The sequence below is a fragment of the Mucilaginibacter sp. P1_D10 genome (assembly GCF_056406215.1).
The window spans coordinates 1-57,671 of the sequence record NZ_JBFUAP010000014.1; the positions used below are offsets into that span (position 1 = coordinate 1).

General features: G+C 47.5%; 37 protein-coding genes and 1 pseudogene (1 of these 38 running past the window's edge). 22 read left to right on the plus strand and 16 right to left on the minus strand.

Annotation, left to right across the window (positions count from 1 at the left end):
• Positions 1-192: 192 nt before the first annotated feature.
• The 3 genes and pseudogenes from odhB to AC1DYT_RS20505 all read right to left on the minus strand — a co-directional run bounded on the left by odhB (position 193) and on the right by AC1DYT_RS20505 (position 4,785).
• On the minus strand, positions 193-1,413 hold the full coding sequence (gene odhB / locus AC1DYT_RS20495; RefSeq protein ID WP_477471469.1) for a 2-oxoglutarate dehydrogenase complex dihydrolipoyllysine-residue succinyltransferase: 1,221 nt from the start codon (positions 1,411-1,413) through the stop codon (positions 193-195).
• Between the two features lie 267 nt (positions 1,414-1,680).
• Positions 1,681-1,845 (minus strand): annotated as a pseudogene (locus tag AC1DYT_RS20500) (biotin/lipoyl-containing protein); the annotation flags it as partial.
• A gap of 126 nt (positions 1,846-1,971) precedes the next feature.
• Positions 1,972-4,785: a 2-oxoglutarate dehydrogenase E1 component gene (locus AC1DYT_RS20505; protein ID WP_477471385.1), complete on the minus strand. Its 2,814-nt coding sequence runs from the start codon at positions 4,783-4,785 to the stop codon at positions 1,972-1,974.
• A gap of 258 nt (positions 4,786-5,043) precedes the next feature.
• Between AC1DYT_RS20505 and AC1DYT_RS20510 the strand changes: the two genes are divergently transcribed.
• Positions 5,044-5,340: a hypothetical protein gene (locus AC1DYT_RS20510; RefSeq protein WP_477471386.1), complete on the plus strand. Its 297-nt coding sequence runs from the start codon at positions 5,044-5,046 to the stop codon at positions 5,338-5,340.
• A gap of 194 nt (positions 5,341-5,534) precedes the next feature.
• Positions 5,535-6,083, plus strand: coding sequence for a DoxX family membrane protein (locus AC1DYT_RS20515; protein ID WP_477471387.1), 549 nt, complete (start codon positions 5,535-5,537; stop codon positions 6,081-6,083).
• 321 nt (positions 6,084-6,404) lie between these two features.
• On the opposite strand, the gene AC1DYT_RS20520 is transcribed toward AC1DYT_RS20515, so the two are convergent.
• Positions 6,405-7,691, minus strand: coding sequence for a DASH family cryptochrome (locus AC1DYT_RS20520; protein WP_477471388.1), 1,287 nt, complete (start codon positions 7,689-7,691; stop codon positions 6,405-6,407).
• A 387-nt stretch (positions 7,692-8,078) separates the two neighbouring features.
• Here AC1DYT_RS20520 and AC1DYT_RS20525 point away from each other — a divergent pair, with 387 nt between their 5' ends.
• From AC1DYT_RS20525 to AC1DYT_RS20540, 4 genes are all read left to right on the plus strand, one after another.
• Entirely contained in the window at positions 8,079-8,729 is a 651-nt protein-coding gene (locus AC1DYT_RS20525; protein WP_477460179.1) for a TetR family transcriptional regulator C-terminal domain-containing protein, read from the plus strand.
• A 72-nt stretch (positions 8,730-8,801) separates the two neighbouring features.
• A complete protein-coding gene (locus AC1DYT_RS20530) occupies positions 8,802-9,503 on the plus strand; it encodes an HAD family hydrolase (protein ID WP_477471389.1) in 702 nt (233 codons plus the stop codon).
• Position 9,504: 1 nt separating this feature from the next.
• Positions 9,505-10,833 (plus strand): ABC1 kinase family protein, encoded by a 1,329-nt coding sequence (locus AC1DYT_RS20535; RefSeq protein ID WP_477471390.1) that lies wholly within the window; start codon positions 9,505-9,507, stop codon positions 10,831-10,833.
• Between the two features lie 57 nt (positions 10,834-10,890).
• Positions 10,891-11,457 (plus strand): hypothetical protein, encoded by a 567-nt coding sequence (locus AC1DYT_RS20540; RefSeq protein WP_477471391.1) that lies wholly within the window; start codon positions 10,891-10,893, stop codon positions 11,455-11,457.
• Here the strand turns inward: AC1DYT_RS20540 and AC1DYT_RS20545 are convergent.
• Positions 11,454-11,666 carry a hypothetical protein gene (locus tag AC1DYT_RS20545; protein ID WP_477471392.1) on the minus strand — a complete coding sequence of 71 codons (213 nt, stop codon included), beginning with the start codon at positions 11,664-11,666 and terminating at the stop codon, positions 11,454-11,456. The two genes, AC1DYT_RS20540 and AC1DYT_RS20545, sit on opposite strands and share 4 nt — an antisense overlap.
• A 422-nt stretch (positions 11,667-12,088) precedes the next feature.
• Between AC1DYT_RS20545 and AC1DYT_RS20550 the strand changes: the two genes are divergently transcribed.
• Complete coding sequence (locus AC1DYT_RS20550) at positions 12,089-12,994, plus strand: TIGR01777 family oxidoreductase (RefSeq protein WP_477471393.1); 906 nt, start codon at positions 12,089-12,091, stop codon at positions 12,992-12,994.
• On the plus strand, positions 12,987-14,294 hold the full coding sequence (locus AC1DYT_RS20555) for a cryptochrome/photolyase family protein (protein ID WP_477471394.1): 1,308 nt from the start codon (positions 12,987-12,989) through the stop codon (positions 14,292-14,294). Before AC1DYT_RS20550 ends, AC1DYT_RS20555 begins: the two co-directional genes overlap by 8 nt.
• 8 nt (positions 14,295-14,302) lie before the next feature.
• Here AC1DYT_RS20555 and AC1DYT_RS20560 read toward each other — a convergent pair whose 3' ends face one another.
• The 4 genes from AC1DYT_RS20560 to ggt all read right to left on the minus strand — a co-directional run bounded on the left by AC1DYT_RS20560 (position 14,303) and on the right by ggt (position 18,199).
• Positions 14,303-15,256, minus strand: a complete 954-nt coding sequence (locus tag AC1DYT_RS20560) for an FKBP-type peptidyl-prolyl cis-trans isomerase (RefSeq protein ID WP_477471395.1) — start codon at positions 15,254-15,256, stop codon at positions 14,303-14,305.
• Positions 15,257-15,262: 6 nt separating this feature from the next.
• Positions 15,263-15,757, minus strand: coding sequence for an FKBP-type peptidyl-prolyl cis-trans isomerase (locus AC1DYT_RS20565; protein ID WP_477471396.1), 495 nt, complete (start codon positions 15,755-15,757; stop codon positions 15,263-15,265).
• 87 nt (positions 15,758-15,844) lie between these two features.
• On the minus strand, positions 15,845-16,288 hold the full coding sequence (locus tag AC1DYT_RS20570; RefSeq protein ID WP_477460189.1) for a MarR family winged helix-turn-helix transcriptional regulator: 444 nt from the start codon (positions 16,286-16,288) through the stop codon (positions 15,845-15,847).
• A 201-nt stretch (positions 16,289-16,489) separates the two neighbouring features.
• Positions 16,490-18,199, minus strand: a complete 1,710-nt coding sequence (gene ggt / locus AC1DYT_RS20575) for a gamma-glutamyltransferase (RefSeq protein ID WP_477471470.1) — start codon at positions 18,197-18,199, stop codon at positions 16,490-16,492.
• 172 nt (positions 18,200-18,371) lie between these two features.
• Between ggt and AC1DYT_RS20580 the strand changes: the two genes are divergently transcribed.
• Positions 18,372-18,866, plus strand: a complete 495-nt coding sequence (locus tag AC1DYT_RS20580; RefSeq protein WP_477471397.1) for a hypothetical protein — start codon at positions 18,372-18,374, stop codon at positions 18,864-18,866.
• Positions 18,867-19,000: 134 nt separating this feature from the next.
• Here AC1DYT_RS20580 and AC1DYT_RS20585 read toward each other — a convergent pair whose 3' ends face one another.
• Positions 19,001-22,750 carry a S8 family serine peptidase gene (locus AC1DYT_RS20585; protein WP_477471398.1) on the minus strand — a complete coding sequence of 1,250 codons (3,750 nt, stop codon included), beginning with the start codon at positions 22,748-22,750 and terminating at the stop codon, positions 19,001-19,003.
• Positions 22,751-23,168: 418 nt separating this feature from the next.
• Between AC1DYT_RS20585 and AC1DYT_RS20590 the strand changes: the two genes are divergently transcribed.
• The 7 genes from AC1DYT_RS20590 to AC1DYT_RS20620 all read left to right on the plus strand — a co-directional run bounded on the left by AC1DYT_RS20590 (position 23,169) and on the right by AC1DYT_RS20620 (position 46,326).
• Positions 23,169-26,717, plus strand: a complete 3,549-nt coding sequence (locus AC1DYT_RS20590; RefSeq protein WP_477471399.1) for a T9SS type A sorting domain-containing protein — start codon at positions 23,169-23,171, stop codon at positions 26,715-26,717.
• Between the two features lie 9 nt (positions 26,718-26,726).
• Entirely contained in the window at positions 26,727-26,960 is a 234-nt protein-coding gene (locus tag AC1DYT_RS20595) for a hypothetical protein (RefSeq protein ID WP_477471400.1), read from the plus strand.
• Between the two features lie 305 nt (positions 26,961-27,265).
• Positions 27,266-32,785, plus strand: a complete 5,520-nt coding sequence (locus AC1DYT_RS20600; RefSeq protein WP_477471401.1) for a DUF2341 domain-containing protein — start codon at positions 27,266-27,268, stop codon at positions 32,783-32,785.
• Between the two features lie 8 nt (positions 32,786-32,793).
• Positions 32,794-33,027: a hypothetical protein gene (locus AC1DYT_RS20605; protein ID WP_477471402.1), complete on the plus strand. Its 234-nt coding sequence runs from the start codon at positions 32,794-32,796 to the stop codon at positions 33,025-33,027.
• 386 nt (positions 33,028-33,413) lie between these two features.
• Complete coding sequence (locus AC1DYT_RS20610) at positions 33,414-40,382, plus strand: DUF2341 domain-containing protein (RefSeq protein WP_477471403.1); 6,969 nt, start codon at positions 33,414-33,416, stop codon at positions 40,380-40,382.
• 261 nt (positions 40,383-40,643) lie between these two features.
• The gene (locus tag AC1DYT_RS20615; protein ID WP_477471404.1) at positions 40,644-40,799 is read left to right on the plus strand and encodes a hypothetical protein; all 156 of its coding nucleotides are present in this window, start codon (positions 40,644-40,646) and stop codon (positions 40,797-40,799) included.
• A 592-nt stretch (positions 40,800-41,391) separates the two neighbouring features.
• On the plus strand, positions 41,392-46,326 hold the full coding sequence (locus AC1DYT_RS20620; RefSeq protein ID WP_477471405.1) for a T9SS type A sorting domain-containing protein: 4,935 nt from the start codon (positions 41,392-41,394) through the stop codon (positions 46,324-46,326).
• Between the two features lie 302 nt (positions 46,327-46,628).
• Here the strand turns inward: AC1DYT_RS20620 and AC1DYT_RS20625 are convergent, their stop codons facing one another.
• Both AC1DYT_RS20625 and AC1DYT_RS20630 read right to left on the minus strand, forming a co-directional pair.
• The gene (locus AC1DYT_RS20625) at positions 46,629-47,240 is read right to left on the minus strand and encodes a DUF4136 domain-containing protein (protein ID WP_477471406.1); all 612 of its coding nucleotides are present in this window, start codon (positions 47,238-47,240) and stop codon (positions 46,629-46,631) included.
• A 166-nt stretch (positions 47,241-47,406) separates the two neighbouring features.
• Positions 47,407-49,056: an NAD+ synthase gene (locus tag AC1DYT_RS20630; RefSeq protein ID WP_477471407.1), complete on the minus strand. Its 1,650-nt coding sequence runs from the start codon at positions 49,054-49,056 to the stop codon at positions 47,407-47,409.
• 66 nt (positions 49,057-49,122) lie between these two features.
• Here AC1DYT_RS20630 and gldB point away from each other — a divergent pair, with 66 nt between their 5' ends.
• Positions 49,123-50,163, plus strand: a complete 1,041-nt coding sequence (gldB, locus tag AC1DYT_RS20635; protein WP_477471408.1) for a gliding motility lipoprotein GldB — start codon at positions 49,123-49,125, stop codon at positions 50,161-50,163.
• Between the two features lie 257 nt (positions 50,164-50,420).
• Here the strand turns inward: gldB and AC1DYT_RS20640 are convergent, their stop codons facing one another.
• The 3 genes from AC1DYT_RS20640 to AC1DYT_RS20650 all read right to left on the minus strand — a co-directional run bounded on the left by AC1DYT_RS20640 (position 50,421) and on the right by AC1DYT_RS20650 (position 53,388).
• Positions 50,421-51,536 (minus strand): metallophosphoesterase, encoded by a 1,116-nt coding sequence (locus tag AC1DYT_RS20640; RefSeq protein ID WP_477471409.1) that lies wholly within the window; start codon positions 51,534-51,536, stop codon positions 50,421-50,423.
• A gap of 106 nt (positions 51,537-51,642) precedes the next feature.
• The gene (locus tag AC1DYT_RS20645; protein WP_477471410.1) at positions 51,643-52,353 is read right to left on the minus strand and encodes a LytR/AlgR family response regulator transcription factor; all 711 of its coding nucleotides are present in this window, start codon (positions 52,351-52,353) and stop codon (positions 51,643-51,645) included.
• 27 nt (positions 52,354-52,380) lie between these two features.
• The gene (locus tag AC1DYT_RS20650; protein WP_477471411.1) at positions 52,381-53,388 is read right to left on the minus strand and encodes a sensor histidine kinase; all 1,008 of its coding nucleotides are present in this window, start codon (positions 53,386-53,388) and stop codon (positions 52,381-52,383) included.
• Positions 53,389-53,660: 272 nt separating this feature from the next.
• Between AC1DYT_RS20650 and AC1DYT_RS20655 the strand changes: the two genes are divergently transcribed.
• The 5 genes from AC1DYT_RS20655 (at position 53,661) to AC1DYT_RS20675 (ending at position 57,038) form a co-directional block, all read left to right on the plus strand.
• On the plus strand, positions 53,661-54,797 hold the full coding sequence (locus AC1DYT_RS20655; RefSeq protein ID WP_477471412.1) for a hypothetical protein: 1,137 nt from the start codon (positions 53,661-53,663) through the stop codon (positions 54,795-54,797).
• Positions 54,798-54,954: 157 nt separating this feature from the next.
• Positions 54,955-55,260 (plus strand): ArsR/SmtB family transcription factor, encoded by a 306-nt coding sequence (locus tag AC1DYT_RS20660; protein WP_477471413.1) that lies wholly within the window; start codon positions 54,955-54,957, stop codon positions 55,258-55,260.
• Between the two features lie 11 nt (positions 55,261-55,271).
• Positions 55,272-55,766, plus strand: coding sequence for an SRPBCC domain-containing protein (locus AC1DYT_RS20665; protein WP_477471414.1), 495 nt, complete (start codon positions 55,272-55,274; stop codon positions 55,764-55,766).
• 66 nt (positions 55,767-55,832) lie between these two features.
• On the plus strand, positions 55,833-56,495 hold the full coding sequence (locus AC1DYT_RS20670; protein WP_477471415.1) for a hypothetical protein: 663 nt from the start codon (positions 55,833-55,835) through the stop codon (positions 56,493-56,495).
• 156 nt (positions 56,496-56,651) lie between these two features.
• The gene (locus AC1DYT_RS20675; protein WP_477471416.1) at positions 56,652-57,038 is read left to right on the plus strand and encodes a DoxX family protein; all 387 of its coding nucleotides are present in this window, start codon (positions 56,652-56,654) and stop codon (positions 57,036-57,038) included.
• A 141-nt stretch (positions 57,039-57,179) separates the two neighbouring features.
• Here the strand turns inward: AC1DYT_RS20675 and AC1DYT_RS20680 are convergent, their stop codons facing one another.
• Positions 57,180-57,671, minus strand: the 3' end of a protein-coding gene (locus AC1DYT_RS20680) for a glycoside hydrolase family 43 protein (protein WP_477471417.1). Its footprint extends 1,083 nt past the window's final position; 492 of the gene's 1,575 nt are visible here — the last part of the coding sequence; its start codon lies off the right edge, out of view — the gene reads right to left on this strand; it ends in the stop codon at positions 57,180-57,182.

Below are 57,671 nucleotides of genomic sequence, written 5' to 3' on the forward strand. Positions count from 1 at the left end.
GTCAGGCCAGAGATTTACCGCCAGCTTCCTTCCTTCAGATTCGCAGTCACCCACGACACCCTTGCTTTTGGTTAACGCTTCCCACTATCAAGGCGCGTTCGGGACTCTCACCCTATAGCTTGCGCCCGTGCCGGGCGCACACAAAAAAAGCCCGGCTTCCACCAGGCTCTTCAATATTTATAGCGAAACGTATTACACGCCCAACAATAACCTGGTAGGGTCCTCCAGTAGTTGTTTTACACGCACCAGGAAGCTTACCGACTCGCGACCATCGATGATGCGGTGGTCGTAAGATAAGGCAAGGTACATCATAGGGCGGATAACCACCTGACCGTTTACGGCAACAGGGCGCTCGATGATGTTGTGCATACCCAAAATGGCACTCTGTGGCGAGTTGATGATCGGGGTAGACATCATGGAACCAAACACGCCACCATTGGTGATGGTGAAGGTACCGCCGGTCATCTCGTCTATAGTCAGCTTGCTTTCGCGGGCTTTGCCGGCTAAAACAACAATGGCTTTCTCTATTTCGGCAAGACTAAGGCTCTCGGCATTGCGTATAACGGGCACCACCAAACCTTTAGGCGCAGATACAGCTATAGAGATATCAGCAAAGTTGCTGTAAACGATCTCTTCGCCATCTATACGTGCGTTAACGGCAGGCCACTCTTTCAAAGCCTCGGTAACGGCCTTGGTAAAGAACGACATAAAGCCCAGGCCAACGCCGTGCTTCTCTTTGAATTTATCTTTGTACTTGCCACGCAGCTCCATTATCGGGGCCATATCCACTTCGTTAAAAGTGGTTAACATCGCAGTCTCATTCTTCACGGCAACCAAACGCCGCGCTACAGTTTTACGCAGAGAGGACATTTTTTCCCGACGATCAGAACGCGGACCTACCGGCCCTGAAGGTGCAGCGGCGGGCGCAGCAGCAGGTTTTGCAGCCGGTGCGGGTGCAGCAGCGGCAGGTTTTTGTGCCGATAATGCATCACCTTTAGTAATACGGCCATCAACGCCTGTACCGTTTACAGATGCGGTATCAACGCCTTTTTCGGCTAATATTTTTGCAGCAGCAGGCGATGGCGTGCCCGATGCATAGGTTGTTCCTTTTGATGGGGCAGTTTGCGGCGATTCGTTAACCGCATCGGCAACGGCGGGGGTTACAACGGCAGCTTTTCCACCACTAACATTACCACCTTCAATAACGCAAACCACAGCGCCAATAGCCAGTGTATCGCCTTCCTTGGCTATGGTTTTCAGTATGCCTGCTTTCTCGGCAGTGAGTTCGAAGGTTGCTTTATCAGATTCCAGTTCGGCAATGGCTTCGTCCATTTCTACTACATCGCCATCCTTCTTCATCCAGCGCGAAAGGGTTACTTCTGTAATAGACTCCCCTACAGTAGGCACTTTAATTTCTAATGATGAGGCAGCTTCAGTTGGCGCAGGAGCAGGTGCGTTTGCAGGTGCTTCTGCACTAACTGCTTTTGCAGGCTCCTCTTTTGCTGCAACAGGTGCGGCAGGTGCTTCTGCACTAACTGCTTTTGCAGGCTCCTCTTTTGCTGCAACAGGTGCGGCAGGTGCTTTATCGGCAGCAGGTGCAGCAGCGCCGGCGCCCTCTTCTATGATAGCAACCACGGCACCAATGGCCAATACATCGCCTTCGGCGGCTTTGGTGCTTAAAGTCCCGGCTTTTTCTGCGGTAAGCTCAAAGGTTGCCTTGTCTGATTCCAGCTCGGCTATTACTTCGTCCATTTCCACATGGTCGCCGTCTTTTTTCTTCCAGGCAGATAATGTTACTTCGGTTATGGATTCGCCTACCGGCGGAACTTTTATTTCTAAACTCATGGTATAGTTTTGTAGGTTTCTTTTTTGTTGAAGGTGGGAGAGTTGAAAGGTTTGAAAGTTGAAAAGTTGGACGGTTAAGCCTTAGAACTTTTCAACCTTACAACCTTTCAACATTTAACTATCCCCTCAATCCGCTCCCGCGTTTGCCATTTTTTCGGTTGTCTTCTTTATCGCAGCCTTTACCGTTTTGCCGATAGGGGTATCAAAGGCTTTGGCAACAATATGCGCCTGTTGCGCGGCGTGCTGCTTGGCAAAGCCAGTAGCGGTGCTGCTGCCCTCTAAGCGCGATATAACCTGCAGGTTAAAGTGCTTATCGTTATGGAACTTGCGGCAGATGTATGGCCATGCGCCCATGTTCTCGGGCTCTTCCTGCACCCAAATAAATTCGGTTGCTTTTTCGTATTTGGCTTTTATCTTGATTATCTGCTGTATAGGCGTTGGGTACAATTGCTCTACGCGTACGATGGCTACATCCTTGCGTTTATCAACCTGTTGTTTTTCCAGCAGGTCGTAATACACCTTGCCGGTGCAAAGCAGCACGCGTTTTACCTTTTTAACATCAGCATAGCTGTCATCAATCAGCTCCTGGAATTTGCCGCTGGTAAAATCTGCTATTGGCGACACGCACTTAGGGCTTCTCAATAAACTCTTCGGCGTAAAGATGATGAGTGGCTTACGGAAATCGCGGTGTATCTGCCTCCTTAATATATGGAAGAAGTTTGCAGGTGTGGTGCAATTGGCAACCTGTATATTATCATCGGCACAAAGCTCTAAAAAGCGTTCTACACGGGCCGAAGAGTGCTCGGGTCCCTGGCCTTCGTAACCATGCGGAAGCAGCATTACCAAACCGTTGCCGCGCTGCCATTTAGTTTCGGCACTGGCAATGTACTGGTCAACTATGATTTGCGCTCCGTTGAAGAAATCGCCGAATTGCGCTTCCCAAATGGTTAATGCATTAGGGTTTGCCATGGCGTAACCATATTCAAAACCTAAAACACCATATTCTGATAACAGGGAATTGAAAATGCTTAGCCTCGTTTCGGGGTTGATGGTTTCAAGTGGGGTGTACTCGTCTTCGCTATCGGCAAGCGTTAATACCGCGTGCCTGTGCGAGAAAGTACCGCGTTTAACGTCTTCACCGCTCAACCTCACAGGGATGCCTTCTTTTAACAAGGTTCCGTAAGCAAGTAACTCGCCCATGGCCCAATCAAACACGCCGGTTTTGTTTACCATGGCGTTGCGGTCATCGAACAGTTTCTCAATTTTCTTGAAGAACTGCTTATCAGTTGGCAGCGTTGTTAATTTATTACCTATGGCTGTGATATCTTCCTGTGGTACGGCGGTATCTATGGCCGATATCAGTTCTTTATGGTTGGCCAGGTGCAAGCCGCTCCAGGCGCCCTCGAACATGGCGATGGTATCGGTAAACCTGTCTTCCGCTTTCGATTCATCCAGCATTCCCTGCAATTCGGCACGGAAATCTTTCTCTAAAGTTTTCACGAAGGCTTCGTCTATCGAACCCTCTGTAATAAGCTTCTTACTGTATATCTGCAATGGATTTGGATGCGCCTCAATAGCTTTGTATAATACCGGCTGCGTAAATTTCGGCTCATCTGCCTCGTTATGGCCGTAGCGGCGGTAGCAAAGGATATCGATAAATACATCCTCGTTGAACACCTGCCTGTATTCCATGGCCAGGTTAACTACATAAGCCAAGGCTTCTACATCGTCGCCGTTTACGTGGAAAACCGGTGATAATACGGTTTTAGCTACGTCGGTACAATAAGTACTCGAGCGTGCATCTTTATAATTGGTGGTAAAACCTATCTGGTTGTTTATTACCAGGTGGATGGTTCCGCCGGTGCGATACCCATCAAGCTTCTCCATCTGCAACACCTCGTAAACGATACCCTGGCCTGCTACAGAAGCATCGCCGTGGATCAGTATCGGGGCTATTTTAGAATGGTCGCCGTTGTATTTAAAATCTATTTTAGAGCGGGTGATACCTTCAACAACCGGGTCTACCGCCTCTAAGTGCGATGGGTTGGGGCAAAGGCTCAAGTGAACGTTCTTGCCTGTTTTGGTGGTGATATCGGTAGAGAAACCCAGGTGGTACTTTACGTCGCCACCGAAAGGAGATTCAGAATCGTAGTTTTTGCCTTCGAACTCAGAGAACACCTCTTTGTAGGTCTTCTCCATAATGTTGGTGAGCACATTTAAACGGCCACGGTGCGCCATGCCGATGATGAACTCCTGGATGCCCAGCTCCGAACCTTGCTTAATAACCGAATCAAGCGCAGGTATCAGCGCTTCGGCACCCTCTAAAGAGAAACGTTTCTGGCCGAGGAATTTGGTGCCCAAAAAGTTTTCGAAAACAACGGCCTCGTTCAATTTCGAAAGCATCATCTTCTTCTCGTCAACACTGAATTTTGGCGTGTTGCGTTTGGTCTCCATCCGCTCTTCGAACCATTTTATTTTGATAGGATTGCGGATGTAGCGGTATTCGGCACCTATGGCGCGGCAGTAAGTATCTTCTAAAAGCTGGCGTATATCGCGCAGTTTGGCGGGGCCGAGATTAACTTCCACGCCCGCGTTGAACACGGTATCCAAATCCTTCTCGCTCAGGCCAAAGGTTTCCAGCTCTTTGCCCGGGAAATACTGGCGGCGCTCGCGCACGGGGTTGGTTTTGGTGAACAGGTGGCCGCGCGTGCGGTAGCCATCAATCATGTTCATCACGTTGATTTCTTTCAGCAAGTTTTCGGGCAGTACGCCTGCCGTAGGGGCCGCAGCCTTCGCAGGCTGCGATTCTTTACCGAAATCGAAGCCTTCGAAAAACTTTTGCCATCCGTAATCTACCGATTCCGGCTCTTGTTTGTATGCTTCGTATAATGAGTCGATATATGCTGCGTTTCCGCTATCAATATAATTTAGGCTATCCATGAGAAACCATTCTTGTAAAACGCAACAAAATTAAGCATAATAGTACAATTAGCCCCAAATTATATGTTATAACTTTTGAGGTTATTTCATGCTAACGTTGTAAATTATCTTTAAATGCAATATGGCGCTGTTTATAAAGAAAACCCGGTTGCAATCCACTCGTACTTAGAAAGGATTAAGATATACGGATCTATGAAACCTAATGAATAATGGTTACATTCTGCTCTTTAAAATAATGGGACATTAACTGCTTTTATTATGATCATTGTAAGTAACCGGGAGTTGGGCGAGCTTTACGAAAAAGCTACTGAGTCGTATCACCGATGCGTTAATAACCCGGAAAATACATTTTTACAGGATGAGATCTCTATACCCATTGATGAGATCCAATTGAAAAGAACTAAAGTAAAAGCCGTTTTTACTGAAAACACCCCCGAGGTTTATTCCTGGGAAGTAGAAATAGTTTTGTGGGACGAAACTGCCATGATAGGGAGGTACACCTACATTGAAGACGATATGGGAAACGAAATAGACAATGGTTTGGTGTTTTATTGACCGTATGTATCAGGCTTTCCGTGCTGATGCTCATATGCAGCGCGCCCCCTACTCTATGCCACATCCAAACAAAATTAATTTAGCACCAATGCTTGAGATATTGCTAAAGTTTAGCCCTGTTTATTATATTTAACATTAATAAATTTCCCGGCTGTATAAACGGATTAAAAAATGTATAGCACTTACCTGCAAACATGGATAATTTAGTTTCGAGATTAAAACAAAACCTGTTGTTGCAACTTTTTACAATTGGCCTGCGCTACCTGCTCGGGTCAGCTTTCGTATATGCAAGCATCTTTAAAATTGAAGGGATAAGGTTTATGCCTAAACCAGGCAATAACACGCCGTTAAGTTCGCTGTCACACTTTTTCGAAGCGATGTATCAGGCAGGTATTTACTGGCATTTTATTGGCTGGGGGCAATTGATTGCAGGCTTCCTGCTCATGTCGCAGGCCTTTAGCACGTTAGGGGCAGCAGCATTTTTCCCTATTATGCTCAATATTTTCGTCATCACCATTTCGTTCGATGCTCCTAACATCCTGCTCATAACGACGTTGATGCTCATCTCCAATGTGTATTTGCTTTTATGGGATTGGAATAAGTTAAAATTCATCTTCCTACCCCGGCAGCAACAATATTTGGATGATAACGGGGCGTTTTCAAAACGTAAAGGTTGGACGTATTTTGGTCTGCTTTTATTTTTTGCTATTGTTGCCTTTCGGTTATTTCAAATACATCATTGATACGCCCTAATCAATAAGCCTTATTTATTTGCTTCTCTTTTCATGAAACGACGCTATAATAAATCCTATGAAGCACCAAGGTATTACAGAACACAAACCCCAGTCGGCCCTATGTGCATCGTGCGGAAGCTTTGTAGATGATAAACGTTTTATAAGCTGATGTGGACGATGCACTGAGCCTAGTGCAGCAACTTGTGCAAATAACTCCGCACATACCCCACCCCCTCAAATAGCACAGCCAGGAGGCCGATAATGATGGTGAATTGTTCGAAGGAGTTCATATACAAATATATACGATTAGACCCGGTTTTTATTGCTTTGTTACGCTGATACAGGTAACCAGGTGCTGATGAAATCGCTTTTGCTGTCGAGCTGGTTAGCCGGCTTTGCCGCATTGAAGTAGCGGTTGCTCCTGGTATCGTTGCCTACGCCGGCCACAAAGGCCCAGTTGCCCCAGTTGCTGGCGGGAGAGTAATCTAATAGTTTCTCTTCGAAGTAAAGCGCGCCGCGGGTCCAATCTACCTGCAGCTCTTTGGTAAGGTAAGTAGCTACGGCCTGGCGGCTGTAGTTGCTGATGAAGCCGGTGGCGTTAAGCTCGTGCATGGCCGCATCTATATAAGGTACGCCGGTGTCGCCGACTTTCCAATGCTCAAAAAGTTCGTCCTGATTTGTTGCAGCTTCGGGCGCCTCTCCGCTGAAGCCTTCGGCACGGAAGTATTTTTGCCCGTGCTTTTTAAACATGAAGCGAAAATAATCGCGCCATAACAGTTCCAGCATCAGGGCATCGCCGTTTTGCAGGCTATTGCGGTGCTTTAGCACTTCCCAATACACCTGCCTTGGCGATACGCAGCCCATAGCCAGCCACGGCGAAAGGCAGGAAGATATCCCTCCGGCGTTCTTGCCTGTTTTTTGCCCGCAGTTTTGCTGGTTGGTAAAATATTGCTCCAGCCGGGCCAGGGCCTCGGTTTCGCCGCCCAGGAAGTGGTTGGTTGCCCGCACATCGTCTATCGGGTCGGGCACGCCCAAATCGGCAAGGGTTGGCAATTCGCCGGCATCGGTAATGGTAGGCGTAGTAATAATTTCAGGATAAACCGTGCATTGGCGCACGCTGCTATCACGTTCTACCTTCTTTTTAAAGGCCACGAAACTATCGGGGATATCTTTTATAGGGAAGGGCAAATCCTCCTTATGGTACATGGTATGGCCGATGAAATGCTTCAGGTTCAGCTTCATTTTCCACAGGGCGGCTTCTACGCGTTCGGAAGCGTCGGTTTCCTCTGGCGCAACTTCGCGGTGATGATACACCTCGCTTACGTGATATTCCTCGGCCAGTTGGGTAAGCACCTGGGCCGGGTTGCCGATGCGGATGATAAGCTCTGCACCGAATTGTTGTAGGTTGTGACGCAGATTGGCAACCGACTGCAACAGGAAACGCGCCCTGAAACTACCTGTTTTTAAAGCGCCTGATGAACTGGTTTTGAAGTAGTAGGGGTCGAAGATATATACGGGCAATACGTTATCGGCTTTGCGCAGTGCTTCTGATAATATTTCATTATCGTGTAAACGCAAATCGTTCCTAAACCAAACCAGAATAGTCCTTTCACTCATCGGGGAGAAAAATCTAAAGTTATTTAGATTGATTACAAAGATGCTAATTATTTATCAGAGGCTGAAAAGTTGATACGATATATGACAGGATGCTAACATTTGTTTAAACAAGCATTAGTTCAACTGCAAACCCAATAAAAATATCAAATGACTGATTAACAAATAATTACATGCAAAAAAAGCAAATTTCTGTAAACCTTTTTTCATCCTTTATAGGCCCCTTACATGGTTGGCGATTGCTGGTAGATGGCCAATTACTGGCTTCTAATGTACGCAATAATTGATTGACTGCTCATGTCAGGAACGGTTGCTGTCGCCGTTAATTATAACACAAACATGATACTCGCTTGTATAATAAACGGTAACTTTATGCATTAAATAAGTATTATGGCAACTACCCAAAGCATCCAGAAAGCGTATATAGATTTTGTGCTTACCGAAGGCACGCAACCAAAATCGGTTTACATCTTCGCCAAGAAAAATAAAATGGCCGAAGAGGAATTTTACAAGCACTTCGGCTCGTTTGATGCCGTTGAGCAAAGCGTTTGGGCCGACCTGGTGAGCAAAACCCTTACCGAGATACGCGCACAGGAAGTATGGCCGCAATATTCTGCCCGCGAAAAGGGCTTGTCCTTTTTCTACAGCTTTTTCGAATTATTGAAGAGCAGCCGCAGCTTTGCCGTTTACAGCATCAAAAAGCAGCGTGGTTTTGGCACGCCGAAAGTATTGGAACCTACAAAAGAATTATTCGAAAGCTTCGCCGAAGGGATTTTAGCCGAGGGGATTGAAACTTCGGAACTATCCGACCGCAAATTTTTCAGCAAACGCTATAAAGACGCGCTTTGGGTACAGTTTGGCTTCGTGCTGAATTTTTGGATAAACGATGATTCCGCCGGTTTCGAGAAAACTGATGAGGCGATAGAAAAAGGCTTGAACGTAACATTCGATTTGTTCCAGCGTTCGCCGATAGATAACCTGTTCGAATACGGCAAGTTTTTGGCCAAGAACGGCGGCCTGAAAGAAAAGATGGGCTTTTAAAACTGTAGCGATGGATTTGAAACCCATCGCTACAGTTTTAGAACAGCGAATTAACCCTATTTTATTAAAATATTGAGTACTACCCAACTGAACAACCTAGCTATTCCTGAAGCTAACACCTTCGCCGCCATATTCGATATGGACGGTACCCTTATCGATAATACGCCTTTTCACTTTTTGGCCTGGCAGCTACTTTTCAAAGAGCACGGGTTACCCGAACTAAGCCGCGAAACCTACAAAAACGAGATAAGCGGCATCCCGATAGCCAACACCGTTAGGCGGTATTTTGCCGGTGCAGAAGAGGCTACTATAGCTTCCATATCACACCAAAAGCAAATGCTTTATCAGCGGGAGTTCATCCCCCATCTAAAGGCCATTAGCGGATTGGAGGATTTTTTGGCAGAACTGAAGGATGCCGGCGTTAAAATGGCGGTTGCCACATCGTCTGACATGGCGGACGTTGATTTTATTTTCGATACCGTCCCCATCGGGCAATATTTCGATGCCATCATAACCGGCGATATGGTGCAGGAGCCAAAGCCTAGTCCGCTGATATTCTTAAAGGCTGCGGAACTATTGGATACGCCCCCTGCAAGATGCGTGGTGTTCGAAGATTCGGCTGCGGGGCTGCAGGCAGGCAACAGCGCGGGCATGAAAGTTGTAGGCATTACCACCAGCCACCCCGCCGAAAAGATAAACCAGGTAGCCAGCCTGGCCATTGACAACTACTCGGACATCAACCTGCCTGCGCTGGCTGAATTATTTGAAAACTAACATGAGCGATACTCCTTCGAAAGAACAAAACAGCATACCCACCAGCAAAGTAGAACGCAGCGCCAAATTTGTAAAAACGGGTTTTAAGATAGGCGGCAACTACATCAAGCATTACTCCAAAAAGCTCTTCAACCCGGAGATGGATAAATCCGAACTTAATGAGGATAACGCTACGGATATCTACCAATCATTAAGCGAACTAAAGGGCAGCGCCCTAAAGGTTGCCCAGATGCTGAGCATGGATAAGAACCTTTTGCCGCAGGCTTATGTAGATAAATTCACGCAATCGCAATACAACGCGCCGCCGTTATCGGGGCCGCTTATCGTGCAAACGTTCAAGAAATACTTCGGCAAAAACCCCGACCAGATATACGATAAATTCAACATCCGTTCTACCAATGCGGCTTCTATTGGCCAGGTGCACCAGGCAGAACTTAAGGGCAAAAAACTGGCGGTGAAGATACAGTACCCCGGCGTAGGCGATTCCATCTCATCGGACCTTAAGCTTATCAAACCCTTCGCCTTCCGCATGCTGGGCATGAGCGAAAAGGAACTGGATGTTTACATGCGCGAGGTAGAAGAACGCCTTTTAGAGGAAACCGATTACGAGCTGGAAGTGCGCCGCTCAATCGAGTTTTCCGAAGCCTGCGCCAACCTGGATAACGTAGTGTTCCCTAAATATTACCCGGAGTTATCCAGCAAGCGCATTATTACCATGGATTGGCTGGAGGGCAAACACCTGCGCGAGTTTCTGGCTACCAACCCATCGCAACAACTACGCGACCAGATTGGCCAGGCGCTGTGGGATTTTTACAACTTTCAGCAGCACGAACTACGCGCTGTACACGCCGACCCGCACCCCGGCAATTTCATGATAACCCCCGCCGGCAAACTCGGTGTGATAGATTTTGGCTGCATTAAGGTAATGCCCGATGATTTTTATTACCCCTTCTTTTCGCTCACCTCAACCAATTTATTCGATAGCAAGGAAGATACCATCGCTGCGTTCCGCAAGCTGGAGATGATATTGCCCAACGATACCCCTGCGCAGATAGAATTTTATTATACCATGTTCCGCCAGATGATCGGGCTGTTTGCTAAGCCTTACATTACTGATGAGTTCGATTTCGGCGAGAAGGTCTTTTTCGATGAGTTGTTCGGCTTTGGCGAAAAGGTATCTAAGATGCCCGAGTTTAAGCAGGCACGCGGTGTAAAGCATTTCATCTACGTAAACCGTACCAACTTCGGTCTGTACAACATCCTGCACGAACTGAAGGCAAAAGTAAAAACCGGTACGTATAAGCCGCATGTGGAAGCGGTTGGGCTTTAGCATGAGGCCGTTTGCAGCCATCGGTTGTTTGTAATATCTTTAAAAAAATCTTTTAACATGAAACGCCTTGCCTTTATAGCCTGCATCATCATCTGTTTTGCATCGTGTAAAAACAAGCCGGCACCGCAGCAAAAGCACGGTAAAGATTCGCTAACCATAGTGCAGGCTAGCTACGTTGCCCCAAAGGGCCCCGATAAACCGGAAATAGACACGCTGGAAAACCTCGACAAGGCAGACCAATATGCAGATTACTACATCGTGGTTGCTGATACCGGTAAAAACTACTATGCGCTAAGGGACAAGATGCTAAAGCTGCACGACACTACCGGCATTGCCATAGATACGATGGGCCGGTACTACAATAAAAAGAAAGATTTGATAATGGTACCGGAAGATGACGAGGACGATATTGTTGCAGGTGATTACTATCCAAGGCGGCAACCATCGCAAACCTTAAGCCTGGAGTATCTGAATACGTACACATCCGACGCGGATCCTAAAATGATAGCACTGGTAAGCGGTATTTATGAAGATAAAGCCAGCGCAGATAAAGTGCTTAAGTTATTGCCCTGGCGTAAAGCTTTTGTCTTTAAAGGCAAGGTGTACGTAGGCTGCTTACATTAAATGTAGTTAACCATTGCCACAAGCGATAAGGCGAACGTAGCTATCCAGCTGATGACAGATTTAAACTGCCATGCCTCAATTTCGGCTATGCGCCCTGTGCCGACAAATGATTTAGACTTGCGGTTGCAATAGTAACCAAAAGCAACGAGGGCGGTTAAAACGACGGCGAAAACGCAAATGAGCAAATCTTGAAAATAGTTTGTAAGCATAGTAATCTGCGATGATAGTGTATATACGTGGCATAATCAAAAATAGATGTATCCATTTTGTAAACATCTTAACATTCGATAGCTTCACGCTTAAAGCAAAAAGCTTTCCAAACCCGGTTGAAGCTTAATGGGCGGCCTTTTTTACTTAAAAAGTTACTATTACGAAATTCTTTATCCCTGAGTTACGTATCTATGGGGAATTAAGCGACAGGTTGGGGTATTTTTTGCGAAGCAAGGCTTTTTGCATCTTTTTGGCACAAGCCATCAATCGTTGCCGGGGATTCGTACCTTTCCGGTAACCATTCGGCATCAACACCCGGAAACAGTTTGTGGAATTTGAAGTTGATAAACGATGGCACGCCGAATGCAGATTGATCCGGTTGCCAGCTATCTGTGTTAACGACTATAAACTACTATAATTTATGAGCAAAAACATATTAATTACCGGCGGCACCGGCTTATTGGGTACCCAGCTTACACAGGAGCTGCTGGCCCAGGGCCATACCGTAAGCCACCTTAGCCGCAGCAAAGGCAAAAACCCAAAGATACATACCTTCATTTGGGATGTGGATAAAGAACAGATAGATGAGCACTGCCTAGATGGCGTAGACACCATTATACACCTGGCGGGTACCGGCATTGCCGATAAACGGTGGACCGACCAGCGCAAACGCGAGATTGTAGAAACCCGTACCAAATCCATCGGCCTTATTTACGGGCTGATGCGCAACAGGGCCAACCGGGTGCGTTCGGTTATCTCTGCATCGGGCATAGGGTATTATAGTAATCGCGGCGAGGAACTGCTGACAGAGGAAAGCCCGCCCGCGCATGATTTTATCGGTACCTGCTGCATCGATTGGGAAAACGCGGTTGATGAAGGCAAGGAGCTTGGCATTCGCATACTCAAGTTCCGCACCGGGGTGGTGTTGAGCAAAGATGGCGGCGCCTTGCCTCAATTAGCGCTCCCGGTTAAACTCGGCATAGGCTCGCCCTTAGGTAACGGCAAGCAATGGATACCCTGGATACACCCGCGCGATGTAATGGATATGTACCTGCTTGGCGTGAATAATGAGAACCTAACGGGCGTATTCAACATGGCCGCCCCCTATCCCGTAACCAACGAGCAGCTCACGCAAGCTGTAGCCAAACAATTACACCGCCCATTGTGGGCACCAAAAGTGCCGGCTTTTATATTGAAATTGCTAATGGGCGAGATGGCTTTGCTGGCTCTGGGCAGTACCAAAACATCGGCACAAAAAATAATGGAAGCTGGTTTTAAATTCACCTATCCCGATATAGCTGCGGCCCTGCAAGAGATTTATGGATAGCACCGCTGTAGCGATTTTTTGGCACCGACGGGATTTGCGGCTGGATGATAATGCCAGCCTGTATCGCGCCCTAAAAAGCGGTAACCCTGTGCTGCCCATCTTTATATTCGATAAGGAGATATTGGATGCGTTGGATGCAGAAGACGATGCCAGGGTAACCTTCATTTACGAAACCGTTGCCTGCTTGAAAGCCGAATACCAACAGCATGGGAGCAATCTGCAGGTGTTTTATGATAAACCCGAACACGTTATTGCCCAACTGATAAAACAGCACAAGGTTACAGCCGTTTACACCAATCACGATTATGAACCCTCCGCCAACAAGCGCGACGAGGCCATAGCAAAGCTCTTGGCGGAGCACGACATCGATCTGAAAACCTTTAAGGACCAGGTAATATTCGAACGCGACGAAGTGGTCAAAGACGATGGCAAGCCTTATACGGTTTTCACACCCTACAAAAACAAATGGCACCAAAAGCTTAAGCCCTTTTACCTTAAGGCCTACCCTACCGAAAAATATTTAGCCAACCTTTATCAATTTAAAGCATCGCCCATGCCCTCTTTAAAAGAGATGGGCTTCACCAAAAGCGATGCTGAATTCCCCGGCACAGGCTATGAAAAGTTTATTGCCGATTATGCCGAAAAACGCGATTTCCCGGCTGTTAAAGGCACCTCGCATATCGGGCTTCATCTGCGTTTCGGTACGGTGAGCATCAGGCAACTGGCCAGCAAAGCATTCCACGCCACCGAAAAAACCTGGCTTAACGAGTTGATATGGCGCGAGTTTCACATGATGGTGCTGCACCACTTCCCGCAAACGGCAACGCATGCCTTTAAGCCCGATTACGACAACATTAAATGGATAAACAACGAAGAGCAGTTTAAAGCCTGGTGCAATGGCCAAACCGGCTACCCCATGGTTGATGCCGGCATGCGCGAGCTCAACGCTACCGGCTTTATGCATAACCGCTCGAGGATGGTAACGGCCAGCTTTTTAACCAAACACCTGCTTATAGACTGGCGTTGGGGCGAAGCCTACTTCGCCCAAAAACTGCTGGATTATGAAATGGCCAGCAACATAGGCGGCTGGCAATGGGCAGCCGGTTGCGGCACCGATGCAGCACCATACTTCCGCATATTCAATCCCGAAGCGCAGATGAAAAAATTCGACCCGAAGATGGAATACATAAAAAAATGGGTTCCGGAGTATGCCGACTTCAGCACCTATCCAAAACCCATCGTAGATCACGCTTTTGCGCGCGAACGTTGCCTTAAGGCTTTCAAAGCAGCCTTAAGCTAATATTATATTTATTCCAACTGAGTTACCGTAGTTATCTGGAATTCGAAACGGAGCGGTGCATGCGTAGGTATGCCCGATGACGTTGGCGGCGATATGCCATAACCAAGCCTCGATGGCATAATCAATGAGATAGATACACCCGAGGCCCCATGGTCCTTTAGCCCTTCGTAAACGCCCGGAACAAGACCCGATATACCATCGCTGATAGCCGGACTAAACACGTAAGCCGTGGTTTTTGACGCTTCGTCAAACGATGTTCCGTTTAATATAGCTCCCGTATAGGTAGTGGTAACAATCGATAAGTCGTTTATACTCTTTGCCGTATCTGCTTTGGCCGTTATCAACTTATAGTACAGGCCCGACGCGGTTTTGGTGTATCCGCTTAAGCTATTAGTGGTGAGGTAATTCCTGATAACCAGATCATCATACGCTGCCTGATCATCAATTACATGCACATAATAGTCGAGGCATTGGTTACCCGCTATACGGCTGTTTACGTTGGTAACGCTACCAGAGCCGTACCCGGTTTTGCCATAAGCCAGGCGAGACGGTATCTGCAAACGCATGCTGGCTCCTTTGTATTTCAACACGTTGTGTATGGCTGTCTGTAGACCCTTAGGCAAGCCATCCTGCTGCAAATGGCCCAGATAATCATCAAAATGGTTGGTGATGGTATCTGCCGAAGTGTATTTGCCATCGTAGCTTTTTACGGTGAACACCAGCGAAACCCTGTCAGACCACTCCAGTTTAGCACCTGTGCCGGGGTTGATGATTTTATAATACATGCCGGTAGTATCGCCGCCGGTGGTGTCGCGACTAAAGCCGGTAAGGCCGTTAGTGCTTATATAATTCTGTATCTGCTGTTCGTCGAATTCCTGGATGGTGGGGTCAACGCCGTCTTTACGGCAAGCGGTTAAGCCGGCCACGGCAATCAGTAAAAAAGTAAAGATCTTTTGTTTCATCTAAAATTAGTTCGTTACATCTAAAAGTTTTATATCAAAGTCCAGCACCGAATTTTTGGGCAATCCCAAATCGGTCTGGTCGTACGGCCCGTATGCATAACGCGAGGGTATCAATAATCGTACGGTGCCGCCTTTCTTAATTTGCGGTATGCCCAACTGCCATCCTCTTATCACTTCTCCCAGCGCAAAACTTGGGTGAAAACCGTTACTCTTGGCAAATTCCTTCCCACTGGTCAATATCCTACCGGTAAAATCAACCGTTACGCGGGTAGAGTTGGTAAACAAATCGTTCCCCTCGCCAGGTGCAATAACGATATAAAAAACACCGGTGGTATCAATACGCTTAGCTGCCGTTGTTAAGCCGTTAGCATCAATATAGTCGGTGATTATTTTCTCATCCACAACCCCTTGCGCCCTTACCTCCGCAACCACGTCATACCCCTTTTTGCATGACGATAAGCCCGCAGCAAGCAATAATATGATAAGCAGTAACCTGTTCATACCTCTAATAATCTGCAAATTTATTGTTTTAAATGGCAAAAACGGCAGCTTAACACTTTTTAACACTTGGCAGCGCAAATAAGCCGGTTATTGGGGTTTGTAATTGATGGTAAGCTGATTTATCTTTTTCAGTATTTCGGTTAAATACAGCTTATCAGCCTCACTTATGTGGCTATTGAGGTAATTATTGAACTGCTTTACCACATCCTTGGCCATTTTGCGTTTTTCTTTGCCAAGGTCGGTCAGGAATATTTTTACCGAGCGTTTATCCCCTTTGTTAGATTGGCGGTAGATCAGTCCCGTCTCCTCCAATTGGTTCAGCATGCGCGAAAGGCTGGTAGATTTAAGCCCCAGCAATGCCGCTGCCTGCGATACGGTAGTCCCCTCCTCATCTATATTGATGAGCAGGTAACCTATAGATTGCGTAATACCAAATTCCGTAACTATCTGGTTGTAACGGTTGGCAACGGTTTGCCAAACTATCTTCAAAAAGTAATCAATCGTTTCCTGGTGTTTTACACTGCTTCGCATAAGGCAACAAACATAATGTATTTAGTTCATGGTTCATAGATGATAGTTCATAGTAGCTGCCGGTTCATGGCCCGTAGTAGCCCGGTTAAACACCTATAGATAACGGTTCGTAGGCTCATCCAGTATAACGAAACTTCGGCCATGAACCATCAGCTATGATTATCTGCTATGAACTATGAACCATCCGCCATGAACCGCCTCCTACCACCCCAATTTGGTATCATCTCCCCTTGGATCGGCACCGCCTTCGTAGTAGCCCCATTTGGTTTTCAGGATACCGTCCACCCGGCCAATAGAGCCGCGTTTGGTAAACTTATAGCCTTTTTTTGTAAGCTTGTCCACGGTTATACTATCGAGGGCATCCGGCTCGGCACCAACTTCATCCGGCATCCATTGATGATGAAAACGTTTGGCTGATACCGCTCCCTGCATGCTTTTATCGAATTCTATCACGTTCAATATCGTCTGGAAAACCGAGGTGATAATGGTAGAACCGCCGGGCGTGCCCACTACCATAAACAGGTCGCCATTTTTCTCGATGATGGTAGGCGTCATGGCCGATAGCATCCTTTTATTGGGTTGTATGCTGTTAGCTTTACCGCCCAGCAGGCCATACATATTGGGCACGCCGGGTTTCGAGCTGAAGTCATCCATCTCGTTATTAAGCAGAAAGCCTGCACCGCCTACAAATACGTGCGAGCCGAAAGTATCATTGAGGGTGGTGGTAATAGCCACCGCGTTGCCCTCTTTATCAACGATGGAATAGTGGGTGGTTTGGTCGCTTTCGTAGCCTATGAACATGCCGGGCTGTATGCTGGCGCTTGGCGTTGCTGCGTCCCAGTTAAAGTTTGCCATGCGTTTGATCAGATATTGAGTATCCAGCAGACTATCTTTGGGTACTTTGTAAAAATCGGGGTCGCCCAGGTATTTAGAGCGGTCGGCATATGCCCGGCGTTCTGCCTCAACTATCACTTGTACGGTAGAATCTTTATTGAAGCCCCACCTTTTAAGGGGGTAGCGTTCGGCTATTTTCAACAACTGCATCAACACGATGCCCCCACTGCTTGGTGGCGGCATGGTAATTATTTTATAGCCCTTGTAATTGCCGATGATGGGCGTACGCCATACCGAGTGGTAGTTCTGTAAGTCGGTCAGTGTCATGATGCCTTTGCCCGATTTCATTTCGGCAACAATTAAATCAGCGGTTTTGCCGGTATAGAAACCGTCGCGGCCTTTATCGCGTATCAGTTCCAGAGTGTGCCCCAGGTCCTCCTGCACCAATATATCGCCTTCCTTCCAGTCGCCATCCTTTATCAGGTATTTTTTACCGGGGTTCAGTGCAGCAAACTTTGCCTTCGCGCTGTTGATATTGTTGGCCATGCGGGCGGTCATTTTAAAGCCGTTTAGCGCCATGTTTATAGCTGGTTGCACCAGATCGGCCCATTTTAGTTTGCCATATTTTTTATGCGCGGCTACCATGCCATCTACAGACCCGGGCACGCCCGATGCAAAATGGGTGTATAGGCTCATGTTGGGTATAACGTTGCCTGCACTATCCAGGTACATATTGGTACTGGCCTGTGCGGGAGCTTTTTCCCTAAAATCGAGCGTATTTGTTTTGCCCGATGCGGAGCGGTACACCATAAAGCCGCCGCCGCCGATATTGCCTGCCTGCGGGTGCGTTACCGCCAGGGCAAATTGCACGGCAACCGCAGCATCCACCGCGTTACCGCCTTTTTTGAGTATATCCAGCCCCGCCTGAGCAGCATCGGGATAGGCACAAACAACCATACCATTGCGGTATTGGCCGCTTACATTTTGCCCTAGTTGCCCTTTTACGCAGCCTGCCGTAAGGCATAAAAAAAGCATGGCCGAAATCAATTTGTGAGGTATGCGGAGTTTGGGGGTCATCATCGTTATAGAAAAATAATTTGGCCAATTTAGTGTATTTCGGCATAAAAATACGGCTTGTGCAGTTGTAATTTTCCTGTTGAAAACCAGCAACATCCCCTATAAAATGCCTTCTTTTTTGGCCTGATAAGCATAAAACGGCATTTTTACCGTTTATACCAAAATCACTACCATGAAAAAAATCTCCTTTATCGCATTAATATTATGCACTTTTTTGCTGGCCGCTAACCGCTCGCAGGCCCAGGATTACAAGACTGCCGTCGGCGTGAAATTCGGCGGATACGAGAACGGTTTCTCTGTAAAATACTTTATGGACGACCGCACCGCGCTGGAAGGCATACTGGGTATCCGCTCGCACGGGGCCGTGCTTACAGGGCTTTACGAGCTGCATCAGCCGGCCTTTAACACCGCAGGCTTGAAGTTCTACTATGGCGTTGGTGCGCACCTGGGTTCGGTTGGCGCGGGCAGGTACAAAACCTTCGGCGGCGACGACAAGTACTACACCGGTAACCATATTTTGCTTGGTGCCGATGGTGTGCTGGGGCTGGAGTACAAAATTGCCGATGCCCCCATCGCTGTAAGCCTTGATCTTAACCCGCGTGTTGAACTGGCTACCGGGCCTTTTTTCGACCTGGCGCCGGGGTTGGGTATCAAGTACACTTTTTAATCGGATAGTCCATCACCGCTTTTTTCGGGATGCAAAAACGGCTGAAGAACCCCTGGTTTTTCAGCCGTTTTTGTGCTTTTTTACCTCCTAAAATTTCCGTGAATTTGCTACAATAGCAAAAAAAAGGGTCGTTTTTACTTCACGATGATTATTTTTTTGGCGTAAGTTTTTTGCCCAAGTATTACACGCAAAATATAAGTGCCCGGCATCTGGTTGCTGGTGTTCACCGCCATGCTGAAATTGCCCGCGGCGACAGTTTGCTCTTGTCTGTACACTATCTGCCCCGCCGTGTTTACCAGTTCTATTTTTGCAGTACCCGCAGCCTTTGCCACAAATACAACATTAAGGTTATCAACCGCTGGCACGGGGAACAGGGTGAGGCCGATATCGGTGCTGGTATCCGGGTACTTGGCTACCAGCGCAAAAGCAAACTCATCTGACCGGCTTACGCAGCCGGTACTCAATGCCACTTCGGTGGTGTACTTGCCGCTTTGTATGGGCGCGTAGGTAGCACCCGTTGCACCGGCAATGGCCACTCCGTTCAGAAACCACTGGTTACCTTCGGCAAAGTTGGAAACCAGTGTATCAGCTGCCCGGGTAATTACCGGCTTGTTTAGCGTAGCAGGCAGCCGGGCGGCAGATGGGCAGCCCATGCTTTTCACATGCAGATCATAAAAATAGTAATAGAAAGCTTTGTAGTAAGTAGTATCGTTGGCGTTGGTGGGCGATACCGCCGTATTGCCCATAATGCTAAAGATGTTGCCTATTTTGAAAGGATAGCCCGTAACGCCGCCGTTATTGCGAAACACCGTTACCGAGGTATCATACGTTGGGGTAATAGCATACGTGCCCGCTGTGGGCAGGGTTAGGTTAAGGTTCACAAGCGTGCCCTGGTCGGCAGGGTCATCGGTTTGGGCGTTGGCGCCGGGGGGGGTGCGTGTGGCGGCAGCGTTGATGGTTGTGGTAGATACCGTTTCGCCGTTGGCATTGGTTACCGTAAAGGTTAGCTTGCCGGGGTTGCCGAAATACATCCGCGCGGTTTCAAGCACCACCGGCACATTGGTGTACACCACTACCGATGGGCCAAACTGGTTGTACCCTCCGCCGGTGAATGCGCTTTTAGTGGCGGGGCCAATGTTGCCGCTAAAATCATTCAGCCCGGCGTAAAAAGTGTTGTTGGTTGGCGTAACAGTGGTAGAAGCGATTGGCCCGAAAGCTATCGGCAAGGCATCCGTGGGCGATTTATACCAAAGCAGTTGCCCATCGCCGGTACCGTTGAGCAGGTAGGTATTATTGTTGTTGCACAGGTAGGCGCTTAGCGTACCCAAAGCCGGGGGCAGGCTTATGCTTACCGTACCTGTGGTTTTATTGTTGGCGGCAATAGGGTCTCCGGTGAGGTGGGTTTCGGCGGCGATGGTGTAGGTTGCACCCGCCACGGTGTTGAACTTACCCGAAAGCGTGTAATCTACCTCATCAAGCGGACTGATGGTACCCGTATAAACCTCGTTAAACGTTACCACGGTACTATTTGGCGAGGTAACCGTTACCGTAACCGGCACATTGCTGATGTTGGCGCTGCCATAATTCTTAAGCCTAACAGTTATGGCTGTGGCTACCGCGCAGGATGTGCCGTCTTCGGCATTTACAATGGCCGATACTCCTGCATCGGCAACGGGCTTGGCAAACTGCACGCGGTAATCCTGGGTTTCGCCCTTGGCGTAAGTACCGCAGGCACTTATGGTTGATGTGTCCGAAGTTTCGGTAAGCACTACGCGCAACAGGCCGAAATTACCGGGAACAACCGACAGCGGCACCGTGATATTACCGGTGTAAGTAGCTGTACCATTGACTACTGTGGTGGTAGCAGCCAGCTCGTCGGCCCCGAAGCCGCCGTCGCCGTTCCAGTCTACAAATATTTTGGCAGCCTTGTTGAAATTACCACCGCAGGTACCCAATGTAATGCTGAAAGGATAGGTTTTGGCCTGCTCTAATTGCAGGGTGAGGGCGGTATAATCTGAATAGCCGGTGCAGCCCGCCGCAGGCGTATTGTTTACGTTGGATAGGGTGAAATTATCCACCCGCGAACCTGCGGTAGACAGCGGTGCCGATGCGCAATAAGCTGCCCCGCCGATACCTGTGGCAATGAGCGAATACGCCTGGCTGCCCGATGATAGCGTACCCTTATGCGATACCGTGATGGTGTATGTTTTGCCCGGCGTAGCGTTAGCAATGTACACCTGCTCTATATTATCGCGGATGTTGTCGCCCGTAGTGGCCGTGGCCGATGGGTTAGCGGGGTTTAATACGTAGGGGCTGTAGGTGCTTGTGCCATCGCTTACGCGGATATCGAGGTCGTTCACCAGTTTGGGTACCCGGCTGTTGATAACGCCCTCTGTGGTTGGGGTTCCGGCGGGGTCGGTCCAGCAGATGGATACCGCCAGCGGGCCTACGCCCGATGCCGTAACCTGGAAAGTTTTGCTTTGCCCCTGCGCCAGGGTGTTCTCGCTGATGAGGCTTTTGCCGCCGTTATTGGTAATGGCCTGCGCGGCGGTGCGCATATTGAGCAGCCCCCAACCGTAAACATAATCGGGGCCAACGTTGCCTGCATCGAATGCGGTATGACAGGCCAGGCCCTTCAGCGTGGCGGATAGCATGAACGCCCCCGCATTTTTTTGTGCGTAATATTCCTGCAGCAGCAGTAATGACCCTGTAACATTGGGCGCAGCCATAGAGGTGCCCGATAGCGTAAGGTACGAATTTGGGCTGCTTACGCCCGTGGATAGCACGTTTTCGCCATCGGCAACCAGATCGGGTTTTATGCGGCCATCATCAGTTGGGCCCCAACTGCTGAAATATGAGACGGCCACATCGCTGCGGTTTAGCGGGCCATTCGGCAAAGGGCCTACCGCGCCTACGGTAAGTATATTTTTTGCATTGCCCGTGGTGCTGATGATATCGTAACCATCGTTGCTGCTGATGCCGGGCGGCCTCGCCCCTTTGTTGATAATGGCCGGGTTGGTTTTGGTAGCATAGCCGTAATACACCTCGCCCACGGCGGGGCCGTTGCTGCTGCGGCTGTTACCTGCCGATTCTACGATTAAATAATACGGCGCGTTATAGGCAATATTGTCCCAACTTTGCACACGACTATCGTAAAAGCCGAAGTTGTAGTCCTGGGTATCGCCGGGCAGGCCGTACCATTCCCAATGGCCCGCGCCGCTGTTGTACTCCCACCCGGCCACGTCGCCATAAGAGTGGTTAGAGAGCAGCAGGCCGGTTGCGGCGGCGGCGCTCATTTCAGATACGTCGTTATCAAAATCCCAGGAGTTTAATACCGCCATGTTGAAGGCCATGCCTTTTGCGGGGCCGTAAACACCTTTGGCCACCATGGTGCCGGCCACGTGGGTAGAGTGATCAAGCACAGAGGCATTATCTTTTGAGGCGATGGTTTTGCCCGCGAATTCTACGTGAGAACTGTACACCGAGCCGCCATCCCAAATGGCCAGCCGGTTGGCCAGGAAAGTGCTGCTGCCCGATAGGTTTAGGCCCAGCGCGCCGCCCGGTTGTACGGCATTGGTGCCGGTAGTGGCTGCCGCTATGGTATTGTTATGCGTAACCAAAAACACCGGGAAACCCAGGCTGTTGGTGCCTTGTAAAGTTTTGAGGTTGCCTGTTTTTGTTTGGCTGCGGATGGCCCATCCACGCCCTTTGGCCAGCGATACTGCCCTTTGCTGCCCGGCGGTAAAGGTTTGACCTGCCTGCACCGAAATACGCTCGAGCTCCTGCTTTTTGGCTGCGTTAACCAACGGCTTTTGCGCAAATGCCGGCGAAATACAGCAAAAAAGTAAAATATTGAGCAGTAGTACCGGGTAATGTTTTCCCATAAAATTATAAGCAGTCGTATGTACAAGTTTGCACATTTAACGGCGGATTAAAAAATGCCAAAACAGATAAATGTTCGGCCCAAAATAACGGCGGTCGGGGAAAAACGCACTCCAAATTTGTTTAAGGAATTTTATCTGAAAAAAAAATTCCTTTTCAAAGTAACGCAACTGTTATTTGTACTATATTTTTTTTCGTTAAACAATAATGTAATGTAATACAAATAACGAATGAGACATATTTTTCGCTAAGGTTAAGCTTTTTGGTGTATGGTGTACAATATCTTTCACATAGCGTTCCGTTGCAATTAATGTATTGATTTGCAATCATTTTTGCTAATTTTGCATCAAGACCAACCTAATTCTCGAAGCTTTGAAAAAAATATTATTTTTCTGTTGTATAATAATTGGAACGGCAAAAGTGTGCACAGCACAAATATTATTAAGTGATAATTTTGAAACATCGTTAAGTAACACGCCAACTACTACCACCAACCCTTTGTGGGTACAGGACCTCACAAGCTTCCCCATTGCAAGCAGCCCCGCTATAACACCTTTATCGGGCAGCTCGTCCATAACCACTGCAACCAATAATTCGCCCAACTATATTTATAACCAATACTCAAGCAACATTGGTAGCGTAAACAGGATATGGCGGCTGTTGTATAACGCAGATGGCATTTCTCCGGATAATAACGACCCACAAAACGGCAAGCAAAGCTGGAATTTCTTTTTAGCCGCCGACGGTAGCAACCCTAACTCGTGTTATGGCTATTACCTTACCCACCGCAACAACACTTTATATTTAAGGGTGAGAAAAAGTGGCGGAACGGCAGACATTGCCAGCTACAATATATCCAGCAGTACAACGTACTCTATAAAAGTTACCCGCAGGGCCTCTGACGGTTTTTGGACACTGTATGTTGATGCCGGAACCTCCGAGGCAACTACCAGCCGCGGAACAGGCAACAACACCGAGGCACCTATAAGCGGCAATATGTACACCGTATTGCATTGTAACGACAAAAACTCTTCAAACTCATTCACCTTTGATAACTATTCTATATCGTCGGCTTCGCTAACCTTTGGTTGCACCACGGCTGGTTTGGCTAATACCTTTTTATATGCCGGCGATGCTAACAAGGCTGTTTATAGTTTCCAAACTGTTACCACAGAGGATGTGCCTCTTAAAGTGATCACCATATCCAATACAGGATCGTTATCTAACGGGCAAATTTCCAGTTTTAAGCTGATAAAATCTACCAATACCACCTTTGGCGATGCCGATGATGTTGATATCACTTCTAACTTTAGCGCAAATAATAATGGCGGCAATTTTCAATTCAATAACAACAATACCGACGGCTACACGCTAACCGGTACAAGTTCATCATCAACCGCATACTTTTTCCTGGTGGTAAGCATGAGTTCGTCTTTTGTTAACTCCAGCATCGCTTCTACTTTTTCTATGAGTTCGGCAAGTAGTTCTATACAGTATTCTGCCAACCATGCTGTAAATACTGCCTCCTACAGTTGTACGGGCAATACCTATAGTTTCGGCAAAAATTATGATTGGTCGGGCAACGCAGATCTAATATCGGGTTCACCGGATCTTAGGTGGTCATCCAACAAAAACTGGGTTTACAATGCGTCGGGCAGTGTTGCCAACGAAGCACCGGGGCAATATGATAAGGCGCGTATCGGCAACAGTGCGTACACTGTATCCGGCAGGCAGCCTGTATTATCGGCCACTACAACTATCGGCGACATCCTTATCGGCGCGCTCAACAGCCCAACATTAGACCTTAGTACATTCACTTTGAATGTTAGCAACAGCTTTACCATGAACTCTGGCGCTACATTTACGCTTAACGCGAGCGGCGCAAGTGCAGGTACGCTTACCGTATCAAATTTGTCAGGGTCATCTTCCATGGCCTCCACAGCCACTTTAACACTGGCCGGCAGGGCAATACTCAACAACAGCTCGGGCACGTTTACCTTAAAATCCGATGCAAGTGGCTCAGCTACTATCGCCAATATACCAAGTACCGCATCGGTTACGGGGACTTACGCCGTGGAGCGTTTTTTCACGGGCGGGTCGGTTTCTGCAAACCGTGGTTACCGTATGCTCTCATCCCCTGTAAACCAAACCTCGGCAACATTTGCAAATACCAATACGTACAGCCTGTCGTTTCTTAAAAACGGTGCATTTACCGGCGGCACGGGTGGAACGGGCAGCGGTTTTAGTGGTACAAGCGCAGGCCCAACCCTGTATCTTTACAAAGAAACCGTTACACCAAGCAATGCAAGCTTTACATCCGGCAAACACTTAGGTATATCAACTGTAAACGCATCCACTTTGGTATTGTCTGATGGTTCAACCGTATCCCTACCAGTAGGTAACGGTTACCTGTTTTATTTTGTAGGGCCAGCTTCCCGTACCTCGGGTTCATCGGCAATTGCACCGGCAGACGCCACTACCACCTCTACAGGATATATAAACCAGGGTACATTCAATGTAAATTTATGGTACACGCCGACAAATGGTGTCGGCAAATTATCCTACACAGCGGCATTAGCAGCACCCGGGTTTAACATGGTAGGCAACCCTTACCCCTCCACTATCGACTTAAATACGGTGCTTACCGATAATAACAACGCTACTACCGGCATAATCGCTATTTATGAATTAAACTCCCGCACAGGGGGTAGCAATCAAAATTATGTTGTTTACACAGCATCGGGCAATTCGTCGCCTATGGTACAAGGTTACGCAGTAAGTGGCGGCGGCTTTATTGTTACCGCCAAGAGCGCCACGTCGGTTTTAACATTTAAAGAATCGCAAAAGTCAAATACGCAATTAACCGGTAGCAGTTTAATCATGAGTGCTCCAAATGCCCAGGCAATTACTGCAGATGGTATGCTTATGCCAGGGGCCCTAACTGTATCTCAGAAAAAACTGATGGCTGCGCAGCCGCCTGCAACAAGCGACGCGTTAACCGGGTTTTACATGAAAATGGAAAAGGATAACCTGCTTTATGATTATTGCGGCATTTACTTTAAAAATGGCTACTCGGCCAAATATGAAAGCGGGGATGCCGTTTACCTGGCCGGGCCAACTGCCCCGGTTAGCATGACGAGTTTATCATCCGACGGGGTAAAAACATCCGTTAACCTTTTACCCGATTACCACAACGGCAGCCGGGTTAAGTTAAATGTAGCAGCTAATGCCACCGGCATCTATAACTTAAAACTGGAGGGTGTACGCAACATAGATACCCTGTACGATATTTACCTGATGGACCACTTTAAGAAAGATTCGTTGGATATACGCCGCTACGGCACCTACGTGTTTAACCTGGTGTCTACCGATACCACCACCTTCGGTGCCAACCGTTTCGAGCTGGTGATACGCCGCAAGCCAGTGCCCCAGTACCTGCTGACTGATTTTGCAGGCGCGAAGCTTACCGAAGGCGTGAACGTTACCTGGAAAACCGTTAACGAAAGCAACTACACAGGCTTCACCCTCGAAAAACTGAACGCGACCACTAACCAATACGATCCGCTGTATGATAAGCAAAGCGATGGCAGCGCCAGCTACAGCTTTATAGACCACGCGCCAAGCTCGGGCAACAACACCTATCGCCTTAAACAAAACGATATCGATAACCGCATCAGCTATTCGCAGCCTATCACCATCTTCTACGATAAGAATGCGGCCAAAGGCTTGTTCAGCGTGTTCCCTAACCCAACGGTAGAGGTAATTAATGTGAGCATCCCGGCTACACAAGCCTCGGCTAATTACCGGTTCCGTTTGTACAATTCATCGGGCAGCCTTATTATGCAGCGGTCATCAAACACCGGCAATTGGACACAGAACGTTGGCAGCCTTAAAACCGGTGCCTACATCGTAGAAGTATTGAAGAGCGATGGCGTATCGTTAGGGAAAGGGAAGTTCATCAAAAACTAATAAACATAGATGGCAGCTGTGAAAAACAAACACCAGGCTTTCAACAGGATACTGCTAATATTACTGTTATTTACCAGTTTGCCTTTCATGGCTCTTGCTCAAGGCGACCCTCCGGCTGATGGCTGCGACCCATACGATGGCTGCAACGTACCATTAGACAATTGGGTGCTGTTATTAACCATAGTAGCTATTGCCTATGGCGCATACACCTTACATAATAAGCAAAAAAGACCTACTGCTTAAAATCAACCGGAATAATCTCCCCCCTGATGAAATAACAAAGCCCTGTCCGGAAAAAACGGACAGGGCTTTGTTATTCACAATGTATTGATATATTGACAAATACAAAATAATATAGTTAGATTTATAAAATAGTTAGCTTAAACCTTAGTAGGCCTGAAACCATAATCGTTTTTAACACGTACAATCATAAAACGGGCCACAAATACTGATGGATAACTTTAAGGGTATCTGATAATTATATCATTAAATTAGCTGACCTAAATTTTTGCGCTATGTTTATCACATTTAATTAACCACGATATTTAGTGAGGATATTTTTACCAGGTATAGTTTTAGCCTTTGCCTTTCTGCTTTTAGCGGGGGGCCGGGCTATTGCGCAAAGCCCGGCAGCAGGTACGGTTACGTTTTCGAGCCAGGTAACCACTAATTTACCCGTTGTAGCGTCTATAGGTTATGCTACGTACCGTTCCGATGCCACAAGCCAGGCTACAGGCCAGGGTTTTGAGTTTGCGATGAGAGGCACCGCCGCGGCAAGCTTACAAATTTCAGATAACGGCTCCGGAGGCGGTCAGAATTTAACCTTTAGCCGCTCAGCAACCAGCTTAAACATCACCGACGTGCGCATCAGGAGCGCCGCTACATCATCAACCATCCGTGATAATGATGCATTGTTGAATACGCCCGGTGGGCAGTTCGATGCTGTTTCAATGCAGTTTACCTTGATAAACAACGCAACAGCCGGGGTAGTTTTCACCTTTACAGGCTATAAGGACGGTGTTGTGCAAGGCACTCAAACCGCTACATCTTCTACCACAGCCGGGAGTTATACTACCATTACCTTTAGCGCCGCCTTCAATGATGTGGACGATATTCAGATTACCGGGTTTGGCACAGGTACAAGTACCAACGCGGGTCAAACCGGTATCAGGATAGATAATATCGCCACAACAAATGCCGTACCTACATTTTATTATGAAACCCCGCAAGTACTTACGGCTGGTGCTGCAGCCTCTATAAGCCCATTTCAAACAAGCAACGGTACCTTTACCTACGCTATTTCATCAACCCCCTTACCCGGCGGGCTCACTTTCAATACTACAACTGGTGCAATAGCAGGAACGCCAACCGCCGGTACTACTTTTGCAGCCACCACTTATACGGTTACCGCCACTAATTCGGCCGGTAGCAGTACAAGCTCTGTCAGTATAGCGGTTGTAAACGCAGCGTCGTCTACTGTGGTTGATGTCAATTCGGCAACCAATACCATGCCGGAGAACTCCTCCGTTGGTACTACGGTGGGGTTAACTGCTTACTCCAACTTCCTTGGCAGTAATTTGGCAGCGGGTAAAACGGCAACGGCAACAAGTGTAGAAAACTCTACCTCTTTCACCGCCAACTATACTACAGACGGAAGCACTACTGGTAACCGATGGAGCAGCGCGTATTACGATACGCAGGATCTGACTATAGATCTTGGCGCAAATTATACGATAGGCGGTGTGAATCTTTATTGGGAAGTAGCACTCGGCAAAGATTTCCAGATACAGGTATCTACCGATAACATCACCTATACCACCATTAAAAGTGTTTACAACAATACCAGTTTCAATAACGTTTATACCAATTTAAACAGCGGGGGAGTGTCTACCATTGGGCGGTATGTAAGGATGCATGGGATAAACCGCGGCACGCAGTATGGTTATTCGCTTTACGAGTTTGAGGTTTACCCGCCTGCTACGATCACTTATTCTTTTACGGCAGGTGGTAATCCCAGTTCGCTTTACGCCATTAACAGTTCTACCGGGGTGGTAACCGTAAACAATGCGGCGATCGATTATGAAACGGCAACATCGCGCAGCGTTACCATACAAGCCACAGACGGCACCACAACTACCAGCGCCTCGTTCAGCATTGCTATTACCAACGTAAACGAGGCACCGACAATTACCTCTAACGGCGGCGCCGCTACGGCATCTATTTCGGTAACAGAAAACACCACGGCTGTAACTACGGTAGTAGCCACGGATGTTGATGCCGGCGACACCAGGACCTACAGTATATCCGGCGCGGATGCGGCAAAGTTCACCATAACCACGGGCGGGGTGTTAACCTTTACCAGCGCGCCCAATTATGCTTCTTTAGGCTCGGCCGCCGGTACCAATGCCTATACGGTTATTGTAACGGCAACAGATGCCGGGGGCCTTACGGATGCGCAAACGCTTACGGTAAACGTAACCCGTACGTCGTTTCTATCGCCTTATGCTTACCGCATACCTTTAACACTTAATACCGTAACGGCGGCTACCACTTACACCATTACCTCTAATCAAACCAGTTTCCCGGTGCTGGTAAGGATATCCGATGCTTCTTTGGTTTATAGCAGTACAAGCTGTACCAATAAAGTACAATACCCTAATGGCCCCGCTTACGATTTTGCGTTCACCACCAATACCTCATCTACCGAACTGAATTACCAGGTAGAAAATTACGATCAGGTTAACGGTGTGCTGCTGGTTTGGGTGCAGGTACCCAGCTTAACCTACCAAACCAATAACGGTCTCTATTTCTATTTCGGCTCGGCTACTTCTACGGCAGCTACGCACACCACTACCTTCTATCAAAACACCTGGGCCAGCGATTACAAAGCCGTGTTCCACTTCAACGAATCAACCTACACCGGTTCGGTAACAGACGGAACGGCCGGCGGGCACACAGGCACCACTACCGGCATGACATCGGCAGATTTGATTGCCGGCAAAATAGGCACTGCATATTCTTTCGATGGCTCTACAAAGCGCATAGCATCTAATGCGGTTACCATTACCAGCGCGTTTACGCTTTCGGCGTGGGTGTATGTAACAACTATAAACAAAGACCAAAAAATAATGACCAACCAGGCCGCGGCCGGTGGCACTTCAGGCGGCTATAAATTAGGAGTTTTCACAGATAATACTGTAGAGGTAGAATCTGGAACGGCTATGAGCCGCGGCAGCACGCCCGCAGCACCAACTTTTGCAGCCGGTGCATGGCACTATGTACAAGGCGTTTATACCGGCAGCAGCTTATTTAATTACGTTGATGGGCAACCCTATAAAGTACTTGCTACAACTACCAACCCAAGCTCCACAACACCGCTCTATATAGGCGTAGGCGAGGGCGGCAATACCTATTACTTTGCCGGCACAATTGATGAACCGCGCGTATCTAACATTGCCAAAAGCAACGATTGGATAAAATTTGAGTACGCCAACCAAAACAGCCCAAGCACTTTTACAACTGCCGGTTCCTTCACTACCGATGCTACTAACGTATTAACCATCCCCGGCGGCGTAATTTATACCTATTCGGGAGGTACGTACACCGTAAACGTTGCGGGCGTATCTTTATCGCCTACCAATAACGGCAAAGAAAGTTTCGTCCTTGGATCGGGCGTTACCCTGGGTGCTGCCTCTAATCTTTATTCGCTAACCATCAACTCGGGCGTAACAGTCGCCCTGAACGGGCAAACCATAAACTGTGGCTGCAACATCATAAATAACGGCACCATAGCCTATAATAGCCTTAATGCATCTACCCTTAATTTCAACGGTACTATGGCAGCACAGAGCTATACCGGCACCTCGGCCATCTATTCATCGGTAGGTACGCTAAAAATAAATAATACCACGTCGGGCGCAACACTCAATATAAACGGCGGCCCGCTTGATGTTTATAACCTTATTACCTTAACCGCCGGCTCCATAAACGTAAACAGCCTGGCTACGCTTACTTTAAAAAGCTCGGCAACGCAAACCGCTGCCGTTGATATCATAACCAGCCCGTCTACCAACAAAATAACCGGCTACGTAAACGCAGAGCGTTTTTTAACCGGCGGGGCTTCGGCAGCAAACCGGGGGTATCGTTTAATGTCGTCGCCGGTGAACCAAACATCGGCAACGGTAGCCTCTACCAATACTTTCGGGCTTAGCTACGTTAAAAACCACACCTACTTAAATGTTGCTTACCTGGGTGCTTTCACCGGCGGCCCGGGCGGCACAGGCAGCGGCTTTAGCGGCAGCAGCAACGCTCCTACCTTTTATTTGTATAAAGAAAGCCTGCCTTCAAGTAACACTACTTACTTATCGGGCAAGCACGTAGGTATATCTGCTATTACCACCAGCGGCAGCACCACCAGTACCACGGTGGGTACCACGGCAACCGTTACCACCACACATACAACCGATGCAACGGTAACCACTTCTGTGCCTATAGGCAACGGTTTCTTGTTTTATTTTGTTGGCCCAAGCAACCGCACCAGCGGCAGTGCCAGCGGTACCAATCCTACGGCCGGGCCACCTGTGGATGCCACCATAACCGCCAACGGATACCTTAACCAGGGCACGTTTACGGTAAACCTTTGGTACACGCCAACAGGCGGCGTTGGTAAATTATCCAACTCGGCATCAAGCTTACCGGGCTATAATATGATGGGTAACCCCTATGCATCTACCATAAACCTGGCAACAGTTTTATCAGATAATACGGCGAGCATAGATGGTATTTACATGCTGGGCACAAAAACCGGCGGCACATCGCAAAACTACGTAACTTATGTGGCTGGTGGCACTTCATCGCCAACGGCGCTGGGTTATGCGGTAAGCGGGGCGGGTTTCATAGTACACGTTAAAACTGGCGTAACTACCGGAACATTAACTTTTAACGAGGCACAGAAAGCACCCACCCAACAAATAACCGGTACGGCGTTAATTATGAGCGCACCAAGGGCCGATGCCATGACCGTTGACGGTAAAATGGGCAATGGTGTATCGCAAGGGGTAATGGCCCTGCCGGTGCAACAAGGCGCACAGCCCATAACCGGCCTGTACATGAAAATGGAAAAAGACAGCCTGGTGTACGATTATTGCGGCATCTATTTCAGGCAGGATTATAAAGCCAAATTCGGGGACGGCGACGCGCTTTACCTCCCCGGGCCTACCAATATCATCAGCATGGCCAGCCTATCGGCCGATGGCGTGAACACCGCCGTAAATCTGATGCCCGATTACCATAACGGCAGCCGCATAAAACTGAATGTAAACGCCAGTGCAACGGGCTTGTATCATATAAAGATAGAAGGTATTCGCAATATAGATACGCTGTATAATATCTTCCTGATGGATAAACTGAAGAAAGATTCGCTGGATATGCGCCGCTATGGCGATTATGCCTTCAACCTGGTTAAAACCGATACCACTACTTTCGGGGCCAACCGTTTCGAGCTTTCGATACAGCGAAGGCCTATAGTGCCTTTCGTGCTGGCTGCCTTTACGGGCAATAAAGTTACCGGTGGCGTAAAGCTGGATTGGAAAACTTACAACGAGAGCAATTACACAGGTTTTATCTTGGAGAAACAGAACAGCAAAACGGGCCAGTTTGAGCAGATTTATGAAAGGCAAAGCAATGGCTGCGGCAACTACAGCTTTGTAGACCCGGCCCCGAATGCCGGCAATAATATATACCGGTTAAAAGAAAACGATATCGACGGCAAGATAAGCTACTCGGCCAACGTAACCGTGTTTTATGATAAGATAGGCATAAAAGGGCTGTTCAGTGTTTTTCCTAACCCAACGGCAGAAGTGATCAATGTAAGCGTACCCGATAATCAATCGTCTGCTACTTATAAAATGAGGCTTTACGATACAGCGGGCAATTTATTGCTGCAAAGGGCATCTAACACCAGCAACTGGACACAGAACGTAAGCGGCCTTAAACCCGGTGCCTACATTGTAGAGGTTTTGAAAAGCAATGGGGTGTCGTTAGGCAAAGGGAAATTCATCAAAAATTAATAACATAGATGGCGGCACTCAAAAACAAATACCGAGCATTCAACAAAGTACTACTATTACTACTGTTGCTTACCAGTTTGCCGTTCATGACTTTTGCGCAGGGCGATCCACCGGCCGATGGCTGCGACCCATACGATGGCTGCAACGTACCGTTAGACAATTGGGTACTGCTATTATCCATCGTTGCTATTGCCTATGGCACCTATAGCTTACATAATAAGCAACAAAGACATGTAGCTTAAAACTAACCAAAATAATCTACCACGGCTACATACAGGAGGCCCTGTCCGCAAAAACGGACAGGGCTTTTTTATTGATAATATTCTGATATAGCTACAAATATTTAGTTGAAGGAAAATAGTTAAAGTTTAAGTGTATTCAGCCGAATACTATAGCTGGTTTGAAGTGTTAAAAAGGCGATAAGTTTCATTCGGTAACACAAAGGATATCTGATAATTACACCATATAACGTGATGCCGTATTGATTCTTGCGCTAAACCAACTTTTTGGCAACCGCCCCTGGTGATAATATTTAACCATCGAGAAAAAACAGGCCTGATAATTGAAACATTTAACCTATTATGTTCGTTTTAATAAATAAAACAGCCGTTCCTTTTAACATTAACCGATGAGTGTACGTGTACTTTATTTTTATTTGTTAATGGCTCTGATGATGCTGGGGAATCATGTGGCTGCCCTTACTATAACCTATAGTCCCTCAACCAATGTTTATACAGTAGGTACAGCTATTACAACCCTTACGCCTACCGTTGGCAGCGGCCCGGTTGGGGCTTTTGGCTTTGGCACCGCCACAGCACTTACCGGTGCTACTTTAAATAATCCCCGTGGAATAGCTATTGATGCTTCGGGCAATATTTATGTAACCAACAGCGGCAATAATACCATCAGCAAGTATAATTCAGTTGGTACGTATTTAGGTACCTTCGGAACAGGCGCTACAATGTCGTTTCCAAAAGACCTGGTTTTTGATTCGCAGGGCAACGCTTACGTGTTAAACCTGGGTGCTACGCCTGGTACAGGCAGCGTATATAAATATAACTCGAGCGGCGTTTACCAATCTACTATACTTAGCGGCTTAAATTACGCGCTGGGAATTACTATTGACGCCTCGGATAATATCTATATTGCAGATCAGGGCGCTGTTACGGTAACAAAATACAGCACCAGCGGCACGCTTTTACTTTCGTTACCAACTACCAATTTTAGCACCCCTCTTGGGGTGGCTACAGATGCATCGGGCAACATCTATGTGTTGAATAATGGCAGCGGCAATGTCACCAAATATAATTCGGCCGGCACATTTCAATCAACCTTTCTTAGCGGGTTTACATCGGCGCAGGCCATAACCATTGACGGTGCCGGCAATATCTATATATCTGATAATGCGGCTACTAATGTTGTTAAGGTGTATAATTTAAGCGGCACATTGCTTACCAGCAGAACGGTTACAGATGGACAGGGGATTGCCGTTGACAAAAGCGGGAACATGTTTGTATCAAGTTATTATTCTAACCAGATGAATAAATTTGCACCAACCGGGGGGTATTTTTTGAGTGCCAGCTTACCGGCGGGTTTAAGCTTTAACAGCTCTACAGGCGCTATCAGCGGCACGCCAACAGCTGCAATGGCTGCAACCACCTTCACCGTTACAGCCTATAGTGGGGCCACCGTTGCAACTACTACCGTTACTATAACCGTAAACCCAACCGCCCCTACCGGTACGGGCGGTTCAACCTGTAACTTGGGCACAGTAACGCTTACGGCTTCGGGCAGCACGCCATCTGGCGGGGTATATTCCTGGTACGCGGCGCTTACGGGCGGCTCTGCATTGACAACAGGTGCAACATATACTACGCCAACCATAACGGCTACTACTATTTATTATGTAAGTTATACACAAAACGGCGCAACAAGTACCCCCCGTACTGCGGTAACGGCAACCGTAAATGCCTCGCCCGCCATAGCCACCGCGCCTACAAGCCCTACGGCTAGCTTATATCTTTCTTATCCCTTTACCGGTAACGCCAGCGATGTATCGGGCAACAGCAATAATGGCACACTGCAAAACGCCCCAACAAGCACTACAGATCGTTACGGAGTAGCGGGCAGCGCTTATAGCTTTAATGGTACAAGCCAGTATGTTAGCACAACTACATCTACTGCATCGCCCGGCCCGCAAATTTTTTCTATCAGCGTATGGTTTAAAACCAGTTCAGCGGGTGGCAAGCTGGTAGGCTTCGGTAACCTGCAAACCGGATCGAGCACAAGTTATGACCGTCAGGTTTTTATGGGCAACAGCGGGCAAATTTATTTTGGGTTGTATATGTCCGGTACCCTTAAAACTATAAATACTGCTGCCTCTTATGCAGATGGTAGCTGGCACCATGCTGTGGCCACCGAATCGACTACTAACGGAGCCAATCTGTATGTGGACGGCGTGCTGCAGGCCACTGATGGTACATTGACAAATTCCCAGTCGTATGCTGGCTACTGGCGGATAGGCTATGATAATATGGCGTTCTGGGGAACCGCTCCAACCAATTATTATTTTAACGGATCATTGGACGATGTGGTTATTTATAAAACCGAGTTAACCGCCGCACAGGTTTATACTCTGTACGGGGGCGGCAGCGCGCCGGTGTGCGTGGGCAGCACCATGACATTACAAGCCAATACGGTGGCCGGCGCTACCTACGCCTGGACAGGCCCCAACAGCTTTACCTCGGCTTTGCAAAATCCAACTATAGCCAGCGCTACTACAGCAAACGCGGGGGTATATACACTTACCGTAACCGGTGCAAACGGCTGTACATCGCAGTTAAGTGTAACAGGCGTAGTTAACAGTTCGGGGCCAGCGCTTGCAAGCGTACCTACAAGCCCAGCTGCGGGCTTATACCTTTCATACCCGTTTACCGGTAACGCCAGCGATGTATCTGGCAACAGCAATAACGGCACGCTGCAAAATTCGCCTACGCTCACTACCGATCATTACGGCGCTGCAAACAGCGCCTATAGCTTTAATGGTACCAACCAATACGTCTCCACAACTACATCTATCGCATCACCCGGCCCGCAAAATTTCTCCATAAGCATGTGGTTTAAAACCAGTTCGGCGGGGGGCAGGCTGATAGGTTACGGCGCAAGTCAAACCGGAGCGAGCGGTAATAACGACCGCCATATTTACATGAACAACGCCGGGCTTCTTTATTTTGGCCTTTACCCATCGGCCTATAAAACTATAAATACCACCACGGGCTATGCCGATGGCAGCTGGCACCATGTGGTTGCCACCGAATCTACCACCAACGGGGCCAACCTGTATGTAGATGGTGTATTGCAGGCTACTGATGCCACCATGAAAACCTCGCAATCTTTTGCCGGCTACTGGAAGATTGGGTATGATAATATGGTCAGCTGGCCAAATGTCCCTACCAGTTTATATTTTAACGGGTCGTTGGATGATGTTGCCATTTATAATAGCGAGTTAACGGCTTCGCAGGTTTACGCTTTATACGGGGGCGGCAGCGCGCCGGTGTGTGCAGGCAGCACCATGACCTTGCAAGCCAATACGGTAGCCGGTGCTACCTACGCATGGTCGGGGCCAAACAGCTTTACCTCGGCTTTGCAAAACCCTACTATAGCCAGCGTTACTGCTGCAAACGCCGGGGTGTACACACTTACCGTAACCAGCACAAGCGGCTGTAGCTCGCAACTGAGTGTAACAGGGGTGGTAAATGCCTCGCCATCGGCTACATTTACCGCTACCTCAACAGTTAGTATTAACTCTGCAGCAAGCATTACTTATACAGGAACAGATCCTTCAACATCCACCTACAGTTGGGATTTTAATGGCGGTACACCTTCAACGGGTACAGGCCAGGGGCCCTTTAATGTGCAATGGTCCACAACAGGCACAAAAACAATAACGCTAAACATCACCAATGCCAACGGGTGTTCAAATAGTTCAACACAATCAGTTACGGTGGTTTCCTCATACGGCAACTACGCCTTCCAGGATGCCATTACGCTAAACACAACTTCGCTTGGTATTACCTCAAACCTTACCAATTTTCCGGCACTGCTAAGTATACAGGATAACGATTTGATCATTTCAAATACCTGTGCCGATAAGGTACAAAACCCAAACGGCCCCAACTATGATTTTGCATTTGTAAGCGGTGCCAGCGAGTTGTATTACCAGGTAGAAAGCTATAACCAAACTACCGGCACCTTATTGGTGTGGGTACAAATACCCAGTTTAACGTATGCGGCAAACAATGCCATAACCTTTTATTTTGGATCAAAATCTCCTCCGGTAACGCATAACGCCGCGTTTTTTGCGAATACCTGGGCAAGCGACTATCAGGCCGTGTTCCATTTTAACGAGGCAAGCTATACAGGTTCGGTGGCAGATGGTACCGCCGGCGGGCATACCGGTACAACAAGCGGAATGACATCTGCCGATCTTGTTACCGGTAAAATTGGCTCCGCCTACAGCTTTAACGGATCGACTAAAAAAATTACCACCAACGCCGTATCAGTTACCGGGGCTTTTACCTTATCGGCCTGGGTTAAATTAGGGGCTAGCGGGCTCGATCAAAAAATAATGACAAACCAGGCCGCAACGGGAGGCTTCTCCGGCGGCTATAAGCTTGGTGTTTTTACAACTAATTACCCGGAAGTGGAATCGGGCATTGCTTCCAACAGGCTCACTACACCCAACCCTACGGCTTTGGCCAGCGGCACCTGGTATTATGTACAAGGTGTTTACACCGGTACAACGCTTAGCACTTATGTAAATGGAGTAGCCTATAAAACTTTAACAATCACCAATAATCCATCGGCCAATGCAAGCTTTTATATAGGAGTTGGCGAAGGAGGAGGAACCAACAACTTTAATTTTAACGGGGTAATTGATGAACCCAGGGTATCAAATGTGGCCAAAACAACCGATTGGCTTAAAGCAGAATATGGCAATCAAAATAACCCGGTAACATTTACAACTGTTGGCGCAACATTAACCAATATTACCAACGCAGCGGCCATACCCGGCGCCTTAACTTATACCTATAAAGGGGTTACGGGCACTTATACCGATGCTGCCAACTGGGATAACACTACCGCCGGAACAACCAACCAGGCACCTGCCTTTGATGGCACTGCCAATTTAATTATCCCTACCGGAACAAGCATTGCACTTAACAGTGATGCTGCTGTTTACGGGCTTACCCTAAGCGGAACGGCCACTGTAAGCCTGAGCGCCAATTTAAGCGTTGCCTGCAATATATATAACCAGGGTACCGGAAAAATAGACTGGAATAATTTAAACACATCAAAAATAACCTGGAACGGAAGCAGTGCTGCCCAAAGCTACAACGGCTCAACATCTACCGGGTATGCCCATGTGGGTACCATGGAACTGAATAATTCTGCCGCCGGAACCTTAACCATTAACAATGATACTTTGGCTATTTACAGCCTGCTGACGATCACCAAAGGGAACCTGGTGGTTGCTACCCCCGGCACCCTTACTTTAAAAAGTTCGGCAACGCAAACCGCCGCTGTAAGTATTATTACCAACCCCGCGTACAAAATAGATGGTTACGTAAATGTAGAGCGCTTTTTAACAGGGGGTGGTTTGGCAGCAAACCGGGGGTATCGTTTAATGTCGTCGCCGGTGAACCAAACATCGGCAACAGTAGCCGCTACCAATACCTTCGGGCTTAGTTATCTTAAAAACCATACCTACTTAAATATTACCTACCCGGGGGCTTTCACCGGTGGCCCGGGCGGCAACGGCAGCGGCTTTAGCGGCACCAATACTACGCCCACTATTTATTTGTATAAAGAAACGCTGCCATCAAGCAATACTGGCTTTTTAACGGGCAAGCACGTGGGAATCGCGGCCATCACTACTAGCGGCAGCACCACCAGCACCACAGTGGGTACTACGGCCACCGTTACTACCACACATGCTACCGACCCTCCCGTTACCACCTCTATACCTATCGGCAACGGCTTCCTTTTTTTCTTTGTGGGGCCAAGTACGCGTACAACCGGCAGCGCCAACTTTGGCGGCCCACCTACCGATGCTATCCTTACCGCAAACGGATACCTTAACCAGGGCACCTTTACAGCTAACCTGTGGTACACGCCAACAGGCGGCGTTGGCAAGCTGTCTAACTCGGCAGCAAGTTTGCCGGGCTACAACATGATGGGCAACCCCTATGCATCTACCATAAACCTGCAAACGGTTTTAACAGATAATACGGCAAGTATAGATGGTATTTACCTGTTGGGATCCAAAACGGGCGGCACCGCCCAAAACTATGTCGCCTATTCGCCAGGGGGCACATCGTCGCCAACGGCGCTGGGTTATGCGGTAAGCGGCGCGGGCTTTATAGTGCACGTTAAAAGTACGGCGGGCACGGGTGCAAGCTTAACTTTCAATGAGGCGCAGAAAGCGCCTACGCAGCAAATAACCGGCACCGCGTTAATTATGAGCGCACCAAGGGCTAATGCCATGACCGTTGACGGTAAAATGGGCAATGGCGCATCGCAAGGCGTAATGGCGTTGCCTGTGCAGCAAGGCGAACAGCCCATAACCGGGCTATACATGAAAATGGAAAAAGACAGCCTGGTGTATGATTACTGCGGTATCTATTTCAGGCAGGATTATAAAGCAAAGTTCGAAGATGGCGATGCCCGGTATCTGAGCGGCCCAACCGAAACCGTGAGCATGGCCAGCCTATCGGCCGATGGTGTGAAGACCGCCGTGAACCTGATGCCCGATTACCATAACGGCAGCCGCATAAAGCTGAATGTAAACGCCAGCACAACGGGCTTGTATCATGTAAAGATAGAGGGCATCCGCAATATAGATACACTGTATAATATCTACCTGATAGATAAATTTAAAAAGGATTCGCTGGATATACGCCGCTATGGCGATTATGCCTTCAACCTGGTTAAAACCGATACCACTACTTTCGGGGCAAATCGTTTCGAACTCTCGATACAGCGAAGGCCGATAGCGCCTTTCGTGCTGGCTGCCTTTACGGGCAATAAAGTTACCGGCGGCGTAAAGCTGGATTGGAAAACTTACAACGAAAGCAACTATACCGGCTTCGCCCTGGAGAAGCAAAACAGCAAAACAGGCCGGTTTGAACAGATTTATGAAAGGCAAAGCAATGGCGGCGGCAACTACAGCTTTGTAGACCCTGCCCCAAATGCCGGCAATAATATATATCGCTTAAAAGAGAATGATATCGACGGCAAGATAAGCTACTCGGCCAACGTAATCGTGTTTTATGATAAGATAGGCATAAACGGGCTGTTCAGCGTTTTCCCTAACCCAACGGCAGAAGTGATCAATGTAAGCGTGCCCGATAATCAATCGTCTGCTACTTATAAAATGAGGCTTTACGATACAGCGGGCAATTTATTGCTGCAAAGGGCATCGAACACCAGCAACTGGACAGAAAACGTGAGCGCCCTTAAACCCGGCGCCTACATTATAGAGGTGACAAAAAGCAATGGTGCATCTCTAGGCAAGGCCAAATTCATAAAAAGATAATAGGTGCAACCGGCGCAGGCCAGGGTTGTAAGCTGATTGTGAATCTGTAGATGCTTACCCAGTGCCTCCCGGGCTTTAGCAGCGGAGAGAAACATTAGGCTGGCTTATAGCAGCGGCTCATGTGATAGATTTGAAAAAAACGACAGAACATCGTTTGGAAAACGTTAAATTTGTAAAAATCAATTGAAGATGAGGGGGCGTAAAAATTACTTGAAATTTATCTGTGTACCATTAGTAGCATTATTGTTGATGATGCCAACTATGACATTTGCACAAGGCGACCCCCCTGCCGATGGCTGCGACCCTTACGATGGCTGTAACGTACCGCTGGATACCTGGGTTATACTGCTTGCCGTAATTGCTGTTGCTTATGGGGCATATCGCTTGCACAGCAAGCAACGCGCGACCGCCGTTTAATTCCCATACTTGTAAACACTGCATTCTTTATTTCCTGCCGCCCTTTGTGCACACAATGCACAAAATGAACACGCGTTGTCGATATTTTACAACGCATTGATAATGTACAACATAGCCCATAAATTGTATAACCATACGTTTTGGGGTGTCGCAACAGCAGAAACCTTCAAAAAATTGCACACGTATAACTACACAAGTGCAAACCAATTCCACTTCAAAAAGAGTAGGCCCTTCAAATTAAAATAAGAGCGGCTGTGCAACAGGCTCCTCCTGTTACCTCCAACCATTGGTATTGCGCGATACACTATTATCGATTGCCATGGTGAAAAAAAATTACTCCCCTTTGGTATCCAGCTCCAATACGCCCGCTTAAAAAAACAGTTAACGTTTTCACCAGCTACCCAAAAAGCGGGAATATTGCAACTATCGCTGCATCAGGCCAAAGCGCTCATTTGGTAAATATTACCGAACCTCAGGAGTATTTTACGCGTATAATAACTAATCGCTGTTGATTGCACGTTGTACGGTAATTTGCACAACAATTGCGTTGTTTTTTGTGGCTATTAAATTTATATATTGAATACTCAAGGCTGTGAAGAAAATATTACTTTTTTGGTTTTTTGCCGCAAGTTTTTTGAGTATAGTTAACTCAAAAGCATATGCGCAGGAAACGAGTGATAACCTGACTTACTACTATAACAACTTTGAAAGTGCAACAGCAGGAACCATTGCTTCATTAGGAGCATCCGGCGTGGGCAACGCCGCCCGCCCGGCAGGCGGCACTTCGGTTACTATCGATGCATCTACAACATCCCCGCTTGATGGATCGGTAAGCCTGGAATCCAAGAGTTTGAGCGCAATTGGCGCTATCCGCTGGGATTTTATTGGGAGCGGCGCGGGCACCAGCTTGGCAACCAACGATTTAGAATGGAATTTTGTTTATAAAAACACCACCACTTCATCAAACGACGACCCCGATGTAATGACAGCCGGCAATAACTCATGGCGTTACTGGCTAATGGCGCAAGGTTATACTACCAATAACATGCAGGGGGTTTATGTTTCGCACGTTGGTACAAACCTTGTGCTGCGGTATCGGTATGATGCAGGCTCGATAGCCCTACACTATAACCCCCTCCTGTCTACAGCCTTACCCAACGACCAGAATGCCTACATGATAAAGATACAAAGGCTTAGGACCGGTTCGTGGGCAATATACATGGATAGGTTTGTTGCCGGTATGACCACCGCAAAAACACTTGTAACAATTTCCAGCAGTACCACCGGCAGCACTTATAGCACCTATTACTATTCGTACCTGGAAGCAACCAGCACTACAACGCGCCGGTTTCAGTTTGATAAATTTGATATGTACACACGTGTACTAACGTTGGTTGGCGCTAATTCTGCGGCAAATGGCATTACCCCTGTGCCATATACCCAAGACCAAACCGTAATTTATTATGGTTTCGAAATACAATCGCGCGGCAATTTTGCTTTCGGAAGCCAGTTGTACCTCACCAGTTCGGGGTCGGTAGGGTTAAATGATTATTTCGTTTCGAATACCGGAGGCTTTTGGGAATCTAAGGACTCCTTTTATTCCACTACTACCGACAGGCAGATAAGTTCGAGCGTACAGCTTAGCGGAAGCGGATCGGGCGCGGTGCAGGTATCGGCCTTTGCCGATACCGTTACCAGCAGCGGCAATACCGATGGTACTTTGTCTATCCCGCAATACTATTTTTTTACAGGAACTACAAAATCTATTCTTAACTATGGCAGCCCACCAACAGGTACTTTTACGCTAACTGCAGTAAGCCGCCTGTTTGAGCAGCCAAACAATTCGCAAACAGGCATTCCTTACACCTCGTCGGGCATAACCAGCGGCGTCATTAGTTTTGTTAACAGTGCAGACTGGAACGGCAATACCTCGTCGGCCTGGAACGTTAGCAGTAACTGGAGCATCGGCAGCGTGCCAACAGCCAGTACCCCCGTCCGTATTGGTGTGGTAACATTTAACAACCAGCCAACTGTTTCGGTTGCCGCTGTAGCTTACAATATGACCCTCGGCACCACAAAAGTAACTACCTTAACGGTTAATAACACGTTAACGGTTTCGGGCACTATTACACAAAAACTGAGTAGTTCCACCACTGCATATACAAACACTTTAACGGGTACCGGTACCATAAACTGCACTAATGTACAGGTAGGAGATGATAGCAATGGCGGTGTAGCCGGGCAAGCGCTTGTCTATTCAAGTGTAGATAAGCTGAATGTAAGCGAAGACATCACAATAACCTCTAACGGCACCAATAGGGCTGCTTTTGCCATACACGATGGCGACGTAACCGTAGGCGATAAAATTATAATAACCAATTCGGGTACGCCAAGTATTGCCAACTCGGCTTATTTCATCATAAATACAGCAAACACAGGTACAAACCCAACCCTAACTTTAAATTCGGTTGATCCCATTAGCATTCAAAACGCAGTGTATGGCTCGGTAAACTTTTATGGAACCACCGGTGGCCCTACAACCACTACATATACCGCTGCAAATGCAAATATTTACACAGCTACAACCACCGGTGGCTTCGGCTCGGCCTCGGGTACCACAACAAATCCTATTGATCTTACAAAGGGGACCTATTACAATTTAATTGTAATAGGTGTAGGATCTAAAATAGGTAAATCGGCGGGCACACTGCTAATAGTTAATGACCTTACCACACCAGGCACAGTGGATGCCTTTACCTATGCCAACCCAATTACGGTAGGCGGCGCTTTTACAAATACCGGTACTTTTACAGGCGGCGCCAGCACTATTAGCGCGGGATCGTTATACAGCTCGGGCACGTTTACTGTAGCAAGCGGTGCGTTAACTGTTAGTGGGTTGACCACCTTAACAGGTGGCACGTTTACAACCGGTGCTGGCCTTTTCACCGCTACAGGTGGTATCAATAGCACTTCAGCAACGTTTCAACAAGGTTCTGGAAACGTGACCATGACTGGTTCTATCACGCAAAATTCGGGCACTATGAATTTTAGTGCCGGCACTGTTACAGTGGGTACGAATATCCAGATAGTGGGCGGCACCATGAATGCAGGCACCGGAGCGTACACTATTGGCAACGCCCTAACAGTAGGCCCCGGCACTTTAAACTGCGGGGCAAGCCCCGGCACCTTATCCGTTACAGGGCCATTCGCCAACGCCTCAACCGGTACTTTTAGTGCAGGCACGGGTACAACAACATTTAAAAACACTTATACCAATAACGGCACGTTTACTTATGGTGCGGGTACCATTATATTTGATAATGGCGTTACGCCACAAGCATTGGCCGATAACTCTACTAACGGCACAACATTCAACAATGTTACATTTAGCGGTACGGGCGCAAAAACCATGTCGGGCACCGGCCAGTTTTACGTAGGGAGTACGGGGTTGCTTACAATGGGTACAAACACTATACTAACCACGGGGGGAATACTTACATTAAAGTCTGATGCCAATGGTTCAGCAGCAGTTGCTATAATGCCAAGCGGTGCCGGCATTAGCGGGAGCGCTCACGTTCAACGTTTCCTTACCGGCGGCGGCGTAGCTTCTAACCGCGGTTACCGCCTTTTATCATCGCCGGTTAACCAAACTTCGGCAACAATCAGCAATACCAACACCTTCAATCTCGCATACCTTAACCAACATACTTTTAACGGCGTTGCTTATGCAGGGGCGTTTACCGGTGGGGTGTTTAGCAACGATGCGTTAGCTCAGGCAGGAGGCTTTTCGGGTAAAAGCGTTACCCCAACCATTTACCTATACAAGGAATCTATTGCTGCCACTAATATTGGCTCGCTATCGGGTAAGCATGTTGGTGTCATTAAAGTAACTGCTACCGATGTTGCCACACTTAATACAAGTGATGCTACTGCCACCATCAGCAACTTAACCATACCAATTGGTAATGGGTTTTTAATGTACTTTGTTGGCCCCAGTACACGCTCTTCAGGCTCATCATCCATAGTGCCGCAGGATGCTACCATGACCGATAACGGCTTTATAAACCAAGGCACTTTTACGGTTAAGCTTTGGTACACGCCCACAGGCGGAGCCGGAAAACTCTCTTATAGTGCTTTAGCAAACCCCGGGTACAATATGGTAGGCAACCCATACCCCTCCACCTTAAATTTAAGCCAGCTTTATAGCGATAACAGCGCCAGCATTGATGTAATTTATATGCTGTCGAAACGCGAGGGGGGTACCGGCCAGGATTACGTGGCCTATTCAACCAACGGTTCTTCGTCGCCTGCAGCCAATGGTTTCGCGGTAAGCGGCGCGGGTTTTATAGTGCATGCTAAAAGCACAAGTGCAACCTTAACTTTTAATGAGAACCAAAAAGCCACCAGCACACAAATTACCGGCAGTTCACTTATCATGGACGCACCACAAGCGCAAGTGCTTGCTGTTGACGGAAAATTAGGGCCAAACAGCTTATCTATTGCACAGCAACGCAAAATGGCACTACCTGCGCCAACTACCAACCAGCCACTTACCGGGCTATACATGAAAATTGAAAAAAATGCTGACGTTTTTGGCTATTGCGGAATTTATTACCGCAAAGATTATTCGGCTAAATTTGAAGAAGGAGATGCATTATATTTAGCAGGGCCATCGTCAATTACAAGCATTAGCAGTTTATCTTCAGACAAGGCAAAAACAGCTATAAACCACCTGCCCGATTACCATAACGGCAGCCGTGTATGGCTCAACGTAACCGCTACCGCAACCGGCATCTATAACTTAAAGCTGGAAGGTGTGCGGAATATAGATACGCTTTATAATATTTACCTGGTAGATCATTTAAAGAAAGATTCGTTGGATATTCGCCATTACGGCACTTACGCCTTTAACCTGGTTTCAACCGATACAAGCACTTTTGGCGGTAACCGTTTCGAGCTGGTTATCAACCGCAAGCCGGTGCCGCAGTATGTACTTACCAATTTTGTGGCTACCAAAGTGACGGAAGGTGTAAATATTAACTGGAATACCGTTAACGAAAGCAATTACACCGGTTTTACACTGGAAAAGCTAAACAAAACTACCGGCGAATATGCCCCCCTTTATGATAAACAAAGCGATGGAAGCGCGGCATACAACTATGTAGACCATGCGCCAAATTCGGGCAATAATATTTATCGTTTAAAACAAAACGATATAGACAACAAAATAAGCTACTCGCAGCCGATCACCATATTTTACGATAAGAATGCCGCCGGCGGCGGGTTATTTAGTGTGTTCCCTAACCCTACCTCAGAAATGATAAACGTGAGCATCCCCGAATCAACCTCGGCAGCAACCTATAAATTCAAGCTTTATGACTCAGTGGGCAACCTGGTTATGCAAAAAACATCCAGCACCAGTCACTGGAGCGAAAATATCGGCAGCCTTAAAACCGGTGCATACATTGTAGAAGTACTTAAAAGTAACGGCGCATCGTTAGGAAAAGGTAAATTTATAAAAAACTAGGTTGACGTGGGTGCTGGAAATAACAAACAACAATACTTTTCCGGTCTTATCCAATATTACTATTAAGCATCCCGTGCATAACATTTGCACAGGGGTGACACTCCCGGAGATGACTGCGCCGTGCCCTTAGATACCCGGATATTTGCCCTTGCAGGCATAGCGTTTATCTTCGCAGTGTACCATCTTCATAAAAAGCCAACAAGGTTTTCGGCAAAAAGAAAAATAAACAAAAGCAAAAGCCCCTTACTGCACTGCGCAGGAGGGGCTTTTTTTTCCATTAGGTGCTTGAACGAATTAAACTTTTAACCTTTACGAAGCGGCGGCGCTAAGCTTAGTTGCTTGATGATGCCTTCTACCACTTTTGGTATCTCGCGCTGGGTGGTTTTTGGGTCGTGCAGTTCGCCAACGCCGTAGCCGCGCCAAACCAATACGTTAGTTCTGGGGTCTATCAGATCTATGATGATGGTGCCTTCGCGGTATGGCACCCTGGCAGGGTAAGCCGCGCCATAACCAGGATAACCGTAGCCATAATAGCCATAGCCAAACGGGCGGTACCAGCCGTAGCCGAAGCCGCCGTAATAACCGCCATACATTGGGGTGTAATAATAGGTAATTTTGGTGCCGCGGCCGGTAGCGGTGGCGTAGCCAACCAACAGATCGGGGTTTTGCTCATTAATAGTGAGGCCCTTTTGCAGCAGGGCCGTTTTGGCGGCCTCTTTTATTTTGCCGTTACCAATTTCGGTAAGGGGGCGCCATTGCTTGCCGGTATCGCGCTGCATGGGGGCCCAGGCAAAGGTGCGGTAACTGCTTAAGTTGGTTTTGTTTGCAGCCGCAGTGTAATAGTTATAACTGCTACAGGCCGACAGTGCCGATACGAACGCTACCGCCAGCATTAAATAGATATTTTTTTTCATGGCAACACCTGTTATTTATACTCCTTAGACGGCATTGTAGGGAAAGGTTTAATGGAGGTGAAAGATTTTTTTCTGAACCGTTGATTTTAATGATTTTAGGATTTCGCTGATTCAGTTAGTATCATCAGCGTCATCAACGTAATCATTAAAATCAGCGGTTCAGACACTACGACAAATACTTCCCTACTATCGGCATCCTCCTGCCCATGCCGAAGGCCTTTGGCGATACGCGCAGTATGGGCGGGGTTTGGTAGCGTTTATGCTCAGAAATATTTACCAGCCTAAGCACCTTGCGCACCACCGCTTCTTCGAAACCGAGTTTGATAATTTCGGCAGATGAACGCCTGTTGAGGATATACTCGAACAATATGGCATCCAGTATATCGTACTCGGGCAGCGAATCGGTGTCTTTCTGGTCGGGCCTAAGCTCGGCCGATGGTGGTTTTACGATAGTGTTCTCCGGGATTATCTCCCTGTCCTTGTTTATCTCGCGCGCCAGGTCGAACACCTGGGTTTTGAAAACATCGCCTATGACGGATATACCGCCGCACATATCGCCATACAAGGTGCCATAACCCACGGCGGCTTCGCTTTTGTTGGAGGTATTGAGCAATATATAGCCAAACTTATTACACATAGCCATCAGCACCACCGCCCTGCTGCGCGACTGGATATTCTCCTCGGCAATGTTAAAGGGCAGGCCATGGAACTGCGGCGATAACGATTCCTCGAAGGCTTCGGTAATTTTGGCTATACGTACGATCTCGCTTTTGCATCCCAGGTTAGTCACCAAATCCTCGGCATCTTTTATAGAGTGGTCGCTGCTGAAACGCGAGGGCAGCAGCACGGCCATCACGTTCTCCGGGCCGAGAGCCTCGGCAGCCAAAGCGCATACCACGGCAGAATCTATCCCGCCGGAAAGACCCAAAATCGCCTGCTTAAAGCCCGACTTATAGAAGTAATCTTTTATCCCTAATATAAGCCCCTGGTGTATCTGTTCAATGTCGCTCTGTTTTTGCACACGCACGGTGCTCTCGTGCTCAAAGCTGATAGCGGCATCGTCGCCCAGCGTATAATAGGTTAATGTTTCCTTAAAATATGGCAGCTCATCAACCAAATTACCCGCGTTATCAAAAACCAACGAGCCGCCGTCGAATATCAGTTCGGTTTGCGCGCCAACGTTGTTCACGTAAAATAGCGGCAGGTTGTAGCGGCTGGCGTTATCCTTTAAAATGGCAATACGCTCGTCACCGCGGTTGTACGCAAATGGCGATGCCGCAATGTTTATCATCACATCGGGCTTTTGCTGTATCAGCGTATCCATAGGGCGGGTAATGTACAGCGGGTTTTCTATGGTGTTCCACAAGTCCTCGCAAATGGTAAGCGCGATGCGTGTCCCCTTAAAATCTATGCAGTTGAAACTGGTTGATGGCTCAAAATAGCGGTACTCGTCAAAAATATCGTAATTGGGCAGCAGGGCCTTATTTACAATGGCCTTCACCTCGCCCTCCTCAATAAAATAAGCGGAGTTGTTCAAATCCTTGCCCTCGGGTTTGTTATTGGGTGTTGGCAGGCCTATAATGCAGGCAATACCCCGGCACTCGGCAGCAATGGTATTAGCCGCCTCATCGCATAGGTTAATGAACTCTGTAAACTCTAAAAAATCGCGCGCGGGGTAGCCGCAAACGCATAATTCGGCAAAAACAACCAGATCGGCACCGTTAAGTTTAGCTTCGTGGATGTGCTGTATGATTTTGTTGGTGTTCGATTCGAAGTTACCTACGTGATAGTTAAGCTGGGCTAATGCGATCTTCATATTATGCTGTAGTAATGCTTTCGCTGTAATGCAAATAAAAAAATTATTTTTGCTAAAACGACAGAAATGAACTCTTATTCTTACAAAACAGGGCTTATTTGTTTAGGCCTTGCCTCGGTACTGCTATCGGCCTGTAACAAACATAAAAAAATTGATGTTAGCAATATACCGGTTGATGTAAAAATCGAACGTTTTGATAAGGATTTCGATTCGCTGCGTATAAAGCCTATGGATGAGCAAGCCGGCACGCTTTATAAGAAATACGGCAGTTTTTATACCGATTTCATCGAGCGCGTATTAAAAGCCGGCAGCGCCCGCGATACGGCTTACTACACCCGCCTGCGTGCCATTTTTGCCGATAAAGCCTATGCCGACCTGAAGCACGACGTAGATGCCACCTACCCCAACCTGGACAAACAGGAAGCCGAACTTACCGATGCTTTCCGCCGCATAAAATACTATTACCCAAAAAAGAACCTGCCTAAGGTTTATGCTTATTGGTCGGGTTTCCAAACGCAGGTGGTTGTTGGCGATACGTACTTCGGTATAGGCCTGGATTTGTTTTTGGGTGCGGATTCGCGTTTTTACCCCGCGCAAGTTGATGCCTATCCGCGTTATATAAGCCGCAGGTTTACGCCCGATAATATTGCCCCGCGCGTAGTGGAGGGCATGGCCCGCGAGGATATGTTCCCCGAGAATGAAAAAGACAAGAGCCTGCTGGCCAAAATGGTGTATAACGGTAAAATCATGTACTTTATGGACCAGGTACTGCCCGACTTAGCCGACTCTACCAAAATTGGCTACACCGATAAACAGATAAAATGGTGCGATAGCTTTAAGGCCGATATTTGGAGCTACTTTTTAGAAGAGAACCTGCTTTACGAAAGCGATTACCAAAAAATACAGAAATACCTCAACGAGGCCCCCTTCACCCCCGGCCTGGGCGAAAACAATGAATCGGCACCCAAACTGGCGATATGGACAGGCTGGCAAATCGTTCGCGCTTATATGGATAAGCACCCCGAGGTTACCTTGCCGCAACTAATGGCTGATGATGATGCCCAGAAAATTTTGAACCAAGCCAAATACCGGCCCAAGAATCCGTAGGTGAGGGATTTGTGTCTTGGGTGTTCGAAACATGGCGCAAATGTCCGCATCACGAGTTGACTCACCCCCCGCCCCCTCTCTGCTGCACAAAGAAGGGGAGAAATTGGGGTTATTTTCCTTTTTTTTCCTCACCCTCTTTGCGGAGCAGAGAGGGTCGAACAGCGGAGCGCATTCGGGGTGAGTCAAATCTGCGAGCGATAAGAATCGGCCCTAAAAGGTTTCATGCATTCTAAGGTCAGGCCCTTATGGATCATCAATCAAGGAATTTTGATGGTAGATATACACCTAAACGTATCATCCCAGGCAATGGCTGTTTTGTCTTTGGCCTGCGTTGCACCCCTGCAAGTGGTATAGTGCCGTATAAACTCCAGCCCCAGGCTATTGTTGGGGTCGCCATCTTTAAAAAAGCCGAAATCCAGATTCTTAAATGCAAAGGAATGCCATTGATAGTTGCTCAATGAATCGGTGTACCATGTGGTAATTTGGGTTGGGCTTTTATCGCTTTGGTTATAATGAAGCACCTGGTAGGCCGGGTTATTGCCGTTCCGCGAGTCGAGTCCTGGGGCTATGGCAACGTACGATAGCAGTTTGCCGCTATCTGCCAGCAGGCGGGCATCAACCATGTGGGTATGCCCCGCCAGTTGGAGTTTGATGCGTGGCGCATATTGCTTGATGATTTGCAGGTAGGTCGGCTGGATGCTATCTTGCCAGGAGGCTGTTTTGCCATACCTGTCTATACCCGGCGGCACATGGTAAACCAGCCATGCCGATTGGCCGGGCTTAAGCGAAGCGAGCTTATCTTTGAGCCAGGTCAACTCGGCTTTAGCTTCGGTAGCCAGCGAATCATTCTCATGCATAAAAAGCACAGTATTGAGCACGATAATGGCCAGGCTATCTTTCTCGTAAGCATAATACCCACCGGCAAGGAATGATTTTTTTATCCTGCCGCCCTTATCTATCCGTTTGAGCAGGGCATTGTAAAAAATCTTGTAGGTTGCGGCATTGGGTATATTGTGTGCAATGCAATCATTATTGCCCAGCGCGGGCAATATGATGGCCCGCTTATCTATTGCGCTAATGTTTTTGATGACGTATTTATAGCTCAGCTTCATGTCGGCTACGTCGTGCGTATCGTTCTCGGCTTTGGTAGTGTGCCGTAGCAAATCGCCGGGCATAATAATAAAGGGGTATTTACCCGCTTTGGCATTCGCGGCGGCAGATAAGAAAACCCTGGGGTCGGTATCGGTATGGTAAAAAGTATCGAAGGGTTTACGGAGGTCGATATGCACATCAGACAGCACCAGCACCGAATCGGTTTGGGCATAGCAGAAAACAGGGAGCAGGGCGATGATGAACGGCAGGATTTTTTTCATATAGGGCAAATGCGGTTAAGTTGTAGGTTGTTATAAAGTTAGGAATTATTCTTTAAGACTTGCCATTCGGCATCATTTGAGGCGCAAGTCTCTTTCCCAACGAATTTTACGCGTTCCGTATCACTTTCAGGAAAGCTTCGCGGTAAACACCCCCTATGGGCAGGGCTGTGTCGCCAACGTACAACGTGTTACCATCAATCAGGCGGATTTTATCTGTAGATACGATATAAGATTTATGCACGCGGTAAAATGGCGGCTGTGGCAACTGTGCCTCCAGTTCGCGCAGGGCCTGGTAGGTAATCAGTCGCTGCGTTTTAGTATAGATAGAAACATAGTTCTTTAACCCTTCTATGTACAGTATATCCTGATGGTCCACCTTAATGAATTTATTCTTGCTATCGCCTTTTATAAAAAGATAACCAGGCTGGTTTTGCGGGCTAGCACCCTTTTGGTTAAGCCTTGGCTGGATAACTTCAAGGGCTTTCTCGGCTGCTTTAAAAAACCGGTCGAACGCGATAGGCTTTAAAAGGTAATCGATTACGTTGTATTCAAAACCATCAAGCGCATACTCGGCGTAAGCCGTAGTGAGTATTACCTTGCATTTATCGCCGCAAAGCTTTAAAAAATCGAGCCCGGTAAGCTGCGGCATCCTGATATCCAGGAAAACCAGGTCCACCCCACCCTCCCTTACCTTGGCGAGCGCATCGATGGCATTATTGGCCACTCCAACAAGCTCCAGGTAAGGCACCTTGCCAATATATTCGGCAATCATTTTGGTGGCGTAAGCTTCGTCATCAACGGCAAGGCATCGAATCATGGTGGTTGGCATAGGTATATCGCGATATTATTTTAGGTGGATCTTCAAAGTGGTGGTGTAGGTGTCGCCTTCCGTAGCGGTCATCAGCTGATGAGATTCGGGGTAGATGAGTTCGAGTCTTCGCCTGATATTGGCCAGCCCTATTCCGCTGGAACTGTCCTTAGCGCCATGGTTGATGGCGTTGCCCGATCTGAAATACAGTTCGTCCCCGTTTACATCGATGCGTATTTGGATAGGCCTCGTGCTATCATCAACAACCCCATGCTTAAACGCATTCTCCACAAAGGGTATCAGTATAAGCGATGCTATCCTTTTCCCTTTGGCTGCCCCTGCAATGCTAAAATCCACAAAAAAATTATCTTCAAAGCGAAGCTTGTAGATTTCGATGTAATTGTGAAGATAATCGATCTCCAACTGCAGATCGATCATGCCATCGGCGCTGTTGTGGAGCATATAGCGCATCAGTTGAGAGAGCTTGATGATGGCCTGCCCCAATACATCTGATACCGGGTAAGCCAGCGAGTACAGGTAGTTTAGCGTATTGTACAGGAAGTGCGGATTGATCTGTGTTTTTAAGAATAACAGTTCGGCCTGTATATTTTCCTTTTTCAGCTGTTCGGCCTCCCGCTCTTTTTTGAAGGTGTCCAGCAGTGCCCAGGCTATAAAACTAAACAGGATGGGCTGCAGCGCCCGCCACCAATTATCATTAAAGTAAGCGATTGCACTAACGCTATCATCATAATTATCGTAGCCCAAAAACCAAAGATACAGCACCTCTTCTATCAAGTACCTGCAAGCGACAAACAGTGCCTCAGCAATAACCAGACCCGCCAGCAAAAGCGGTATTTTTTTCCGCTTCAAAAAAAATGGATAAACGGCAAAGAAACAGAAAGTGAAGGCGATGAAAACCGACACCAGGTTAGACCATACGTAGGGCTGCGCTCCCCTTTTATTGGCTACATTATCTATATAAAGGTACAGGGTGAGGCAAAGCCAGCCCGCCAGGTAATAGAACATCAACCTCTTTTTTGTCATCTGCATTTTTGAAACCCGAATATATAGCTCAGGAAGCCTATTTATCAATTTTTTATACCAACAACCCGTTTGGCTACCCAAAAGCAGCTTTCCCTTATCCAAAGCATACCCGGAAGCGCAGGGCTAAGCTGGGATAGAGTTTGCGTGCTTTGGGATAATAAAGTTTAGGGGCAGCCAGCTTACTTACAATTTTGTATCGTAGCCAACAGAATAAAGCCTACGCTTTAAGATAGCTACCGATCAAACAGAGTCATTAATCATAACCCAACAAAATGAAAAGCTTCTTTCTGGCACTCATCATGTGCTTACCCTTAGCCGGCTTTGCCCAGGCAAAGAAACCGCGTACCGACCTGGAAAAACTAAACGACTGCATCGCTGCAAACACCAGCTCATTTACCTTCAATGGCGACCAGCCCGAGGGCAAAGCCTGGCAGGTTTTAGAGGGCCTGTTTGCACAAAACCAGTTCGTAGCCTGGGGCGAATATCACGGTTCAGCCAAATTATCGCAACTGACGGCCCTTGCCATGGCGAGCGCAAACCAACAGGGTTATAAAACTTTATTAGTAGAAACCAGCCCCTTCGTAGCAGCAGAGCTAAAGCGCATTGCTGCAACCACAAATCCTGCCGATACCCTCGAGAAAATATATAAAGCGGGGTACACCGGCATTGGCACCTTTCCGTTCTTTCATACGAAAGAAGATGCGGAGATGCTTGTAGCCGCCAATAAATTCGGTTTCGATATCTGGGGAATAGACCAGGAATTCCAGATGTGCTTTTCTTACAGCATGAATCAGGCTTATAATGCCCAATCCAAAAAAATAAGAGCGGCATTCAAACCGGTAATAGATAGTTTGCAGGCCAGTTGGTGGTACCCGGAAACGAAACTTCTCGACAGCCTGAGGAAAGTGGTGCGGCAACCAACATTGAGAGCGATACTGGACGATATCATGATCTCGAAAGAGATTTACCGCTACAATGATAACGAAGGGCGGGCCGCGCTGATGAAAAGAAATTTCTTCCGTTATTATGATAAAGCGACAGACCGGAAAGTATTCTTCAAAATGGGCAGCAACCACCTCGCCAAAGGGCTCAACCTGCAAACCAATCTGTACGACATAGGCAACGCCGTTTATGAACTAGCACAACGATACGGGCAAAAGTTTGCTAACGTTTACATCATGGTAAGGTACACCACCGAAAAAGACCGTTTGGTAGACGATCTTGCCAGCGACAATCCCGATAACCCAAAAGTGTTCTCCCAACTATATGCAGCCGATAAATGGGTGCTTGTAGATATCCGCAGCTTAAGGACCAGGTTAAGTTACGATAATTCGTTAACGAGGGACGCTTACGGCCTGATAGAGAAGTACGATTACGTATTGGTGTCGCCCGAAGTTTTGAAGGATTGACCGATTGAGGTAGGCACCGGTCTGAAGCCGTGTCGACACGTAGCTCCCAAAGTCTGCTTTTCGGGTTGATTGGAAGGTCTAGCGAGAAAAAAGTAAAATAAATTTGCGCAGCTGATTGACTGCACTTATATTTGCAGTCAATCAACTGCAAATAACGATGAGACGAGACGTTTTCCAGGCCATTGCCGATCCTACGCGCAGGGCCATCTTAACTTTACTGGCTGTAAGCGCCATGACGCCCAACGCCATTGCCGAGCACTTCGATAGCACCCGGCAAACCGTATCTAAACACATACAGATACTTACGGAATGCGAAGTACTGGTACAGAAAAAAAATGGACGGGAAATTTTCTACCACTTCAATCCCGAAAAAATGAAAGAGATAGACATTTGGCTGCAACGTTTCCGCAAGATGTGGGAAGACAGCTTTAACCAATTAGACGACTTATTAAACGACTTATAAACTTACCCAACATGACAAACAACTTTGTGTTCGAAACCGACCTTGCCGCAAAAAAGATTTATGTATCGCGTGAATTTAATGCGCCGGTTGAAAAAGTATGGAGGGCCTGGACCGAGCCCGACCTGATAGACAAATGGATTGCGCCAAAACCCTGGTCGGCCAAAACCAAAACATGGGATTTCACCGTTGGCGGGGCATGGCTTTATGCCATGATTGGTACCGAAGGCCAAAAACATTGGGTATATGCCGAGTTTACCGCGATAGAAAATGGCAGTGCCTTCTCGACAAAAGGCTTGTTTTGCGATGGCGAGGGCAACCCTGTTACTGAAGGCCCAAAATCGAACCGGGACACCAAATTCTTAGCCATAGCAGGTAACCGCGCCAAGGTAGAATCGGTAATAACTTTCGAGAACGAATCCACTATCAAAATGTTCGTAGACAACGGCTTCAAAGAAGGCACAGCCGCCAGCCTTGCCAACCTGGATGATTTACTGGCTTCGGAATAAACGCGGGTATTTGCGCCTAACCCAATCAAACTTTAATTATTTCAAGTAAAAACCAAATTAAATACAATGAAAATCAAACATTTAAGTATTGCTCTCGGCATCGTTTTGTCGGCAACTGCGTTAAGCGCCAACGCGCAAAAAAAATACAATGAAGGCCTGGTAACGATTAAAACAAGCGCAGGCGGCCAGGAAATAGAAGTAAAAGAATACTTCCGGGCGGATTCTACCGCTGCGCTGTTTTCTGCAGGCCCGGTAAGCATTAAGCTTTTATCAGATACTAAGGATAAGTTTTTCGCCGTAGTAGCTGCCGTACCTAGTTTCAATGTCAAAAAGGCTGCGATTTATACCCAAGCCGAAATAGACCAGATTTTAAGCACTTTCCCTTCGTTTACGTTTGCCCCAACAGCCGAAACCAAACAGATATCCGGTTTCAACTGCAAAAAAGTAGTGGCGACAGATACTAAAACAAAAAAAACTTACGATACCTGGATAACCAATGATATTGCGCTGCCCGCTAATGTCGTTGAAAAATATTATGCCAAAATCGGCGGCACGCCTATACAATACGCAGCATTCCAAACAGGGCCCGATGGCGCATTGGTAGTTGCCGATTACGTAATAACTGCCGTTTCTGACCAGAAAGCCCCAGCCGGTACCTATGGCATAGCACCCGATTATGATAAAATCTCAAAAACCGAACTTGATGCTATGTCGCAAAACAAGCAATAGGCTTATCTATTGCTTAGCAAAAACAAACGTTAATTATCAAGCCCTTACGAGTTCCGGATTATTATAAATCGTGTTATATTAGACAGCGGAAAACTACCATAATCAAAACTGTTCTTATTAAACGAAACAATATATAATAACCTAATAACAATCAACATGAGTAAGACAACAATCAACGTTATTTACTGGATTACAACCGGGCTAATATTAGCCTTGATGCTTTTTTCGGCAGTGAGCAGCTTTAAGGAAACCCCCGAAGGCACCAAAATGCTGGAAGTATTAGGGTACAAGCCTTATGTAATGCATTTATTGGCGGTAGCCAAAATATTAGGCGTAATAGCTATACTTACGCCGGGTTTTCCACGGCTTAAAGAATGGGCCTACGCGGGTTTTACGTTCGATCTTATCGGTGCCGCATATTCTTCTTACGCTTCAGGCATCGCCTTTAAAGATTGGGCACCTATACTGGTATTCATTGCCATATGGGCCTGCTCGTACATTTTCTACCATAAACGGTTGAAGTTAAAGGGGAGCGCGGCATAAAGGCATGGCCTGGAAAAGTATGTAAATAAAGAAGCCCCAAGCTAGCGCGATTGGGGCTTCTTTATTGAATTCAAGCTCAAGGGGCCGGGGATAATCAGCCCTTGCTGCGCCCCGTTCGTTCATGAAATAAGCTAAACGTAGCTACTCCCCTGTGACTTTATCTGTGATATGAAAATAATCAAAATCGGCTGCCCCCCCGGGAGTTTTAGTAGCGTAATTAAACAGCGCGAACCTATAACCCATAAAGTGAGGTAAAGTGTATGCCATTTTCAATTGTGTACCAACGGGTGTCCATACCTTCCCATCAAGGCTGTAAAAGAAATTGGCGATGTCTTTTCTATCCGTAAAAACACATTCGGCTTTAAAGAAAATCTTATTTTGGTTTAGAGGGAGGCTCGCAACTTCTACAGGTTTACCGGTAGTAGCATTTACCATTACGATGGTTTTGCTTTTGCCATTTAACTTAACTCCTGCAAGGCCGTAGTTTTTTTGCAATAAGCCTAATCCCGCAAAATCACCATCCTTCATATGAGATACGTCGAGCGATACCGACCCTGTACATACCGGGCCGATTGTCCGTTGTGTTAAAGAATTCCGGGCCATTAAAAAATTGGTATCGACCCGGCCAGTGGT

Bases quoted from the DNA above. Each gene is read 5' to 3' on its own strand.
- AC1DYT_RS20535 (WP_477471390.1), top strand. From the start codon at position 9,505: ATGAGCGATACTCCTTCGAAAGAACAAAACAGCATACCCACCAGCAAA.
- AC1DYT_RS20520 (WP_477471388.1), bottom strand. From the start codon at position 7,691: ATGAGTGAAAGGACTATTCTGGTTTGGTTTAGGAACGATTTGCGTTTA.
- AC1DYT_RS20505 (WP_477471385.1), bottom strand. From the start codon at position 4,785: ATGGATAGCCTAAATTATATTGATAGCGGAAACGCAGCATATATCGAC.
- AC1DYT_RS20645 (WP_477471410.1), bottom strand. From the start codon at position 52,353: ATGATTCGATGCCTTGCCGTTGATGACGAAGCTTACGCCACCAAAATG.
- AC1DYT_RS20515 (WP_477471387.1), top strand. From the start codon at position 5,535: ATGGATAATTTAGTTTCGAGATTAAAACAAAACCTGTTGTTGCAACTT.
- AC1DYT_RS20545 (WP_477471392.1), bottom strand. From the start codon at position 11,666: ATGCTTACAAACTATTTTCAAGATTTGCTCATTTGCGTTTTCGCCGTC.
- AC1DYT_RS20595 (WP_477471400.1), top strand. From the start codon at position 26,727: ATGGCAGCTGTGAAAAACAAACACCAGGCTTTCAACAGGATACTGCTA.
- AC1DYT_RS20565 (WP_477471396.1), bottom strand. From the start codon at position 15,757: ATGAACAGGTTACTGCTTATCATATTATTGCTTGCTGCGGGCTTATCG.
- AC1DYT_RS20655 (WP_477471412.1), top strand. From the start codon at position 53,661: ATGAAAAGCTTCTTTCTGGCACTCATCATGTGCTTACCCTTAGCCGGC.
- gldB (WP_477471408.1), top strand. From the start codon at position 49,123: ATGAACTCTTATTCTTACAAAACAGGGCTTATTTGTTTAGGCCTTGCC.
- AC1DYT_RS20560 (WP_477471395.1), bottom strand. From the start codon at position 15,256: ATGAAACAAAAGATCTTTACTTTTTTACTGATTGCCGTGGCCGGCTTA.
- AC1DYT_RS20555 (WP_477471394.1), top strand. From the start codon at position 12,987: ATGGATAGCACCGCTGTAGCGATTTTTTGGCACCGACGGGATTTGCGG.
- AC1DYT_RS20665 (WP_477471414.1), top strand. From the start codon at position 55,272: ATGACAAACAACTTTGTGTTCGAAACCGACCTTGCCGCAAAAAAGATT.
- AC1DYT_RS20510 (WP_477471386.1), top strand. From the start codon at position 5,044: ATGATCATTGTAAGTAACCGGGAGTTGGGCGAGCTTTACGAAAAAGCT.
- AC1DYT_RS20570 (WP_477460189.1), bottom strand. From the start codon at position 16,288: ATGCGAAGCAGTGTAAAACACCAGGAAACGATTGATTACTTTTTGAAG.
- AC1DYT_RS20650 (WP_477471411.1), bottom strand. From the start codon at position 53,388: ATGACAAAAAAGAGGTTGATGTTCTATTACCTGGCGGGCTGGCTTTGC.
- AC1DYT_RS20550 (WP_477471393.1), top strand. From the start codon at position 12,089: ATGAGCAAAAACATATTAATTACCGGCGGCACCGGCTTATTGGGTACC.
- AC1DYT_RS20610 (WP_477471403.1), top strand. From the start codon at position 33,414: ATGAGTGTACGTGTACTTTATTTTTATTTGTTAATGGCTCTGATGATG.
- AC1DYT_RS20540 (WP_477471391.1), top strand. From the start codon at position 10,891: ATGAAACGCCTTGCCTTTATAGCCTGCATCATCATCTGTTTTGCATCG.
- ggt (WP_477471470.1), bottom strand. From the start codon at position 18,199: ATGACCCCCAAACTCCGCATACCTCACAAATTGATTTCGGCCATGCTT.
- AC1DYT_RS20660 (WP_477471413.1), top strand. From the start codon at position 54,955: ATGAGACGAGACGTTTTCCAGGCCATTGCCGATCCTACGCGCAGGGCC.
- AC1DYT_RS20670 (WP_477471415.1), top strand. From the start codon at position 55,833: ATGAAAATCAAACATTTAAGTATTGCTCTCGGCATCGTTTTGTCGGCA.
- AC1DYT_RS20585 (WP_477471398.1), bottom strand. From the start codon at position 22,750: ATGGGAAAACATTACCCGGTACTACTGCTCAATATTTTACTTTTTTGC.
- AC1DYT_RS20625 (WP_477471406.1), bottom strand. From the start codon at position 47,240: ATGAAAAAAAATATCTATTTAATGCTGGCGGTAGCGTTCGTATCGGCA.
- AC1DYT_RS20580 (WP_477471397.1), top strand. From the start codon at position 18,372: ATGAAAAAAATCTCCTTTATCGCATTAATATTATGCACTTTTTTGCTG.
- AC1DYT_RS20605 (WP_477471402.1), top strand. From the start codon at position 32,794: ATGGCGGCACTCAAAAACAAATACCGAGCATTCAACAAAGTACTACTA.
- AC1DYT_RS20630 (WP_477471407.1), bottom strand. From the start codon at position 49,056: ATGAAGATCGCATTAGCCCAGCTTAACTATCACGTAGGTAACTTCGAA.
- AC1DYT_RS20640 (WP_477471409.1), bottom strand. From the start codon at position 51,536: ATGAAAAAAATCCTGCCGTTCATCATCGCCCTGCTCCCTGTTTTCTGC.
- AC1DYT_RS20615 (WP_477471404.1), top strand. From the start codon at position 40,644: ATGACATTTGCACAAGGCGACCCCCCTGCCGATGGCTGCGACCCTTAC.
- AC1DYT_RS20675 (WP_477471416.1), top strand. From the start codon at position 56,652: ATGAGTAAGACAACAATCAACGTTATTTACTGGATTACAACCGGGCTA.
- AC1DYT_RS20525 (WP_477460179.1), top strand. From the start codon at position 8,079: ATGGCAACTACCCAAAGCATCCAGAAAGCGTATATAGATTTTGTGCTT.